Annotated in this window: 47 protein-coding genes, 1 pseudogene and 1 riboswitch (1 of these 49 only partly in view); of the genes and pseudogenes, 29 read left to right on the top strand and 19 right to left on the bottom strand. The window is 44.0% G+C overall.

The annotated features are described in order from the left end of the window. Positions 1 to 478: 478 nt before the first annotated feature. Positions 479 to 1,585 (top strand): AAA family ATPase, encoded by a 1,107-nt coding sequence (locus BSCG_RS10940; protein ID WP_008776368.1) that lies wholly within the window; start codon positions 479 to 481, stop codon positions 1,583 to 1,585. A gap of 263 nt (positions 1,586 to 1,848) precedes the next feature. Here the strand turns inward: BSCG_RS10940 and BSCG_RS10945 are convergent, their stop codons facing one another. Then, positions 1,849 to 2,073 (bottom strand): winged helix-turn-helix domain-containing protein, encoded by a 225-nt coding sequence (locus BSCG_RS10945; RefSeq protein ID WP_004296847.1) that lies wholly within the window; start codon positions 2,071 to 2,073, stop codon positions 1,849 to 1,851. A 311-nt stretch (positions 2,074 to 2,384) separates the two neighbouring features. On the opposite strand from BSCG_RS10945, the gene BSCG_RS10950 reads away from it, so the two are divergent. Continuing rightward, entirely contained in the window at positions 2,385 to 3,242 is an 858-nt protein-coding gene (locus BSCG_RS10950; protein ID WP_004296845.1) for a GyrI-like domain-containing protein, read from the top strand. Between the two features lie 64 nt (positions 3,243 to 3,306). Here BSCG_RS10950 and BSCG_RS10955 read toward each other — a convergent pair whose 3' ends face one another. From BSCG_RS10955 to BSCG_RS10965, 3 genes are all read right to left on the bottom strand, one after another. Beyond that, positions 3,307 to 3,678, bottom strand: coding sequence for a VOC family protein (locus tag BSCG_RS10955; protein ID WP_004296844.1), 372 nt, complete (start codon positions 3,676 to 3,678; stop codon positions 3,307 to 3,309). A 94-nt stretch (positions 3,679 to 3,772) separates the two neighbouring features. Next, positions 3,773 to 4,576 carry a helix-turn-helix domain-containing protein gene (locus BSCG_RS10960; RefSeq protein WP_008776366.1) on the bottom strand — a complete coding sequence of 268 codons (804 nt, stop codon included), beginning with the start codon at positions 4,574 to 4,576 and terminating at the stop codon, positions 3,773 to 3,775. 151 nt (positions 4,577 to 4,727) lie between these two features. Beyond that, positions 4,728 to 5,597 carry a DUF6845 domain-containing protein gene (locus BSCG_RS10965; RefSeq protein WP_004296841.1) on the bottom strand — a complete coding sequence of 290 codons (870 nt, stop codon included), beginning with the start codon at positions 5,595 to 5,597 and terminating at the stop codon, positions 4,728 to 4,730. Between the two features lie 122 nt (positions 5,598 to 5,719). Between BSCG_RS10965 and BSCG_RS10970 the strand changes: the two genes are divergently transcribed. The 7 genes from BSCG_RS10970 to pncB all read left to right on the top strand — a co-directional run bounded on the left by BSCG_RS10970 (position 5,720) and on the right by pncB (position 11,842). Beyond that, positions 5,720 to 6,046: a cupin domain-containing protein gene (locus BSCG_RS10970; RefSeq protein WP_004296840.1), complete on the top strand. Its 327-nt coding sequence runs from the start codon at positions 5,720 to 5,722 to the stop codon at positions 6,044 to 6,046. 312 nt (positions 6,047 to 6,358) lie between these two features. Then, the gene (locus tag BSCG_RS10975; protein WP_004296839.1) at positions 6,359 to 7,297 is read left to right on the top strand and encodes a DUF1848 domain-containing protein; all 939 of its coding nucleotides are present in this window, start codon (positions 6,359 to 6,361) and stop codon (positions 7,295 to 7,297) included. A 372-nt stretch (positions 7,298 to 7,669) separates the two neighbouring features. Continuing rightward, entirely contained in the window at positions 7,670 to 8,449 is a 780-nt protein-coding gene (locus tag BSCG_RS10980; protein WP_004296838.1) for an SDR family NAD(P)-dependent oxidoreductase, read from the top strand. 137 nt (positions 8,450 to 8,586) lie between these two features. Then, positions 8,587 to 9,192, top strand: a complete 606-nt coding sequence (locus BSCG_RS10985; protein WP_008776365.1) for a TetR/AcrR family transcriptional regulator — start codon at positions 8,587 to 8,589, stop codon at positions 9,190 to 9,192. A gap of 4 nt (positions 9,193 to 9,196) precedes the next feature. Then, positions 9,197 to 9,922, top strand: coding sequence for a hypothetical protein (locus BSCG_RS10990; RefSeq protein ID WP_008776364.1), 726 nt, complete (start codon positions 9,197 to 9,199; stop codon positions 9,920 to 9,922). Positions 9,923 to 9,966: 44 nt separating this feature from the next. Beyond that, positions 9,967 to 10,497: a hypothetical protein gene (locus BSCG_RS10995; protein WP_008776363.1), complete on the top strand. Its 531-nt coding sequence runs from the start codon at positions 9,967 to 9,969 to the stop codon at positions 10,495 to 10,497. A 169-nt stretch (positions 10,498 to 10,666) separates the two neighbouring features. Next, positions 10,667 to 11,842, top strand: coding sequence for a nicotinate phosphoribosyltransferase (gene pncB / locus BSCG_RS11000; RefSeq protein ID WP_008776362.1), 1,176 nt, complete (start codon positions 10,667 to 10,669; stop codon positions 11,840 to 11,842). A 137-nt stretch (positions 11,843 to 11,979) separates the two neighbouring features. Here pncB and BSCG_RS11005 read toward each other — a convergent pair whose 3' ends face one another. Continuing rightward, complete coding sequence (locus BSCG_RS11005) at positions 11,980 to 12,303, bottom strand: thioredoxin family protein (RefSeq protein ID WP_004296832.1); 324 nt, start codon at positions 12,301 to 12,303, stop codon at positions 11,980 to 11,982. A gap of 170 nt (positions 12,304 to 12,473) precedes the next feature. Further along, a riboswitch (cobalamin riboswitch) is annotated at positions 12,474 to 12,678 on the top strand. A 131-nt stretch (positions 12,679 to 12,809) separates the two neighbouring features. Here BSCG_RS11005 and accC point away from each other — a divergent pair. From accC to BSCG_RS11020, 3 genes are read left to right on the top strand one after another with little or no spacing between them, the layout of a single operon-like run. Next, complete coding sequence (accC, locus tag BSCG_RS11010) at positions 12,810 to 14,324, top strand: acetyl-CoA carboxylase biotin carboxylase subunit (RefSeq protein WP_008776360.1); 1,515 nt, start codon at positions 12,810 to 12,812, stop codon at positions 14,322 to 14,324. Between the two features lie 22 nt (positions 14,325 to 14,346). Beyond that, on the top strand, positions 14,347 to 14,856 hold the full coding sequence (locus tag BSCG_RS11015; RefSeq protein WP_008650400.1) for an acetyl-CoA carboxylase biotin carboxyl carrier protein subunit: 510 nt from the start codon (positions 14,347 to 14,349) through the stop codon (positions 14,854 to 14,856). A 20-nt stretch (positions 14,857 to 14,876) separates the two neighbouring features. Further along, positions 14,877 to 16,412 (top strand): acyl-CoA carboxylase subunit beta, encoded by a 1,536-nt coding sequence (locus BSCG_RS11020; RefSeq protein ID WP_004308982.1) that lies wholly within the window; start codon positions 14,877 to 14,879, stop codon positions 16,410 to 16,412. A gap of 609 nt (positions 16,413 to 17,021) precedes the next feature. On the opposite strand, the gene BSCG_RS11025 is transcribed toward BSCG_RS11020, so the two are convergent. Beyond that, positions 17,022 to 18,062 carry an N-acetylmuramoyl-L-alanine amidase gene (locus BSCG_RS11025; protein WP_008776359.1) on the bottom strand — a complete coding sequence of 347 codons (1,041 nt, stop codon included), beginning with the start codon at positions 18,060 to 18,062 and terminating at the stop codon, positions 17,022 to 17,024. Between the two features lie 129 nt (positions 18,063 to 18,191). Between BSCG_RS11025 and BSCG_RS11030 the strand changes: the two genes are divergently transcribed. Further along, the gene (locus tag BSCG_RS11030) at positions 18,192 to 19,472 is read left to right on the top strand and encodes an O-acetylhomoserine aminocarboxypropyltransferase/cysteine synthase family protein (RefSeq protein ID WP_008650398.1); all 1,281 of its coding nucleotides are present in this window, start codon (positions 18,192 to 18,194) and stop codon (positions 19,470 to 19,472) included. Between the two features lie 41 nt (positions 19,473 to 19,513). After that, on the top strand, positions 19,514 to 20,410 hold the full coding sequence (locus BSCG_RS11035) for an MBL fold metallo-hydrolase (RefSeq protein ID WP_004308978.1): 897 nt from the start codon (positions 19,514 to 19,516) through the stop codon (positions 20,408 to 20,410). A 15-nt stretch (positions 20,411 to 20,425) separates the two neighbouring features. Here the strand turns inward: BSCG_RS11035 and BSCG_RS30900 are convergent. The 5 genes and pseudogenes from BSCG_RS30900 to BSCG_RS11055 all read right to left on the bottom strand — a co-directional run bounded on the left by BSCG_RS30900 (position 20,426) and on the right by BSCG_RS11055 (position 27,391). Further along, a pseudogene (locus BSCG_RS30900) lies at positions 20,426 to 20,829 on the bottom strand (hypothetical protein). A 91-nt stretch (positions 20,830 to 20,920) separates the two neighbouring features. Next, positions 20,921 to 21,547, bottom strand: a complete 627-nt coding sequence (locus BSCG_RS11040; RefSeq protein ID WP_004296814.1) for an HU family DNA-binding protein — start codon at positions 21,545 to 21,547, stop codon at positions 20,921 to 20,923. Between the two features lie 284 nt (positions 21,548 to 21,831). Further along, a complete protein-coding gene (imm9, locus tag BSCG_RS11045) occupies positions 21,832 to 22,338 on the bottom strand; it encodes an Imm9 family immunity protein (protein ID WP_004296812.1) in 507 nt (168 codons plus the stop codon). A gap of 233 nt (positions 22,339 to 22,571) precedes the next feature. Then, positions 22,572 to 24,821, bottom strand: a complete 2,250-nt coding sequence (locus tag BSCG_RS11050; protein WP_004308971.1) for an inorganic phosphate transporter — start codon at positions 24,819 to 24,821, stop codon at positions 22,572 to 22,574. Positions 24,822 to 25,303: 482 nt separating this feature from the next. Further along, positions 25,304 to 27,391: an RNA degradosome polyphosphate kinase gene (locus BSCG_RS11055; protein WP_004296808.1), complete on the bottom strand. Its 2,088-nt coding sequence runs from the start codon at positions 27,389 to 27,391 to the stop codon at positions 25,304 to 25,306. 55 nt (positions 27,392 to 27,446) lie between these two features. Here BSCG_RS11055 and BSCG_RS11060 point away from each other — a divergent pair, with 55 nt between their 5' ends. From BSCG_RS11060 to rfbB, 3 genes are all read left to right on the top strand, one after another. Beyond that, positions 27,447 to 27,941 (top strand): metallophosphoesterase family protein, encoded by a 495-nt coding sequence (locus tag BSCG_RS11060; protein ID WP_004296807.1) that lies wholly within the window; start codon positions 27,447 to 27,449, stop codon positions 27,939 to 27,941. Positions 27,942 to 28,040: 99 nt separating this feature from the next. Then, positions 28,041 to 28,910, top strand: a complete 870-nt coding sequence (gene rfbA, locus BSCG_RS11065) for a glucose-1-phosphate thymidylyltransferase RfbA (protein WP_004296806.1) — start codon at positions 28,041 to 28,043, stop codon at positions 28,908 to 28,910. A 21-nt stretch (positions 28,911 to 28,931) separates the two neighbouring features. Beyond that, positions 28,932 to 30,068 (top strand): dTDP-glucose 4,6-dehydratase, encoded by a 1,137-nt coding sequence (rfbB, locus tag BSCG_RS11070; RefSeq protein WP_004308968.1) that lies wholly within the window; start codon positions 28,932 to 28,934, stop codon positions 30,066 to 30,068. Positions 30,069 to 30,071: 3 nt separating this feature from the next. On the opposite strand, the gene BSCG_RS11075 is transcribed toward rfbB, so the two are convergent. Then, positions 30,072 to 30,965 carry a 1,4-dihydroxy-2-naphthoate polyprenyltransferase gene (locus tag BSCG_RS11075; protein ID WP_004296804.1) on the bottom strand — a complete coding sequence of 298 codons (894 nt, stop codon included), beginning with the start codon at positions 30,963 to 30,965 and terminating at the stop codon, positions 30,072 to 30,074. Positions 30,966 to 31,053: 88 nt separating this feature from the next. Between BSCG_RS11075 and BSCG_RS11080 the strand changes: the two genes are divergently transcribed. Next, a complete protein-coding gene (locus BSCG_RS11080) occupies positions 31,054 to 32,115 on the top strand; it encodes a metallophosphoesterase (RefSeq protein ID WP_008776353.1) in 1,062 nt (353 codons plus the stop codon). Between the two features lie 199 nt (positions 32,116 to 32,314). Next, positions 32,315 to 33,604 carry an ATP-binding protein gene (locus BSCG_RS11085; protein WP_004296802.1) on the top strand — a complete coding sequence of 430 codons (1,290 nt, stop codon included), beginning with the start codon at positions 32,315 to 32,317 and terminating at the stop codon, positions 33,602 to 33,604. A gap of 18 nt (positions 33,605 to 33,622) precedes the next feature. Here BSCG_RS11085 and nadD read toward each other — a convergent pair whose 3' ends face one another. The 3 genes from nadD to BSCG_RS11100 are packed head-to-tail and all read right to left on the bottom strand — an operon-like array spanning position 33,623 to position 35,680. Next, positions 33,623 to 34,192, bottom strand: a complete 570-nt coding sequence (gene nadD, locus BSCG_RS11090; protein ID WP_008776351.1) for a nicotinate (nicotinamide) nucleotide adenylyltransferase — start codon at positions 34,190 to 34,192, stop codon at positions 33,623 to 33,625. Continuing rightward, positions 34,189 to 34,755, bottom strand: coding sequence for a guanylate kinase (gene gmk / locus BSCG_RS11095; RefSeq protein WP_008776350.1), 567 nt, complete (start codon positions 34,753 to 34,755; stop codon positions 34,189 to 34,191). The genes nadD and gmk overlap by 4 nt, the downstream gene beginning before the upstream one ends. A gap of 43 nt (positions 34,756 to 34,798) precedes the next feature. Then, on the bottom strand, positions 34,799 to 35,680 hold the full coding sequence (locus BSCG_RS11100; protein WP_008776349.1) for a YicC/YloC family endoribonuclease: 882 nt from the start codon (positions 35,678 to 35,680) through the stop codon (positions 34,799 to 34,801). A gap of 89 nt (positions 35,681 to 35,769) precedes the next feature. On the opposite strand from BSCG_RS11100, the gene tsaB reads away from it, so the two are divergent. The 7 genes from tsaB to rseP all read left to right on the top strand — a co-directional run bounded on the left by tsaB (position 35,770) and on the right by rseP (position 42,585). Next, a complete protein-coding gene (gene tsaB, locus BSCG_RS11105; protein ID WP_032849572.1) occupies positions 35,770 to 36,459 on the top strand; it encodes a tRNA (adenosine(37)-N6)-threonylcarbamoyltransferase complex dimerization subunit type 1 TsaB in 690 nt (229 codons plus the stop codon). Between the two features lie 36 nt (positions 36,460 to 36,495). After that, entirely contained in the window at positions 36,496 to 37,107 is a 612-nt protein-coding gene (locus BSCG_RS11110; protein ID WP_004296797.1) for a DUF4290 domain-containing protein, read from the top strand. A gap of 29 nt (positions 37,108 to 37,136) precedes the next feature. Continuing rightward, positions 37,137 to 38,441 (top strand): UDP-N-acetylglucosamine 1-carboxyvinyltransferase, encoded by a 1,305-nt coding sequence (gene murA, locus BSCG_RS11115; protein WP_004296796.1) that lies wholly within the window; start codon positions 37,137 to 37,139, stop codon positions 38,439 to 38,441. Next, positions 38,438 to 38,980: a ribosome maturation factor RimM gene (gene rimM / locus BSCG_RS11120; RefSeq protein WP_008776347.1), complete on the top strand. Its 543-nt coding sequence runs from the start codon at positions 38,438 to 38,440 to the stop codon at positions 38,978 to 38,980. Before murA ends, rimM begins: the two co-directional genes overlap by 4 nt. A gap of 75 nt (positions 38,981 to 39,055) precedes the next feature. Next, the gene (locus tag BSCG_RS11125) at positions 39,056 to 39,916 is read left to right on the top strand and encodes a M23 family metallopeptidase (RefSeq protein ID WP_004296794.1); all 861 of its coding nucleotides are present in this window, start codon (positions 39,056 to 39,058) and stop codon (positions 39,914 to 39,916) included. 14 nt (positions 39,917 to 39,930) lie between these two features. Continuing rightward, positions 39,931 to 41,100: a 1-deoxy-D-xylulose-5-phosphate reductoisomerase gene (locus BSCG_RS11130; RefSeq protein ID WP_004296793.1), complete on the top strand. Its 1,170-nt coding sequence runs from the start codon at positions 39,931 to 39,933 to the stop codon at positions 41,098 to 41,100. Between the two features lie 129 nt (positions 41,101 to 41,229). After that, a complete protein-coding gene (gene rseP, locus BSCG_RS11135) occupies positions 41,230 to 42,585 on the top strand; it encodes an RIP metalloprotease RseP (RefSeq protein WP_008776346.1) in 1,356 nt (451 codons plus the stop codon). Positions 42,586 to 42,695: 110 nt separating this feature from the next. Here rseP and BSCG_RS11140 read toward each other — a convergent pair whose 3' ends face one another. Next, positions 42,696 to 43,577 (bottom strand): hypothetical protein, encoded by an 882-nt coding sequence (locus tag BSCG_RS11140; RefSeq protein ID WP_008998748.1) that lies wholly within the window; start codon positions 43,575 to 43,577, stop codon positions 42,696 to 42,698. A 187-nt stretch (positions 43,578 to 43,764) separates the two neighbouring features. On the opposite strand from BSCG_RS11140, the gene BSCG_RS11145 reads away from it, so the two are divergent. From BSCG_RS11145 to BSCG_RS11155, 3 genes are all read left to right on the top strand, one after another. Continuing rightward, positions 43,765 to 45,102 (top strand): DUF5690 family protein, encoded by a 1,338-nt coding sequence (locus BSCG_RS11145; protein WP_004296790.1) that lies wholly within the window; start codon positions 43,765 to 43,767, stop codon positions 45,100 to 45,102. A gap of 37 nt (positions 45,103 to 45,139) precedes the next feature. Then, positions 45,140 to 45,925: a phosphonoacetaldehyde hydrolase gene (gene phnX / locus BSCG_RS11150; RefSeq protein ID WP_008776343.1), complete on the top strand. Its 786-nt coding sequence runs from the start codon at positions 45,140 to 45,142 to the stop codon at positions 45,923 to 45,925. 74 nt (positions 45,926 to 45,999) lie between these two features. Beyond that, a complete protein-coding gene (locus tag BSCG_RS11155; protein WP_008776342.1) occupies positions 46,000 to 47,088 on the top strand; it encodes a 2-aminoethylphosphonate--pyruvate transaminase in 1,089 nt (362 codons plus the stop codon). 101 nt (positions 47,089 to 47,189) lie between these two features. On the opposite strand, the gene BSCG_RS11160 is transcribed toward BSCG_RS11155, so the two are convergent. The 3 genes from BSCG_RS11160 to BSCG_RS11170 all read right to left on the bottom strand — a co-directional run. Then, positions 47,190 to 48,593, bottom strand: a complete 1,404-nt coding sequence (locus tag BSCG_RS11160; RefSeq protein WP_004296786.1) for an MFS transporter — start codon at positions 48,591 to 48,593, stop codon at positions 47,190 to 47,192. Between the two features lie 205 nt (positions 48,594 to 48,798). Then, positions 48,799 to 49,257, bottom strand: coding sequence for an anaerobic ribonucleoside-triphosphate reductase activating protein (gene nrdG, locus BSCG_RS11165; RefSeq protein WP_004296782.1), 459 nt, complete (start codon positions 49,255 to 49,257; stop codon positions 48,799 to 48,801). Positions 49,258 to 49,259: 2 nt separating this feature from the next. Beyond that, positions 49,260 to 50,058 carry the end of an anaerobic ribonucleoside triphosphate reductase gene (locus BSCG_RS11170; RefSeq protein ID WP_004296781.1) on the bottom strand. 1,595 nt of this gene lie beyond the right edge of the window, so only the last 799 of its 2,394 coding nucleotides appear in the window; the start codon falls outside the window, past its right edge — the gene reads right to left on this strand; it ends in the stop codon at positions 49,260 to 49,262.

Below are 50,058 nucleotides of genomic sequence, written 5' to 3'. Positions count from 1 at the left end.
TAGTGAACAGACCTTTCCACTCTAGTGGAACGATTCAGATACCGGTAGGAAAACATGAGAATATCTACTCCATACACTTTCATAAACGCTTTATAATATATTATTAATCAATGCATAACTGAATATGTAGCATTGAATCTATTACAATTAATTAGCCTCTTTGCCCTACGAAAGATTATGAGAAATGCCTTGAAAAGCTATGAGAAATACTTTGTTTTGTGGACAAAATGCTGGTAACACTATGAGAAATACCCTTTTGTGTTTTATTTCTCATAGTATTATATAACTGATTTGAAGATTGTTATCACATATATTATGAGAACATGAGAAATGAAAATGAAAAATCATTTGCAGGAGCTTTGATATAAATACAGGAAACTATCCACACCTATGTTTTTCGAGAAAATGATAAATCGGTTCAGTTCATATCATAGATTTATTTCGTACCTTTGCCATTCTATTTATATAAAAAGAAAAAATGAGTAAAGAATACACACTCGCAGATTTCACAGATATTTTTGATTACTCCACAGGATGGTTCAGCGACAGTAGCATTTGTAGTCTATTCTATCAGATATTCAAACGATTCCCTTCCATGAAAATGGTAAAATATAAAGTAAACCAGGATTTTCTGAAAGAAATCAAGGAACTTTATCAGCAAGATGACGCGTTCGATATATTCGAGCATGTGTACTGCAATCATTTTGAAAATGAAAAAGAAGAAGAGGAGGAAGAAGAAGATAATACATCTACAAAAGAGTTATACGACTGTATCGTTATCTGCAAAAAGAATTTGATGATCGGCTATTTTGATAATTGCGTAAAGATTGCCTATTCCAATATCGACAAGGAGGAAATCAATCAGATCAATCAGATTTGCGAAAACCACAAGAAGGAAAATGAGAAACTTAACAATCTATTTATAGTAACATACTCTCATAACTACTTCAGCCTGAAACAATCGCAAGTTAATGAACCTGCTATTCAGATTGATCGTCACTATAACGATGATTTTGTTCCCGTAGCTGCCGAGATCGAAAACTTTCTGCTGGAGGACAACAAAAGCGGATTAATCATTTTGCATGGAAAACAGGGTACAGGAAAAACGACTTATATCCGCCACCTTATCAATCTTGGAAAAAAGAGAATGATCTATATGAGTGGAGACCTGGTAGATAAACTTTCGGATCCGAGCTTTATCACTTTCATCCGCCAACAAAAGAATTCTATCTTCATCGTAGAGGATTGCGAAGAACTATTGTCAAGCCGCAACGGAGGCAACCGTATGAATGCCGGCTTAGTCAACATACTGAATATTAGCGACGGGCTATTGAGCGATGAATTGTGTATCAAATTTATCTGCACCTTTAATGCTCCATTAAAAGATATCGACGAAGCATTGCTTAGAAAAGGACGTCTGGCTGCCCGATACGAGTTTAAAGACCTGACTACTGATAAGGTTAATCAACTAATCAAGGAAGAAAGCCTGGATATTCCCGAACAGACACACCCCATGACACTGGCTGAAATCTATAATTACGAAGGAATGGATTTCTCCCAGGGAAGAAAACGGGTAGGATTCTAAAGATATTCTCCGGAATAGAATTGCCAGAGAAAAAACAGGCAATTATTATTGTGGAATACAAGTATATAAATTTTATCTACATCCGGACACGATTCGACATTTTTATACGTTTATTATACGTTAAAAGAGTTGCCCTATTATTGAGCAACTCTTTTAAATATAAAACTTCTTAAGTTCAAACTTAACTTGTGATACCTTATACGGACATATTCTTACTTATAAGTTAACGGAACTTCAAAGATATTCACTCACAAAACCTGCTATTATCCAAAGCTGAAGGGAAAAGCGCTTTCATCAGATAAAGCAATTAATCCATTTTTCCGTTGGATACAAATTTTGTTCTCTCGTGCCAACCAACCGGCGGCCAATGCTGTACTTTCTACGCTTAGGTTTAATCTTCTCGCCAATTCAGGTATTGAAATTTCACCAATTTCTTTCAGGGCATACCAGACCTTTCCGGCATTGTTCCCTACAATTGTTTTATCCATGGCTATTTTTATTAATAATTCGGTTACAATATAATCATTTTAATAATAGTTTATAACAAAACTGGCTTTTTTATTTTAGTTTTTGACATTATTTAAAACAAGAAAATCAATTTCGCAATTAACGGTTAAAAATTTGGTCATGGTTCACACCATAACACCACTGTAAGGTACATTATATATCAAAATAAATTCTCAAAACAGGTATAGGGCAACCATAGAAAGAAAATAGAAAGTTGACATTTCCGCAATATCGGACAAGTCATTTCGCTTTTTTACCAATACCTTTGCGAAGTGAAATACCAAAATTAGTTATGCAACAGAAAAAAACAACGAAAGAGGAATATCAAAAGTGCGTAAATGTTGTAGTGGAATACATCATCCAACATTTAGGAGAAGATATTGATTTAAAATCTCTGGCCAGAATTTCAAACTTTTCTCCTTTTTACTTTCACCGGATCATGAAAGCTTTTCTCGGTGAACCGATTGGTACGTTTATTGTCCGGACGCGGACAGAAGCTGCCGCACGCCTACTCCGCTACTCGGATATTCCGATTGCTGACATCGCCTACCGGATTGGTTACGCATCCCCTTCTTCATTATCGAAAGTGTTCAAGCAATTTTATGGCATTTCACCTTTAGAATATAGAAACAATAAAAACTTTGTAATTATGAAACCAGCGATTATCAGGCCAGACCTGGAACTAAAAAAAGAGATCAGAAATGTCTCCGAACGGAATGTGATTTATATCCGCCTTACAGGCGACTACAAACTGAATGATTACGGTGGCACTTGGGGCCGTTTATTCCAATTCATCAAAGAACAAAAACTGCCGATGGGAGATTTCAGCCCGCTTTGCATCTACCACGATGATCCGAAAGTGACGCCAGCCGAGAAACTGCGTACAGACGTATGCATGGTAATGCCTGTAAAGGTTGCCCCCAAAAGTGATGTGGGATTCAAGGTTATCCCAGCCGGACGTTATGCTATTTTCCTTTATAAAGGCCCGTATGACAATCTGCAAGCTGTGTACGATACGATTTACGGAAAGTATCTGCCCGAAATGGAATGTACGATACGTGATGAAGCCAGTGCTGAACGCTATCTGAACAATCCATGTGACACTCCCCCCGAAGAGTTGTTGACGGAGATCTATATTCCGGTAGAATAATCCGGATAAGGGGACGAAGGAACAGCAGTCACTTCCAGACAGGCTGTTCCCTCTTCCCTACCTGTTATTTTTCAGCATAGACGCCAATCCTGTTTCCTTCACTATCCGTGAATACGGCAAACCATCCTTTATCGTCTGCCTCAATCTTTGTTTTGGGAATGACAACTTTCCCTCCTTTCAGAAGCACTTTTTCCAACGTTTGTTCAATATCCTCACAGTTGAAATGGATAAGTACGCCATGCGTTGAAGGAAGAAAGTCGAAATTTGAAGCATAAGAAATAGCACCGACGGTTTCACCTTCTTCCGTGAAACAAGCCATTTTCTCTGTTTCACATTCAAAAGTCGGAAGTTGCACACCCAACACAGTTTCGTAAAAATCGACAGCCCGACGGAAATCGGTAGCAGGAATCTCAAAAAATGCAATTAATTTTTTCATCTCGTTTCTTTTTTATGGTTACTACTAAGCCTTTGCAAAGACATTGCAAAAGTAGGGTAACACGAGGAAGCACGATAGAAAAAAAGAGACATCTTTAGAGTTCAGAGAAATAATCGGAATAAGGGGCGCATACAGAAAGATACTCCGCAGGGGTATAACCGGAAAAGAGTTTGAATTCCTTTATCATGTGAGACTGATCGGAAAAGCCACATTCATAAGCCACTTGTACAAAAGGAATCGTAGCATCCTGTTGCAGCATGGATAACGCCCGTTGCATACGGATAATACGAATAAATTCCTTGGGAGTAGTGCCGACATAATCGGCGAAGATACGCCCAAACTGCTTACTGCTCAAACAGGCTGTTTCCGACAAATGAGAAATATTGATTTGCGGCCGGAGGTTTATTTCATGAAAGACAGCAGACATCCGCTTGAGATTATACTCGGGAAGAGTGTATAAACGACGAAGAAAAAACTGCTCTATCAACCGAATACAAACTGCATTATCAGAAGTATCCGTGACCTGTTTCACTAAATCCGACAGTTCTACATCTTCCATCGCATCGGTATCTACAGTCTGCCCATGGAACAAATGACTGGGTATATGAAACAATGCTTTTACCGCATAAGGTTGAAAAACAACAGTAATCATCTCTATCCTGCCTGTAGACATCACATCCGAGAAACCGACCGATTGTCCGGAAATAAAGGATTGGGGTTGCAGCTCCGACTCGCCCAACAAAAGAAGTTGTTTCCCTTTATGGAATACCAGTTGCATGCAGCCAATAGGCAGAGTCCGTTCGGAGACAGGAGCTATTGAGTCGTCTTGCAATATCCAGTAATGCCGTATATAGGGAGCCAGTGCAAAACAGGGTTTTATCAGTTGAAATGATTGCATATAACAAAGATATTATTTCTTAATCCAAATGCAAAAGTAAAACTCCTGTTTAAAAGGGGATAGTAAAAAAAGGACTTCTTTACTTAATTAAAAAAGCATCCCCTGCTTGAAGAAACATGATTGCAACTCATTCAAACAGAGGAAGAATTCTTTAGATAACGGAAAGTCCATATTCGTAGGCTTCCGACATCGCATTGTAATCTGCATCGGAATATGCGCCTTTATCTCTTGCTTTCTGCATATCTTTCATAAACGATTCCACAGAAGACAGGAAGCTATAATAATTCTTTTGCTCTTCATCATAGCCTGTGACAGCAGGAAGTTTCTTTGCAGCTTCGAGTTCTTTCTTCAATTCTGCCATCTTCACATCAATGCGAGCACCCTCCAGTACATGTTTGCGGGAATAAAGATTCATTATGCTTTGCACAGTGCCGGACATCTTACGCATAGCCATGATTTGATCTTTCAACGGTTCGTCGGCAAGAAGTTCTTTTTCAGCCTGTTCCGTGAGAGGGCTTAGAATATCAAAAATCACTTGTTTATATTCGGACATTTCTACACTTAGCCGATAGTTTTCATCCAAGAGCTTGCCAGCCTTGGCTGTCTCTTTGGCCTGCTTGTAAGAGAGAAACTTATTAAAATTATCATAGAATTGCGCCCGTGCACTGAAAAGTCCTCTATAACTCTGCTTCAGATTCTGACGGACTTGTATATTAAAGTAATCTCCCGGATCCATCAATTCCGCAGTGTCTCTGGCAGATACTTCAGGCGGTGCTATCGGAGATACTTCAGGAACTTTTCCTGTCTGTTCCATATATCCCAAGACCGCATTTACGTCTTTTGCATTAGCTACATGCCTCAACACGATGAGCGATGTATGATAATAGTTTATCACTTTACTGGCATTATCCAATTCCTCCGGAGTGACGGAGGACGCAGCCTGTTTCTTGTTTCCTCCCGAACAGGAAACCAATAAGAAAGCACCTATCAGTGCTCCAAACAATAAGATATTCTTCTTCATAATAATGGTTAGTTTATTGAGTCTTTCGTACTATAACAATAAAAATCGTTTTTTGTTATAGACAAACAATGCATATTCGAAAAGTGTTCTCTATATGATATTAACTTAAAAATAAAACAAATATGGAACAATCATTTCAAAAAGGAGTTGTGCTCCATTTGGCTTCTCTCATTGAATATACTGAAGGAGGCGTTATCAGCAAACAGTTAATCAAAAGTCCGGCAGGAAATATCACTTTATTTTCTTTTGATAAAGGAGAAGGGTTAAGCGAACATCGTGCCCCGTTTGATGCGCTCGTGCAGGTATTGGAAGGGGTAGTGAATATTACTGTAAACGGAACTCTGTTCACCGTAAAAGCAGGAGAAAGTATCGTATTTCCGGCGAATGCGCCGCATGCCCTTACAGCAGTGGAGAGATTTAAGATGCTGTTGACTATGATTAAGGAATAAACAATCATAGTGTATAAAAACAAAAAATGGCTACTCATCACGAGCAACCAATCTTTTGTTAACCTTAAATCTAATACTTATGAAAAAAACACTGTACAAAGGTACCATATTTCAGGTAAATAGCAAATTTTAGAGCCTAAACAGCCCATATTATAACAGGGTTTAATACTCTGGGAAGCGCATTAACATTTCAGACTTCACACGTTAACATTTAACATATTCATTCACACAAGTTACTTCTTGGGTAAGTAAGAATACAAAAAAGAGGGAATCATTGAAACAACATCGTCTTTTTTTTTGTAACTTTGAACTATGATAATCAGTGCCAGCCGCCGGACAGATATTCCGGCATTCTATTCCCAGTGGTTTTTCAACCGGATTAAAGAAGGATATGTATTAGTGCCCAATCCATATCATCCGAAAATGATTAGCAAGATCTCTCTATCTCCTGCTGTAGTAGATTGCTTTGTTTTCTGGACCAAGAACCCGGCACCTATGCTCAACCAACTGGAGAAATTGCAGGATTACAACTATTACTTCCAATTTACACTTAACCCCTACGGAGAAAAGCTGGAAAATCATTTGCCCTCCATCAATAAACGAATGGATACCTTTAAAAAGCTGGCTGATAAAATCGGCAGGGAAAGGGTGATCTGGAGATATGATCCGATACTGACGAACGAGGAATACAATGTTTCTTTCCACCAGGAAGCATTTGCCCGGATTGCCGACGAACTCAAAGACCACACTGCCAAATGTATGCTGGGATTCATAGATCATTACCAGCATATCCGGAACTCTGTACGGTTATTCAACATCCATCCGCTGACTCAAGAGGAAATAGAAGAAATGGCTGTCTCCTTTAAAAAAACAATCGACGTTTATCCCGACATACAGCTGGATACTTGTACTGTAAAAGTGGATTTAAGACATTTAGGTATTCCGAGCGGCCTGTGTATTGATAAGGATCTGATAGAAAAGATCATCGGTTATCCTATCCTCGCCCAAAAGGATAAAAACCAGCGTAACATCTGCAACTGCATTGAAAGCATTGATATCGGAACTTATGAAAGTTGCCTGAACGGATGTATTTATTGTTATGCCATCAAAGGCAATTATAACACGGCAGTATATAATAGGAGAAAACATGATAAAAACTCACCGCTACTCATCGGCCATTTATCCGAAGATGATATCGTAAAGGAACGGGAGATGAAAAGCCTGCGGGATAACCAATATTCGTTGTTTTAATCTCTTCGGTCTGCAGTTGACTTACAGGCATAAAAAAAGGCTATCTATCCCAGACAGCCAATCTTTTGTTAACCTTAAATCTAATACTATGAAAAACACAGTACAAAGATACGTACTTTTCGGTTATCTCCAAATTTTGAGGCCAAAGCAGCGTATCTTATAACATGGTTTAATAGAATCAGAGCCGTATTAACAAATGAGTGGGCAGGCATTAACATTTAACAGTTTTCTTAAATAATCAGAGCGTAAAACTGGAAAAGATGCAAAAGTTTTCGAATCGAACACCTTATCTTATTAAAGAGAGTTTATAAGGGCTAACAAATTCCTCTGCCAGCTGTTTCTAATAGAAGGTAATCATCAAATTCCCATTATATGAACAGATTCGAAAATAAAGTAGTTGTCATCACCGGTGCCGCCGGTGGTATCGGCGAAGCAACCACACGCCGCATTGTCTCCGAAGGAGGCAAAGTAGTCATCGCTGACCATTCCGAGAAAAGAGCGGAGCAGCTTGCCAACGAACTCACGCACGCAGGGGCTGACGTGCGTCATGTCTATTTCTCCGCCACCGAACTCCAGAGTTGCAAAGAGTTGATTGATTTTTCCATGAATGAATATCAAAGAATAGACGTACTGATTAATAATGTAGGAGGAACTGATCCCAAACGTGACCTTAGCATCGAAAAGCTGGACATCAACTACTTTGACGAAGCATTCCATCTGAATCTCTGCTGCACGATGTATCTTTCCCAACAGGTCATTCCTATCATGACTGCCAATGGTGGTGGGAACATTGTCAACGTAGCTTCCATAAGCGGACTTACGGCTGATGCCAACGGTACTTTATACGGCGCCAGCAAAGCGGGTGTCATCAACCTGACGAAATATATCGCTACTCAAATGGGAAAGAAAAACATCCGTTGCAACGCCGTAGCTCCGGGACTGGTACTTACTCCCGCTGCATTGGACAACCTGAATGAGGATGTACGTAATATCTTCCTCGGTCAATGTGCCACTCCTTATCTGGGAGAACCGGAGGATGTTGCAGCTACCATCGCTTTTCTGGCTTCGAACGATGCCAGATACATCACTGGACAAACGATTGTGGTGGATGGCGGACTGACCGTTCATAATCCGACAGTGGCGTTATCATAAAACGACCGGATAACGTATTATCGGTAAAGATGATAGGTTATTAACCGGCAACCATTACAAAAAATAATCTCTTTTTCCTTGATGTTACCGATAGGAAACATATCTTTGTGACCAGTCAGTAACAAAAGTATCAAAGTATGGAAAAAGAGATTACTAAAAACAGACAGGCTACGGAAATGACCCTGATTACAGCCGTCAACGACATCATTGAAGAAAGCGGTTTCGAGGGGTTGGGGATCAATGCGGTAGCAGCCAAGGCCAAAGTTTCAAAAATGCTTATCTACCGTTATTTCAATTCGCTGGATGGACTGATAGCAGCCTACATTCAGCAGAACGACTATTGGATTAATTTCGATGAAGAGTTACCGGATCAGGCTCATTTAGCCGCATTTATCAAGCAGATATTCAAAAGACAAATCATGCGGTTACGGGAGAATTATACATTGAAACGCCTGTATCGCTGGGAACTGACAACGGACAATAAGTTTGTGAAAGAGTTGCGCAACAAACGGGAAGAGAAAGGAATCTGGCTGGTAGAGGCAGTCAGCAAACTATCAAAACATCCGAAAAAAGAGATTGCTGCTATGGCTTCCATCATCACCGCAGCCATCAGTTATCTGGCATTGCTCGAAGAAAACTGCCCGGTCTACAACGGCCTCAAGATTCAGCAGGAAAGCGGCTGGGAGGAATTGGAAGAAGGCATCAATCTATTAGTAGACCTCTGGTTACAAAAACAACTCTAATCAAATGAATAAAATGACAATAATAGGAATATGGTTTCTTTCTCTATTGATAAATAGTGGATGCAACCGGGATTTAGTAGAATACGACAGTAACGATCTTAAAATATCTATTGAAAAAGGGGAAGAGTGGTTGCATAATTTTCCTTTGTTTCTAGGCATCAACATCAAAAATCCGCCCCAGATTACAATCTGGACTGAAGACATGGAAGGGAATTATCTGTCCACCGTGTATGTGACACACAAAATAGCCACTCAATCCTGGCAAGCCTCCGGCGGTAACCGCCGAAAGGAAGCGCTGCCGCATTGGTGTTATCAACGGGGAATCCAATATGAAGACGGGTTATATCTCCCTAGCAAAAAGGAACCGTTGACGGACGGTATCAGCGGAGCTACTCCGAAAGGTAGTTTTAATGTGAAGATGTCGCCAACCGGGAAGTTGAAGAAGTTTATAGTCAAAATTGAAATCAATCATTCTACAGATTTCAATGATGCATATCCGAAATCGGCCAAAGAAGGAGACGCCAATTACTCCGGTGGAAAAGAAGGGAGCGGACAGCCTGCCCTTGTCTACGCAGCAGAAGTGGATTTGACTTCCGGCAAGAAAGAATTTACAGCCAAACTGATCGGACACAGTAGCCCGGATGGAAGTAATGGAGATCTTACCAAAGATACTTCTTCACTCACAACTGCATTGCATATCGTTAAAAGTATAACCGTGTATGTGCAATAGCAGTAGCTAACCATCGTATTATCAGACTCTATCCTTGCATCATTATGAAGAAATTTATATTCATCTTTGCGCTGCTATCTTTCATCACTATATGTGCCGACGGACAAACAGACAGCAGACGTCTCTCTTACACTACATATATCGGGACAGGTTTTTCTATGAATCAGCCTTCTTACACGCCTTTCAACTGGCAAATCGTCAGTCACTACCACATCAGTCAACGGTTTGCCATCGGTGCGGGTAGCGGACTTTCTGTTTATGAGAAGTTGCTCATTCCGCTTTATGCCAGTGCGCAATTTTATATAACGAAGCCCAGGAGACTGACTCCTTATCTGGAATGTCATATCGGTGGGTCTTTTGCCACAGACAGAGAAGCAAACGGAGGCTTTTACCTCTCTCCTTCCATCGGTGCACAATTTAAGGTCAACCGGAAATTTAAACTGAATTTGATGGCAGGTTATGAACTCCAGAAACTGGAACGGACAAAGAAACAGGAAGATCCGTATTTCCATACGACGTTTAAGGAAGAATTGTCGCACCATTCCATTACGCTGAAAATCAGCTTGACTTATTGAGGTAAGTATAATAAGAGATAAGGAATTTGCCATTGCAAACAGAATATATATTCAGATCCTGGCTTTATTCCCCTCGAATAAAAAAAGGCATAATTATTAATGATTAAGTCGTTATATTATTCAACAAATACTAACTTTACGACGTTATAAAATATAAAGAGCGAACGAAATGATTGTTAAGACATTACTAGATACCGATCTTTATAAGTTTACCACATCGTATGCTTATATCAAACTGTTTCCCTATGCAATGGGCACGTTTAGTTTCAACGACCGGAATGAAACTCAATATACCGAAGATTTCCTGAAGGCACTCAAGGCAGAGATCAAGAATCTTAGTCAGTTGAGGTTTACGGAAGAGGAGCTGGAATATATGACGAAAAACTGCAGATTCCTTCCGAGAGTCTACTGGGAGTGGTTGTCTTCTTTTCGTTTCGATCCGAATAAGATTGATATTCATCTGGATGAAGCTTGTCATCTCCACATCGAAGTGACTGACTTGCTTTATAAAGTGACTTTATACGAAGTGCCTTTGCTCGCTATTGTCTCCGAAATCAAAAACCGTTTCTTTGGCAATGTAGCAGACATGAACGAGATTCTTTGCAAGCTGTCGGAGAAAATAGAATTGTCGAATCAACATCAGCTTCGCTTTTCAGAGTTCGGCACACGGAGAAGATTCTCCATTGATGTGCAGGAAACGGTTATCAAGAAGCTGAACGAAACAGCGCAATATTGCACCGGAACTTCCAACTGTAACTTTGCAATGAAATATGGAATGAAAATGATGGGAACTCATCCACATGAATGGTTTATGTTTCATGGAGCACAGTTCGGATATAAACATGCCAACTATATGGCACTCGAAAACTGGGTGAATGTTTATGACGGTGATTTAGGTATCGCACTTTCCGATACATATACTTCCGGCATCTTCCTTAGCAACCTTAGCCGTAAACAAGCCAAACTTTTCGATGGAGTGCGGTGTGATTCCGGCAATGAATTTGAGTTTATCGATAAGCTGGTTGTCCGCTACAAAGAGTTGGGAATCGACGCGACAACCAAAACCATCGTATTCAGCAATGCCCTAGACTTTACAAAAGCATTGGATATTCAAGAATACTGCAAAAACAAAATCCGCTGCTCTTTCGGGATCGGTACCAATCTCACCAACGATACCGGGTTCGAACCTTCGAACATCGTAATGAAGCTGACACAATGTAAGATGAATGTCAATCAGGAATGGAGAGAATGTATCAAACTGTCTGATGATGAAGGAAAACATACCGGCAGCCTTGAAGAGGTACAGGCTTGCCTGTATGAGTTACGACTCAACAGAAAGCAATAAAAATAAAGAAAAGCAGGAAGTACCTCACCGGAGAATACTTTCTGCTTTTCTTTATGCATATTAGAAGTATGCCAGACAAAGACATACCAGCATAGAATCAGCTACGCATATCATTGTAACAAACTATACAATAATCGTCAGGATTTGAATCCTTTCACTGCTCTTTCCAATCTTTCCAAAGGTAATTCGCCGGATTGTCTCCAGAGCTGTTGTCCTTTTCTAAAAAGAATAAAGGTAGGAGTCGACTCAACTGTATAGAAATCTGTAAGGGCAGGTTCCTGATCGATGTCTACCAATACCACTTCCAATGTTCCTTCCATCAGTTTCTTAAATTCTTCAACAACCGGTTTCATACGTTGGCAATGAGGACACCACGTTGCATAAAACTCTGCCATTACCCAATCACCGTTAGCCAGTTTCTCCTGATTTCTTTCTTCACGAGCTATTTTCTTTTCTTTCATACGAATATCTCCTTTTAATTAATTACTATCAACCTAACAATATCAGGAGAAATATAGTTTAGAAAAGTAGCAAGGTTATACACTAATTAAAGAATCCTTATTTAAAGATAAGCATTGCACAAAAATGAAACTTTCGTGCAAAAAAGGAACATCTTATTTAATATTTATTTATCTTTGCCCCCCGAAATGGTTCAGAATCCGTATCCAACGGACGACGATTAATAGGGAATCGGGTGTAAGTCCCGAACAGTCCCGCTGCTGTGAAGCTCTGTTCAATGTCTTATAATTGAACTAATTTAACGCCACTGATGTTAATCGGGAAGGCAAATAAGACAAGAGTCAGTCAGAAGACCTGCCATTTTGTGTAAGACGCTCCCCTCCTCGTGGGTTAGGAGAAAGAGCATCACTTGTTAAGCCCCAAATCAAAAAAATACTGTTTTTCGTCGGGTGGAGTATGTCCATTAGATGGGAAGACATTAATAAGTATGTACTTAATTGAAAAAAGTATGATAAAAAAAATCTTAGTAGCCAATCGCGGTGAAATTGCCGTAAGGGTGATGCGCTCCTGCCGGGAGATGGAGATAACGAGTATCGCTATCTTCTCCGAAGCAGATCGGACCGCGAAGCATGTGCTTTATGCAGACGAAGCTTATTGCGTAGGGCCGGCAGCATCCAAAGAGAGTTATCTGAATATAGAAAAAATCATCGAAGTGGCGAAAGCAGCTCATGCGGACGCCATCCATCCGGGTTACGGCTTCTTGTCCGAGAATGCTACCTTCGCCCGTCGATGTCAGGAAGAAGGAATCATCTTTATCGGACCTAATCCGGAAACAATGGAAGCCATGGGGGATAAAATTGCTGCCCGTATCAAAATGATCGAGGCGGGAGTACCCGTTGTTCCCGGCACACAAGACAATTTGAAAAGTGTGGAAGAAGCCATAGAACTTTGCAATAAGATCGGATACCCGGTGATGCTGAAAGCTTCTATGGGCGGTGGTGGAAAGGGTATGCGCCTCATCCACAGTGCCGAAGAAGTGGAAGAAGCTTACACTACTGCCAAGAGCGAATCGTTGTCTTCCTTTGGCGACGACACGGTTTATCTGGAGAAGTTCGTTGAAGAGCCTCATCATATCGAGTTCCAGATTCTTGGTGACAAGCATGGAAATGTCATTCATCTATGCGAACGCGAATGTTCCGTGCAACGCCGTAACCAGAAAATCGTAGAAGAGACTCCTTCGGTTTTCGTCACTCCCGAACTACGGAAAGATATGGGTGAAAAGGCGGTAGCTGCGGCTAAAGCGGTGAACTACATCGGTGCGGGTACTATCGAATTTCTTGTTGACAAACACCGCAACTATTATTTCCTTGAGATGAACACCCGTTTACAGGTGGAGCATCCGATTACGGAAGAAGTGATTGGGGTAGATTTGGTGAAAGAGCAGATTAAAGTTGCCGACGGACAAGTGCTTCAACTGAAACAAGAAAATATCCAGCAACGTGGACACGCTATTGAGTGTCGTATTTGTGCCGAAGATACAGAAATGAATTTCATGCCGAGCCCCGGTATCATCAAACAGATTACAGAGCCGAACAGTATCGGTGTACGTATCGACAGTTATGTGTACGAGGGATACGAAATTCCAATCTACTACGACCCGATGATCGGTAAACTGATTGTATGGGCTACCAACCGCGAATACGCTATCGAACGGATGCGCCGTGTACTCCACGAATATAAGTTGACCGGTGTGAAAAACGACATCAGCTATCTGCGTGCCATCATGGACACTCCCGATTTCGTGGAAGGTCACTATGATACAGGATTCATCACCAAGAACGGCGAGTATCTGCAACAACGCATCATGCGCACCAGCGAACATTCCGAAAATATTGCTTTGATTGCCGCCTATATGGACTACCTGATGAACCTCGAAGAGAACAACAGCGGTATGGCTACCGACAACCGTCCTATCAGCAAATGGAAAGAGTTCGGACTGCACAAGGGAGTGTTGAGAATCTAATTTTAACAAAGAGAATTCAATTATGGAAATTCATATAGGAAACCGAGTGGCCGAAGTAGAGTTGGTCAGTAAGGAAGATAACAAGGTGGTGCTTACCATTGATGGAAAACCGTTTGAAGCAGACGTAGTGATGGCGGAAAACGGCACTTGCAATATCTTGATGGACGGACGCAGTTCGAATGCACAGCTGATTCGCCGTGATAACGGGAAAAGCTATAAAGTGAATACGCATTATAGCAGTTTCAATGTAGAAATTGTGGACAGCCAGGCAAAATATCTACGGATGCGCAAGAAAGGGGAAGAGGAACAGAACGACTGCATCATTTCTCCGATGCCGGGCAAGGTAGTGAAAATACCTGTTGTAGCCGGCCAGGAAATGAAAGCGGGAGATACTGCCATCGTTATCGAAGCAATGAAGATGCAGAGCAACTACAAAGTGACTTCGGATTGCCGCATTAAAGAAATTCTGGTTCAAGAAGGTGATAGCATAACCGGCGAACAGACATTAATAACATTAGAACCGATTGCATAATAATAAGAACGGATTGCATTATGGAAGAAATAAATAAAGCATACGCCACGTTCGAGGAACGTGACCGCATCGCTTCTCTTGGTGGAGGCGTTGATAAAATAGAGAAGCAACATGAAAGCGGTAAAATGACTGCTCGCGAACGTATCGAGATGTTGCTCGATAAGGGTACTTTCGTTGAACTGGATAAGTTGATGGTTCACCGTTGTACGAATTACGGTATGGATAAGAACAAAATTCCGGGAGATGGTATCGTGTCCGGTTATGGAAAGGTAGACGGTCGCCAGGTGTTTGTTTACGCTTATGACTTTACAGTATATGGCGGCTCACTGTCAGCTTCCAATGCTAAAAAGATTGTGAAAGTACAACAACTTGCATTGAAGAACGGCGCCCCGATTATCGCTTTGAATGATTCGGGCGGTGCACGTATCCAGGAAGGGATCGAGAGCCTTTCCGGTTATGCTGATATTTTCTATCAGAATACAATGGCCAGCGGTGTGATTCCACAGATTTCGGCAATCCTGGGTCCTTGCGCCGGAGGTGCCTGCTACTCTCCTGCCCTGACCGATTTCATCTTTATGGTGAAAGAAAAAAGTCACATGTTTGTGACTGGTCCGGATGTAGTAAAAGCTGTGATTCATGAGGAAGTAAGTAAAGAAGAGCTGGGTGGCGCAATGACACATAGTAGCAAGAGCGGTGTGACTCACTTTATGTGCAATACCGAAGAAGAATTGCTGATGAGCATCCGTGAACTGCTTTCTTTCTTACCGCAGAATAATATGGATGAAGCTAAGAAAAAACCTTGCACTGACGAAACAAACCGCGAAGATACTTCTCTGGATACAATCGTTCCGGTAGACCCGAACGTACCGTATGACATGAAAGACATTATCGAACGTGTTATAGACAACGGCTATTTCTTCGAAGTGATGCCGAACTTTGCTAAGAATATTATCATTGGCTTTGCCCGTATGGCAGGTCGTTCGGTAGGTATCGTAGCGAATCAGCCAGCTTATCTTGCCGGTGTTCTCGATATTGATGCCAGCGACAAAGCAAGCCGTTTTATCCGTTTCTGCGATTGCTTCAATATTCCATTGATTACATTCGAAGATGTTCCGGGATTCCTTCCGGGATATACGCAGGAAAACAATGGTATCATCCGTCACGGTGCAAAAATAGTTTATGCATTTGCAGAAGCCACTGTTCCCAAACTGACAGTGATTACCCGCAAAGCTTACGGTGGTGCTTATATCGTAATGAACTCCAAGCAGACCGGAGCTGACGTGAACTTCGCTTACCCAAGTGCAGAAATTGCTGTGATGGGTGCGGACGGCGCCATCAATATCCTGTTCCGCAAAGCTGACGAAGCAACAAAGGCCAAGGAACTGGAAGCCTACAAAGAAAAGTTTGCCACTCCGTATCAGGCTGCTGAGCTGGGATATATTGACGAAATCATTTATCCGAGACAGACTCGCAAACGTCTGATTCAGGCACTGGAAATGACGGAAAACAAGATGCAGACAAACCCGCCCAAGAAGCATGGTAATATGCCTTTATAACAACTAGATAAGGTGCGCAAAAGCACCACTCATAAAACGAGCTTGCAGAGATTCTATGATATACTTTAGGAGATTTGTAAGCTCGTTTCTTATTTGTAAGCCTGCCGTTTCTTTATATGTGACAAAAAAAACGGCACCTCGATTCACATCGCAGCACCGTCACAACACAAACACAAAATAAAACACGACAAAACTACTATGCAATCTTCCTGTCATGCCGGGGAGGCATACCTTGCTTGACTTATCTATATTCGCATACACACAAGAAGCTTTATCAGGCGATTTGCACAATAAATAACATACATTTCCGGATTTTGTTCACAGGATTGATAAGATTTTATTCAATAATATGATAAGAAAATGAAATAGCACGCCCTTTAAGGAATTCAAGAGAAACGAAAAAACGGTACCCCGATTCACATCGCAGCACCGTCACAACACAAACACAAAATAAAACACGACAAAACTACTATGCAATCTTCCTGTTATGCCGGGGAGGCATATTCACTAGCCTATATATATTCGCATACCTACAAGTAGCCATCAGGCGATTTGCATATATAAAACATTCAGATTTTTATTTTGTTCACGAAAGGAGAAGTAAAAATGTTATTTCTTCTCCTTATAGTCTTTCAGGAAGCCTTCCATCAGCCATTTGGCGAGTGCCTGACGATTGGAATTCATCACCAACCGACGCTGATCGAACGTATTCTGGATATTACCCAACTCCACAAAGACGGAAGCGGGAGTGGTATGGGAAAGTACGTATAAGTTACGCCCGCTTACTGTGCCGGAAAAGCCCCGGTTGGGTTGATGCTTATCATATTTTGACTCAAACGTATCTTTCATATTATTTGCCAATCGTTTGCTTTCTCCCTTTTTATTCGAATAATAGAAAAAGACATCTGTTTGTTTTCCCTTACTACGGCTATCAATATGAATAAAAATCGCCCTGCAATAAGAGTAGTTCTTACGGTCTTTCCGGTAAAGAGCGTTTATTTTATCACAGCGTTGCTGTAAGCGTTGCACCTGATTCAAAGGAATTGGATCACCCATACAAGTCTCCCGTTTACTGTTTGACAGGTACGAATCATCACGGATACCATCTTTAGCATCTTGAATGATAATACGGACTTCGGCCCCTTCCTGCATCAGGTTACGTGCCAGACGGAGAGCAATATCATAAGCGTATTCATCTTCGTGCAGTTCGTATTTACCAACTTTCCCGATAGCACCCGGATCAGGACCTCCATGTCCGCTGACCACATAGAAGCAAGCACCGGCAAGACGGTTGGAAGTGACTTTCACATCAGCCAGTTGTTTTCCAAACAGAGGCTGATTGAGGGTAGTTCCTATTTTTGTTGATTTAGCTTTCGGAGATTGTTGCTTTGTCCCGGTATTTCCGGAAGGTGATTTCTTGATGGGAGGAATAACATACGTCACGCCCACTTTAAGCACATTGTTCTTTCCCAGTTTCTGTTTATTCAGCTCAATAAAGTCGTCGTAATACTTCTTCGGAGAGCGGTTGTGCCTTAATAGAAAAGAAGAGATACCTTCACCCGCCTTCGGGGTTGCCTTCTGCTGTGCCCAAAGAGTTGTGCCCGAAAAAAGAAAAGCTAAGAATAAAAGAATATAGAGTTTATTTTTCATAACTACATTAACTATCTCCTTCGCAAGAGTATCATTTCACTCATAAACAGGGCAAAAATACAATTATTTTCCCTACTTTTGCAGCATTAAAACATTTTTTGAAATAAAACATTAAAACCCGATAACATTATGGCAAAACAATTCAAACCGGAAACCCTGTGTGTACAGGCAGGATGGACGCCTAAAAAAGGCGAACCACGCGTATTGCCCATCTATCAAAGTACAACTTTCAAATACGATACCAGCGAGCAGATGGCCCGCCTGTTCGACCTGGAAGACAGTGGTTACTTTTATACCCGCCTGCAAAATCCAACGAATGACGCTGTTGCCGCCAAAATCGCTACCCTTGAAGGTGGTGTAGCCGCTATGCTGACTTCCAGCGGCCAGGCTGCCAACTTCTATGCCATTTTTAATATCTGTCAGGCAGGAGATCACTTTGTTTGCTCTTCCGCTATTTACGGAGGTACGTTCAACCTGTTTGGCGTGACCATGAAGAAGCTAGGCATCGATGTGACTTTCGTTAATCCGGATGCCAGCGAAGAAGAAATTTCTGCAGCTTTCAAACCGAATACAAAAGCTTTATTCGGTGAAACGATTTCCAACCCTTCTCTTGAAGTACTGGATATTGAGAAATTTGCACGCATTGCACACAGTCACGGGGTTCCCTTGATTGTTGACAACACTTTCCCGACCCCGATCAACTGCCGCCCATTTGAATGGGGAGCTGACATCGTGGTTCATTCTACTACCAAATACATGGACGGACACGCTACAAGCGTAGGTGGCTGTATCGTAGACAGCGGTAATTTTGACTGGGATGCTCATGCTGAAAAATTCCCGGGACTTTGTACTCCGGACGAGTCATACCACGGACTGACTTATACCAAAGCATTCGGCAAAGGTGCTTATATCACCAAAGCAACTGCCCAACTGATGCGTGACCTCGGCAGCATCCAAAGCCCGCAAAATTCTTTCTTATTGAATCTGGGACTTGAAACGTTGCACCTGCGTATGCCTCAACACTGCCGCAACGCGCAGAAAGTAGCCGAATATCTTTCTAAAAATGAGAAAGTTGCCTGGGTAAACTATTGCGGACTGCCGGACAATAAATATTATAGCCTTGCACAGAAATATATGCCGAATGGTTCCTGCGGAGTCATCTCCTTCGGACTGAAAGGCGGACGTGACGTATCTATCAAGTTTATGGATTCACTGGAATTCATTGCGATCGTTACTCACGTGGCGGATGCACGTAGTTGCGTGCTCCATCCGGCGAGCCATACTCACCGCCAGTTGACGGATGAGCAACTGATGGAAGCAGGTGTACGCCCGGACTTGATCCGTCTATCGGTAGGTATCGAAAATGCGGATGATATTATTGCTGATATCGAACAGGCATTGAACGCATAAGAATACCGTAAAGGTATAAAATAATAAGAGAAGGCACGGGAATGAAATATTTCCCGTGCCTTCTTATTTTCCACAAAAAGAAAGTTAATTTCGCAAAGAATCATTTCAAATATGAACCGATAAATCTTCTCGGATGTTTATCTTTGCAGGGAACCAAATTCTGTACAGATATGAAAAAGAATCTATTATTAGCATTCGTATTATGCTTTTCTTACGGATTTTCTTATTCCCATTCATTTAACAACCCAACTAACCTGACTACAAAGATGCAAAACTTTGAAATGGATTCATTTACCACCCAAAATGGGAAAAGCCTGAAGATCACTTTCTTCAGACATGCGAGCTTATTGCTGGAATATGCAGGACAAAAAATATTCGTTGATCCAGTATCCGATTACGCCGACTATACACAACAGCCGAAGGCGGATTTCATCCTGATTACGCATGAACATGGAGACCATTTCGATACCAAAGCAATAGCAGCTATCGAAACAAGCGGGACTAGAATTATTGCTAATCCTAATTGCCGGAAAATGCTGAACAGAGGACAGGAAATGAAGAACAGTGATGTGCTTCAACTGGCAGATGATATGAAACTGGAAGCCGTACCGGCCTATAATACGACTCCCGGCAGAGATAAGTTCCATCCCAAAGGACGTGACAACGGCTATATTCTTACTCTGGGAGGGACCCGCATCTATATCGCCGGAGATACAGAAGATATTCCAGAACTAAACCAAATGAAAGATATTGATATCGCTTTCCTGCCAGTCAACCAACCCTACACCATGACACCGGAACAAGCGATACGTGCAACTCAAATTATCAAGCCGCACATTTTGTATCCTTATCATTACGGAAATACGGATATCAATAAAGTAAAAGAAGGATTGAAAAATGAGAAAACAACCGAAGTACGTATACGGGCTTTACAATAAAGCCCGTACAAATGATTACAAATCCTCCGCAGATAAACTGAAGATCATTGTATCCACCCAATATACAACCGTTCTATCTGCAGGTAAAACATCTTCGAGATAAGGTGAATCAGATACATCTTCCAACCATGCCGTAGTAATCGGACCTCTTTCTCTTGTAAGACTTTGAGTTCCTAAATACGGGCTAAAATTAAAGAAGGTGTGTTGTTTCTCTACATCATTTTCACCTTTATATGTAAAGACACTTCCCATCCATTAAGATACAGGACTGTAGAAGAAATCGTGTTCGTACAGGTTCCCGTTTCGTCGATTAATTCGGAACCGCTAAATAAAATAATCTCTGCATCATCTTGACAGGCTGATATACAAAAAGTCATGAGAGAGAGGAGAAAGAAGCCTAATAAAGTTTTTGTTTTCATATTTTCAGTGGTATGGTTAAATCGCGATTTATGTCATTGTTTTACAAAGATATAAAGTATTTGTATAGTATCATCATACAAATATGATGAATTATGTTTTCTTTATATACACCCGATGTGTTCCTCTACCATCAATCCCGATACCGGAACCGGGCGTATACGCCCATTGGCGCAATTCATTGGTAGCCGCCGTGCGCAGCAGACCTGTCAGTTTCCGGTATTCGTAGACCGTCAGAAAAGGATGTTCCTCCAGATATCTAACAGCCAATGCTAGTCGTTGCTCCGGTGTATACTTCTGTGAAGAGCGTTGCGACTTCCACGGAGCTCTTTCCAGCAGACATCTTCCGTTGATACGCCTCACCATCTTCCTGTCTACACGAAAGTTCACGCTCCCCACCACAATGCTTCGTGCGTTACGATGGGTTTCACCCTCTCCGGTCTTTTCGCGTTCTTTATCTTTGCATAACGCCAACGAAGGAGAGAATGTTCCGATACCATCCAGCTTCACAGACTTGCCTTCTGCCATCTGATGTGCCATTTCAATACCGATCTGTGTAATTACGCCTTCCACATCTCCGACATTAAAACCACTGCTGGATGCTATCTGACGTATTAAATCCTCGGTAGATACCTGATCTATCATTGCAAACCGAGGATAAAGTACCTGTTCGCCCGTTCCATGAATATCGGGCATTTCTTCCATTACGTACATTGCCATAATACTAAAGTTTATTTGAAATATTGATTATTAATAGAAAACTTACTCGCTATAGGTAGAAAACTTGTTCTCCCCTACAGGAAAAGTTGTTTTTCCTATAGGACAAACTAAAACCGCAAGTTCTGGTTTTATAACTGAAACTTCTGATTACATAATCAAAAGTTTCGGTTTTATAATCAGAACTTGCGGTTATAGTTTTCTTACCAACAAAGATACGTTTTCCTGCCGGGATAAGCAAGTTTAATCCCTATGAAAAAGAAGTTTGATTACAATTCAGTTACTTATTACCGCTTCTTTACTTTATATCCTTTCAGGGTAAAACCAACTTCAAACAGGTTCAAAAGGGCTATCCGGATGTTATCTTCTATATAGGTCTCCATATTATCATATTTTGCAAAGTTGACGGGAAGGAGTCTGTTATTCCTCCTAAAGCTTTCATCCGGTATTTTACCCGTAAAACGTCCTTTCTTCTTCACTCCCCAACGAATGGTTTTACTACAAGGAAGAGGTATACCTATCGTCAGCACTTTTTCTTTAGTTACCGTATCGGTGATTCCATGTTTCCAGATACTGATATGGTTGGCTCCCAAATAAGTGCCGATATAAAGGACAACGGTCAGCGTCCAATCGTCCAAAGCCTCATCGGTTTGAATACCATTCACCAAATCAGAGAAATAGCCTTCAACCATTTCTCTGTCAAAACAGTTTAGTTCAGGCCATTCACATTTCTCAAACAGTTGATGCACATTGACAGGAACCAGTAAGGTGGTTATTTCTAACTGATATTTCATTCATTTCGTTTTTATATCATTGCATCTAAAATCGTCTCAAGTATCTTATCGACTATAAATATACAATTTTACCAGATCAAATACTAAAGAATAGAGCTTTTTTAAACCTATTTCTGAAAAAGAAAGGACTGTTTGATACACCCCCTCCTATGTAAACAGGGTTTATCAGACAGTCCTTTCCGTGCGGAGTATGATTCGTCCGTTATTCAGTGGACGATCCTTGCTTTTCGTCCTTACGGCATTTCAGTTTCTATCTGGAATTTACGGCTTACTTTCATCAAATTGATGGTATAAGTGACTACGTTCTGTGCTTCCTGAACCATCGTGAGATACACCATGCTCACCCGGATGCTTCCTGATTGGCTTTGGATGCGTTGCAGTTCCTTACGTTTCAATAGTGAAAGCTGTCCGTTGAGGTCGTTGGCACGACGGATTTCTTCTTCGAAGTCGTTGTACTCGTTGTTTTCCATTTTCTTACGACACTGCTGAATCAGATAGGTGATATCTTCGGATACATCGCTGAATTCACCTTTCTGGATGGCGTCCAATGGGTTGAAGTTGTTGTCGATATGTTCGAGGCAAGGTTCGCAGAGGCGGGAAATACTGTAGACCAATTCGCTGGCGAAGTCGTTGCCTTGATAGTAATAAAGTCCTTTTTCGAGTACGGTGTTATTGTCGAGACGACACATGGCGACGGTGCCCGAACGTTTCATCTGTTTGATGAGCTGTTTCTCAAATTTAGTGGACCCCATGGCACGACGCAATCCTCGCAGATTTTCATGAAGGAATGAAGTGACAGTCAGTTCGAAATTTGTTTCTGCATATTCCAATACTTTGGAAAGTTCTTCGCGGGTGTGCTTACGCATCAGTTGCAGGGCTTCTGTGCTGTCTGTGGTTTGCATCAGTTGCTTCAGCGTTTCGTTACCTTGTTCTTTCGCTTTGCGTTTCTTGTACATCACCTGGCTACGGATCAAGATGAATACAGCTATACCGATGAGGGCGATGATAGAGATGTTACCTCCATAATGGAGTACGAGAGCTACGAAGAAACAGATGGTGAAGGCGGCTCCGGCGGTGATGAACCAGCCTCCGATGACGCTTAATACGCCGGTGATACGGTAAACGGCTGAATCACGTCCCCAGGCGCGGTCGGCCAAAGAAGTACCCATAGCTACCATGAAGGTTACGTAGGTGGTGGAAAGGGGAAGTTTCAGGGAGGTTCCCAAGGCGATGAGCAGACCGGCCAATACCAGGTTGACAGAAGCGCGGACAAGGTCGAAAGCAGCTCCGTCGGCAATGATTGCTTCGTCTTTGCGGAAGCGGGAGTCAAGCCATTTTTTGCTGCCGTCCGGCATTATTCGGGAGATTCCATTGGCAAGTGTCATGCTGATGCGGACTACTGTGCGGGCGATCGGAGTACTTCCGAATGCTTCTTCTCCTTCATCTTGGCGGGAAAGGTCGACAGATGTTTTAATTACAGCATGTGCTTTTTTAGAGGTGCAGAGGGCGTAGACCATGACGGCTCCGGCTCCGATAAGAAAATACCACGGTGTTTTAGCAGGTCCCAGCAAGGAGGTCATCAGGAAGCCGTTCGGATTTCCTTCTCCGTTGGCGGTGTAATCTAAAAAAGAGGAGAAACCTGCGAGGGGAACGCCAATAAAGTTGACAAGGTCGTTACCGGCAAAAGCGAGAGCCAGAGCGAAGGTTCCCATCAGTACGACGACTTTGAAAACATTGATTTTCATCCAGTGAAGGATTTGCATCAGTACGGTGAAGAATACAAAGAAAACGGTGATTAGCATCAGTGTGTTGTCTTGTATCCAGTGTTTGTTTTCAGAGGTCATGAAGGAGCTGTCTTTCAGTCCTTTGATAAGCATGAAATAGATGATAGCGGTAGCGGCTACACCTCCGAAGAGGGCAATGCTGTATTTCATCTTTTTCGTATAGTTGAAAGTGAATATCACACGGGCAAGCCATTGTACAAGCATTCCGAAGAAGAAGGCGATAGCGACGGAGACGAAGATCGCCATGATGACGGAGAGGGCTTTGTCGGTGTTTATGAGGTCGCCCAGACCGAGGGTATCGCTATTATGTACTTTGATAAGTGAGAGGGCAAAGGTACCTCCGAGTAGTTCAAAGACTAGTGAAACGGTGGTAGAGGTGGGCATCCCCATGGAGTTGAATACGTCCAGCAGTACTACGTCGGTCAACATGACGGCCAGCAGAATGCACATGATTTCGGCAAAGTAGAAGTGCTCGGGCTGGTAGATGCCGTGCCGGGCAATGTCCATCATACCGTTGGACAGGGAAGCGCCAATGAATATACCAATACCGGCTATGAAAAGAATGGTTTTAAACGAAGCGGCCTTGGCGCCTACCGCAGAGTTCAAAAAGTTAACTGCATCATTACTGACTCCGACTATCAGATCGAAAACAGCTAGTACAAAGAGGAAGATGATAATGCATAAATAAATAGTCTCCATAATAAATATATGTGTATGTTGTTTCCGGCTGCAAAGGACGGGATTTGACGTTGCAGGGAGGTGTCATACATGTTACATTTATGTTACAATCATCTTTCTTTTGTCTCGTAATCGTCTTTCTTTTGTCTTGAAACAAAAGAAAGAAGCAAAGAAAAATTCAAGGCTGACTTTTTTCTCCTACTCGCTCCCTGCACTGCGCTAAAGGGCAGAAACTCGCTACGCTCAAACAGTCTGCCCTTTTTGACGCTCCGTTACGGGGGCTCGCTTGACGGAGAAAAAAGTAGGCCGGAGGGGCGTGCGGGGTGGGCGTTGTGGGGGAGGTTGCATGAGATGTCGGTGTGGTTGTTGCGAGGGAAGCCATGTAGTAAGGGCGTATAACGGGGGATGTGCAGCGGGAACGTTGCGGGAAGGCCGTGTGGGGCGTTGTAAGTTGCAGGACACGGGTATGGGATTCTTATGTTAGTTAATTAGTTGGTTGTTTTTTAGTTATTTGTTTTGTTTAACCAGTCATAGAAGGTGTATTGGGCTCGTACAGCGGGGGTGCCGGGCGCTCTTTTTTTGAATATATTTCGCAGGTTGTCGTCTACCCAGCAGGCTTTTTGGTTGTCGGCGAGCTGGATATTAAGCATTTCGATGAGGCTGTCACGCAGGTCGGGGGCGAGAATGGGGGTGATGGCTTCGATGCGGCGGTAGAGGTTACGACGCATCCAGTCGGGGGAGCCCATGAAGACTTTGGGTTTGCCGTCGTTGCCGAAGTACCAGATGCGGGCGTGTTCGAGGAAACTGTCTACAATACGGGTGACACGAATGTTACGACTGTATGACTGTCCGGGGATAAGACAACAGATTCCACGGACGATGAGGTCTATTTGTACGCCGTGTTCGGAGGCTTCGTAGAGACGGTCAATCATGGCGGGGTCTTGGAGGGCGTTCATTTTTAGGATGATACGGCCTTGTTTGCCTTCGTCGGCGAGGGCGATTTCCCGATCAATCAGGCGGTTCAATTCGGGGATGAGGTTGAAACGGGCGACAAGAAGGGTGGTGAACTTCGGGTCTTCTTTTCCTTGCAGGGTGCGGAAGAGGTTATAGAGGTCGGCCACTATCTTCGGACGGCAGGTGAAAAGGCCACAGTCGGCGTAGAGGGTGGCGGTCTTTTCATTAAAGTTACCGGTGCTGATATAGGCGTAGCTGGGTATTTTTTCACCGTTCAGTCCGCGGCGGCGGATAAGGGCTACTTTGGCGTGTACTTTCAGACCGGGTATGCTGTATATTATTTTAATGCCGGCGGCTTGCATCATTTCGGCCGTGGCAAGGTTGTTTTCTTCGTCGAAACGGGCTTTCAGTTCCACGAATACGGTGACTTTCTTGCCGTTTTGGGCGGCGGCTATCAGGGTGTTGATGACGGCGGAGTTTTCAGCTACGCGGTATTGGGTTACCATGATTTCACGGGTTTCCGGGTTGTGCACGGCTTCATACAGGAAGTGGATGAAGTGCTCGAAAGAGTGATAAGGGTAATATAATAACAGGTCCTTCTTGGCAACGTAGTTGAAGATAGATTCTTTTTCGTCGAGGATGGTCAGCTTCATTGGCTTCGGCTTTTCGAGGCTGTGAAGAGATTTGTTCGGGTTGGGAAGATGACGCAGGTCTTCAAGATTCAGGTGCTTGTCGCCGGGGACAAGTTCATCACGCTGAATATGGAAGGCGTCTACCAGAAAGTCCAGAAAGTCATGAGGCATACCACGGTCGTAGACGAAACGGCAGACGTCACCGATCTTACGTTTCTTCACTTTCTTCTTGAGTTGAGCGACAAGGTCGGCACTGCTGGCGGTGTCGTCAATTAATATGTCAGCGTCACGGGAGATTTTGATGCAGTAGCTGGAATCAACATCGTAGCCGGGGAAAATAAGGTTGAGGTTTGCCTTGATTATATCTTCGGTAAACATCAGGTAATGGTTTTTCTCGCGGGATGGAAGTTCGATGAAGCGGGGCACTTTGGCGTAGGGTTGCTTCATCACGAAGTAAAGAGGTTGCCGGGATTCTGTTAGACTGGTAGTTCCTTCATTTCCTTCTTTCTTCGGATAGACTCGTATGGCCAGGTAAAGGCGGTTATCCCGCAGGAAGGAGACTATTTTATCTTTGGATACAGGCACAGGCTGCAGGTAGGGAAAAATTTCTTCCCGGAAAAAGTCTTTAATAAACTGCTGGTGGAACGGTTCTACATGTCTGTCCTGATAAAAGATGATGTGATTCTTGCGCAGGGCAGGTAGTAGTTTCTCTTCATAAATGCGTACACGGTCATCCAGCTGGCGGGTGACTTCTTTATTTATTTCTTCTACCAGTTCGCGGGCGGATTGTACGGTTTCTTCATCACTTTCCGTAGCGCCGGAGGCAACAGCTTTATGGTCGGCTACACGGATTTTGTAAAACTCTTCGAGGTTGGAAGAGTAGATAGAGATGAAGTTGATACGTTCGTAGAGCGGTAGACGCTCGTCCAGAGCCTCCAACAATACGCGGTAATTGAATGAGAGCCAACTAATATCTCGCTTGAAATAATTATATTTGCTTTCCATGTGCTTTAAGATTTTTCCAAATATAGTATCTTTGTGGGATTAAACAAAGAAATTTATGACAAGAATTGGATTATTATCTGATACTCACGCTTACTGGGACGAGAAATATCTGGAATATTTTGAACCGTGTGACGAAATCTGGCATGCCGGAGACATCGGTTCGCTGGAAGTAGCGGAAAAGTTAGCCGCCTTCCGTCCATTCCGGGCGGTATATGGAAATATTGACGGACAGGAAATCAGAAAGCTGTATCCGCAAATAAACCGTTTCACGGTGGATGGTGCAGAAGTGCTGATTAAACATATCGGCGGTTATCCGGGGAAATACGATCCTTCCATCATCGGCAGTCTGATGGCACGTCCGCCCAAACTTTTTATCAGCGGACATTCTCATATATTAAAGGTGAAATATGATAAAACACTGGATATGTTGCATATTAATCCGGGAGCTGCCGGCATGTCCGGTTTCCACAAGGTACGGACTTTGGTACGTTTTGTTATCAACCAGGGGGCCTTTCAGGACTTGGAAGTCATCGAATTGGCGGACAAATAAAATAAATGTTCCTGCCAGATTGAAAAATTATTTTAAAATTTTGCCACGTCGGAATTCTTTCCGACCTTTGCACGCAGTTAATGAATAACTCAGACGAACATGAAAGGAATTATTCTAGCCGGTGGTAGTGCCACCCGACTTTATCCGCTCTCTAAAGCGATTTCCAAACAAATCATGCCTGTGTATGACAAGCCGATGATTTATTATCCGTTGTCAACACTTATGTTGGCAGGAATACGCGAAGTGTTGATTATTTCGACTCCACGCGACTTGCCGATGTTCCGCGACTTGTTGGGAACGGGTGAGGAACTGGGTATGTCTTTCTCCTATAAAATTCAGGAACAACCTAACGGACTGGCACAAGCTTTCGTATTGGGAGCCGATTTCCTGAACGGCGAACCGGGCTGTCTGATTCTTGGGGATAATATGTTTTACGGACAGGGCTTCTCCGCCATGCTCCGCCGGGCTGCCAATATAGAAAAGGGCGCCTGCATCTTCGGTTACTACGTGAAAGACCCGCGCGCTTATGGTGTAGTGGAATTTGACGAACAGGGAAAAGTGATTTCACTGGAAGAAAAGCCGGAAGTGCCGAAAAGTAATTATGCCGTTCCGGGACTTTATTTCTACGATGCCAGTGTGACGGAAAAAGCAGCGGCTCTTCGTCCTTCAGCACGTGGAGAGTATGAGATAACAGACTTGAACCGTCTGTATCTGGAAGAAGGTACATTGAAAGTGGAACTCTTCGGACGCGGATTTGCATGGCTCGATACGGGTAACTGCGACAGTCTGCTGGAAGCTTCCAACTTCGTGGCCACTATTCAGAACCGCCAAGGTTTTTACGTCAGCTGTATTGAAGAAATCGCCTGGCGTCAGGGATGGATTCCGACGGAGCAGTTGCTTCTACTGGGTCAACAGCTCGAAAAAACCGAGTATGGAAAGTACCTTATCGAATTGGCTAAACAATCCTAAAATCAACATAAAGAATAAAATATGAAAACTTATCTAGTGACCGGTGCCGCAGGATTTATCGGGGCAAATTACATCAAGTACATCTTAGCCAAACATAACGACATCAAAGTCGTGATATTGGACGCTTTGACGTATGCAGGTAACTTAGGAACGATTGCCAAAGACATCGACAACGAACGCTGTGTCTTTATCAAAGGAGACATTTGTAGCCGCGATGTGGTAGACGGTCTTTTTGCTGAGTATCGTTTTGACTATGTGGTGAATTTCGCTGCCGAGAGCCATGTGGACCGCAGCATTGAAAATCCGCAACTGTTTCTGATTACCAACATTCTCGGAACACAGAACTTACTGGATTGTGCACGCCGTGCATGGGTAATGGGGAAAGACGAACAAGGATATCCGACCTGGAGAAAAGGTGTACGCTATCATCAGGTATCTACCGATGAGGTGTATGGTTCATTGGGAGCCGAAGGGTATTTCACTGAAGCAACTCCGCTTTGTCCTCACAGCCCATACAGTGCTTCTAAGACAAGTGCAGACATGGTGGTAATGGCTTACCACGACACTTATAAAATGCCGGTAACGATTACCCGTTGCTCCAACAACTACGGTCCGTACCACTTCCCGGAAAAATTGATTCCGTTGATTATCAAGAATATCCTCGAAGGAAAGCATCTCCCCGTCTACGGTGACGGTAGCAATGTGCGCGACTGGCTTTATGTGGAAGACCACTGCAAAGCAATCGACCTCGTTGTGCGTGAAGGTCAAGACGGAGAAGTGTACAACGTTGGTGGACACAACGAGAAAACAAACCTCGAAATCGTGAAACTGACAATTTCGACTATCCACCGTCTGATGGCAGAAAATCCCGAATATCGTCAGGTTCTCAAAAAGAAAGTGAAAGACGAAAACGGAGATATTTCGATCGACTGGATCAACGAAGATCTGATTACTTTCGTTAAGGACCGTCTGGGACACGACCAACGTTATGCTATCGACCCCACCAAGATAACAAATGCCTTAGGATGGTATCCCGAAACTAAATTCGAGGTCGGTATCGTAAAGACAATCGAATGGTATTTAGCCAACCAAGCTTGGGTGGAAGAAGTTACCAGCGGAGATTATCAGGGTTACTACGAAAAGATGTACGGGAAATGATTCTCAATTTATCAACATTCCTATTGCAATAAGAATACCCATAAGCAGCATATTACGCGAAGTCTCGCCTAATATGCTGTTTAATTTTTTACCGCTGTATATTTTCACCATCCGTTTCCAGGTAAGGAAATGAGGGATCAGATAAAGTTGCGGAAGAAAAGCGGCGTAGAAATGACCTTCACGAAGGAAACACAAGCAGAGAAGAGAAGCGGTAATCCCCAGCATCAAATAAAAATAGCGACCGAATTTCTCGCCGAAACGAACGATCACTGTCCTTTTTCCACTGCGTGCATCCGCTTCGCGGTCACGATAATTATTGACTACCAACAATGTATCGATAAGCAGTCCGCAGATTAAAGAGGCGATAGTGACATCCGGTGTCCAAGTTAGCGCCTGTACGTAATATGTTCCGCCTACGGGTACAAAGCCGAAAAAGACAATCACCAATACATCGCCCCAACCGTTGTAAGAAAGAGGATAAGGACCGGTGGTATAAAGAAAGGCAAATAACACACAAAGCACTCCTACGATAATCAATTCCCACCCGGCAAAGAAGAGTAACGTACAGCCGATAAGGCAGGCAAGAGCAACCGTAATAATAATCCCGGTTTTCATCGCTTGCGGAGAAATCCATCCTTGCGCACAAGCACGTTCGGGGCCTAACCGGTCTTCCCGGTCTGTTCCTTTGAGGAAGTCGAAAAGGTCATTGATGAAATTAGCGGCAATTTGCATCAGACTTGCAAACAGACAGCAGATCAGTGCAGGCAACCAGTGAAAACGTCCGTCCATTGCAGCAAGAGCAGTACCTATCATAACCGGAGTTATGGCCCCTGTCAGCGTTTTGGGACGTGCAGCTAATATCCATGCTTGTAGCGAGTTACGCTTTACTTCTTCCATACTTTAATATATTATAAATAGTTTTGACGGACAAAGATACATGATTTTTCGTATCTTTGCACCCCGAAAAACTTCAAACTAAGAGAAGATGAAGAAAATAAAAACAATCTACCCTGTTATCCTGTTGACATTGCTTTTGCTGGCTTCCTGTAAGTCGAAAAAGAATATGGTGGCTACCTTGCCACGCCCTGTTTTAAATTCAGATTCTATTTATCCGGATACGGCTAATGCCATAGCCGGGTTATTCTCCCCCGACCACTCGCAACTCAAAGAGCTGAATGTTTCCAAAAACAAAAAGCAGAATACAAAGGAAAAGACTTCTACCGATACACACGAATCGTCGGATCTGGTACTGCGGGGAACAAAAATCACTTCTTCCAGCGTAGATGTATCTTCTGTCTATACCGGAGTGGACCGTGTAGTAAAATATGACTTTACACACCACGATGTTCCCGAAGCCTTTGAAGGTTTCCGTATCGCTTTCATTTCCGACTTACACTACAAAAGTCTGCTGAAAGAAAAAGGCCTGAACGACCTTGTCCGCCTACTGATTGCTCAAAAGGCTGATGTGCTTCTAATGGGTGGTGACTATCAGGAAGGTTGTGAATATGTGGAACCTTTGTTTTCCGCACTGGCACGCGTAAAAACACCGATGGGCACTTATGGGGTAATGGGCAATAACGACTACGAACGTTGCCACGACGATATTGTGAATACAATGAAACATTACGGCATGCGTCCGTTAGAACATGAAGTAGATACGCTTCGTAAAGACGGGCAGCAGATCATTATCGCTGGAGTGCGCAATCCTTTTGATCTGGGGCGCAACGGAGTATCGCCTACTCTGGCACTCTCTCCCAAAGATTTTGTCATCTTACTGGTTCACACCCCGGATTACATCGAAGATGTTTCAGTAGCTAACACCGACCTTGCCCTGGCAGGACACACCCACGGCGGACAAGTCCGTGTATTCGGAGTTGCCCCGGCACTTAACTCACACTATGGCAATCGTTTCATCACCGGACTGGCATATAATTCTGCAAAAATACCTTTGATTATAACAAACGGAATAGGAACCTCCAAATTACCAATCCGTGTTGGCGCTCCGGCGGAAATCATCGTTATTACTCTTCATCGATTAACGGAGTAAAGTATCGTAGCTTGGTATGAAAAAACAACCCGAATAGTAGCATCCTACATTTTAAGGTACGACTTTCTGTGATATACCACACTTTTAGGATACGACTTTTTGTTAAAGATCACATTTTTAAGGTACGACTTTTTTTGTTAATATCCCTTTTAATGCTTACATTTGCATCTATAAGTAGCTGATAATAAAAGAAAGAAGTATGAGAAGAGATGCAATGCAAGAATTGTATGACTGGAAAGAAAAGTCTACACGAAAGCCTTTGATTATTCGCGGAGCCCGTCAGGTAGGAAAGACATGGCTCATGAAAGAGTTTGCGGCTACTGCTTACAAACAGTTTGCTTACATCAACTTCGAAGACAATGAAGTGATGAAGGAGATTTTCCAAAAAGATTTTGATATCGAACGTATTTTAATGGCTATCCAATTAGTTACCGGAAAAGTAGTAAATACGGATACTTTAATTCTTTTTGACGAGCTTCAGGAAGCTCCACGCGGTTTGACAGCTATGAAGTATTTCCAAGAGAAAGCACCACAGTATCATGTCATTGCAGCTGGTTCTTTATTGGGGATCGCGATGCATCAAAATGATTCTTTCCCAGTAGGAAAAGTCGATTTTATAGACTTATATCCACTTTCTTTTTCCGAGTTTTTAGAAGCTATCGGACAAGAACCTTTTGCCAGCTTGCTCGCTAAACAAGATTGGAACCTGATTTCTACCTTCCGCTCTAAACTCACCGACTTCCTTAAACAGTATTATTTCGTAGGAGGAATGCCTGAAGTAGTCAATGCCTTTATTGAACACAAAGACTATACCGAAGTCCGCCAGTTACAACAAAATATACTGGATTCTTATGATCGTGATTTCTCCAAACATGCTCCTATTGCCGAAGTACCCAGAATTCGTATGGTATGGCGTTCGATTCCGGCACAGTTGGCAAAAGAAAATCGCAAATTCATTTATGGAGTTATAAAAGAAGGAGCAAGAGCCAAAGATTTTGAACTGGCTATGGAATGGTTGATAGATGCCGGCCTTATTTATAAAGTAAACCGGGTAAAGAAAGGTGGAATACCTTTATCGGCATACGAAGATTTTTCTGCATTCAAGCTATTTATGCTGGATACCGGATTAATGGGAGCAATGAGCGGACTCCCCCCACAGGCATTATTGGAAGGAAATATTTTATTTACCGATTATAAAGGAGCAATTACCGAACAATATGTGTTACAACAACTGAAATCGGTGAAAGGCTTGAATATTTATTACTGGTCTTCAGATACTTCCAAAGGAGAGTTGGATTTTCTATTGCAAAAAGAAATCTATATTATTCCGGTTGAAGTGAAAGCAGAAGAAAACTTACAGTCGAAAAGTCTGCGTTCTTTTGTTGAAAAAAATCCAGGACTACATGGCATTCGTTTTTCCATGTCAGATTACCGGCAACAGGAGTGGCTGACAAATTATCCGTTATATTCTGTCGGATATATATTTTAATATATTCAAAGACGTATATTATCTTTCTTTTATAGTCTCCCAGACCTTTGGATGCACAAAGTATCGAACATCTTTCCCTGCATCCAATGCTTCTCGAATAAAAGTAGAACTGATTTCAAATACAGGAGAATGAACAAGACGCACCGTTTCCGGCAATTCCTCCTCTTTGACGGGAAAGCCGGGACGGGGGTAAATAAGAATCTGATTCTCTTTAATGATACGTTCGGACTGATACCAATATCCAAAACGTTCCCAATTATCGGAACCGATAATGAAATAAAACTCGCGATCGGGAAATGTCTCGCGCAGTTTCTCCAACGTATATACGCTATATGAGGGGCGAGGCAAATGAAACTCAAAATCTGAAGCCTGAAAACGAGGATAGTCACTGATGCTCAACTTTACCAGTTCGAGACGTAATTCATCATTCCATAACTTCTCCTGTGCTTTCAAAGGATTCTGCGGACTCACCATAAACCAGATTTCATCCAATCCTTCATACTCACAAAGGTAGTTGGCTAGAGCAAGATGTCCGATGTGAATCGGATTGAATGATCCGCTGAAGATTCCGGTTTTCTGCTTATTCATTGTTCCAAAAACTCTTTGATAACTTTCAAAGCTTCCGCTTTAGCAGTTTCCAAATTATCATTGACAATCACACAATCGAATTGCGAAGCAAAACCCAATTCATATTCCGCCTTAGCGATGCGACTTTCAATCACTTCCGGCGCATCCGTTCCACGTCCTTCCAACCGGCAGCGTAATTCTTCCACCGAAGGCGGCTGGATAAACACCGACAACGCACGATCGCCATAAAACTTCTTGATATTGCATCCGCCAACCACATCTACGTCAAACACCACATTCTGACCCGCTTCCAATTGCTTTTCTACCTGCGCTTTCAGCGTTCCGTAATAACGGTCCTTATACACCTCCTCATACTCCAGAAATTCGTTGTTCTCAATGCGTTGACGAAATTCTTCCGGTGTAAGGAAGAAATATTCAACCCCATGCTGCTCCGTTCCACGCGGAGGACGGCTGGTAGCAGAAATAGAAAACGCTAAATTCAAATTCTGCGTCAGCAGATAATTGATTATAGTAGATTTGCCCGAACCAGACGGAGCAGAGAAAATAATTAGCTTACCGGTCATAAGTTTAATGAAGAATTAAGAATTAAAAATGATAGATACTGTTTTACATCACGTTCAGCACCTGTTCCTTAATCTGTTCCAGTTCATCCTTCATCTGAACTACGATCTTCTGCATTTCAGCATGATTGGACTTGCTGCCTAACGTATTGATCTCCCGACCCATTTCCTGGGCGATAAAACCAAGCTTCTTACCCTGTCCGCTACCACTTTCCATCGTACTGATGAAATATTTCAGATGGTTGCTAAGACGTTGCTTTTCTTCGTTGACATCCAGTTTTTCGATATAGTAAATCAGTTCCTGTTCCAGACGATTCTTGTCGTAGTCTACGCTTAACGTCTTTTCGAGAGCATCAGTGATGCGTTCTTTCACTTTCTCTACACGTTCTTTCTCGTAAGGAGCAATCTGTTCAAGCAAACTGTTAATGTTGGCAATCTTCTCACGGAATTTCTTTTCCAATGCAGCCCCCTCCTGTTTGCGGAAATCTACCAAATGACTGATGGCTTCAAGTATGGTAGCATGCACCATGCTCCATTCCTCTTCCGTCAGTTCCTGAATTTCCGTTTTCGTCATCACGTCCGGCATGCGAAGTAATAGTTGGAGCCAGTCTTCCGGTGCGGGACAAGGAATCCCCAGTTCGCGGCTTATCGATTCCAGCTGGCTATAATAACTTTTCAGCACATCCTTATTGATGGGAGCAGCATCCGCGCCCTCCTTCTTCTCTATCCACAGGCTGAAGTCAGCTTTTCCACGTTCCAGAACTTTAGAAATCTCATTACGGATTTCAATCTCTTTTTCACGATACGCCGGAGCGATGCGAGTGGACAAATCCATTGCCTTGCTGTTGAGCGACTTGATTTCTACATTTATTTTTTTATCAGGAAGTTCGGCCGTAGCTTTACCGTATCCTGTCATAGACTGTATCATAACCTTAAAGTTTTGTGCAAAAGTACACGAATATTTTAAGAATTGGAAATAATCATGTAAATTTGCGACAATTTAATAAGCTGATTTTTATGTCGTGTATACTGAATATTGAAACCTCTACCTCTGTTTGCTCGGTAGCGGCCAGTCAAGACGGACAGACGATTTTTGTGAAAGAAGACTTGCAAGGCCCTTCACACGCCGTGTCTTTAGGAGTTTTTGTAGATGAAGCATTGTCGTTCATAGACAGTCATGCCATCCCTTTGGATGCCGTTGCAGTGAGTTGCGGACCGGGTTCGTACACCGGACTCCGAATCGGGGTTTCTATGGCGAAAGGAGTTTGTTACGGGCGCAATATCCCCTTGATCGGTATCCCGACGCTGGAAGTATTGAGTGTTCCGGTGCTGTTGTATCACGACTTGCCCGAAAACGCTTTGCTTTGTCCGATGATCGACGCCCGCCGCATGGAAGTATATGCAGCCGTCTATGACCGTCGTCTACAAGTGAAACGTACAGTTGCCGCCGACATCGTAGATGAGAACTCTTACCTGGAGTTCCTGAACGAACAACCGGTTTATTTCTTTGGAAACGGAGCCGACAAATGCCGCGAACAGATCACGCATCCGAACGCACATTTTATCGACAATATCCATCCGTTGGCTAAAATGATGTTCCCACTGGCAGAAAAAGCAGTGGCCGATGAAGACTATAAAGACGTGGCTTACTTCGAACCTTTCTACCTGAAAGAATTCGTTGCCTCCATGCCGAAAAAGCTTCTTTAATTTTTTAATTTTTAATTCTCAATTTTAATTTAACAAATGCAATACAATACTCAACAGAAAAGAATGCCGCTTCCCGAATACGGACGTAGCATCCAGAACATGGTAGATTATGCGTTGACCATTCAGGATCGTGCAGAACGTCAGCGTTGTGCCAACACCATCATCAACATTATGGGAAATATGTTCCCCCATTTGCGTGATGTACCCGATTTCAAGCACAAGCTTTGGGACCACCTGGCTATCATGTCCGGTTTTGAGCTGGATATTGACTATCCGTATGAAATCATCCGCAAGGACAATCTGGTGACCCGCCCGGACCATATCCCCTACTCCACTGCCCGTATGCGTTACCGTCACTACGGACATACGCTGGAAGTACTGATAAAAAAAGCGATCGAATTCCCTGAAGGAAACGAAAAGAGAAACCTGATTGCCCTTATCTGCAACCACATGAAAAAGGATTACCTGGCATGGAACAAAGATACAGTGGACGACAAAAAGATTGCCGAAGACCTGTACGAACTGTCCAACGGGGAACTCCAAATGACCGACGATATCGTCCGGCTGATGGCAGAACGCCTGAATCAGAACTACCGTCCGAAGACGAACTATACCAACAATCGTCAAAACAATAAAAGAAGATACTAAACACTTTATACTTAATACTAAAAAAATTAATGGCTTCATTTGTAATCGAAGGAGGACATCGGCTTAGCGGAGAAATCCACCCGCAAGGAGCTAAAAACGAAGTTTTGCAGATAATCTGTGCCACGTTGCTGACCGCAGAGGAAGTGACGGTGAACAATATACCTGACATTCTTGATGTCAACAACCTGATTCAGCTCTTGCGGGAGATGGGAGTGACGGTTGCAAAGAAAGGCATTGATTCTTATAGTTTTAAAGCAGAAAATGTAGACCTGGCTTATTTGGAAAGCGATGAATTCCTAAAGAAATGTTCCAGTCTGCGAGGCTCTGTGATGCTTATAGGTCCCATGGTGGCACGTTTCGGCAAGGCATTGATTTCCAAGCCGGGAGGAGATAAAATCGGTCGCCGCCGTCTGGACACTCACTTTGTAGGTATTCAGAATTTAGGGGCCGACTTCCGCTACGACGAAGAGCGGGGTATCTACGAAATAACGGCCGACAGACTTCAGGGAAGCTATATGCTACTGGACGAAGCATCTGTCACCGGAACAGCCAACATCGTCATGGCAGCCGTACTTGCCAAAGGTACGACCACCATTTACAATGCCGCCTGCGAACCCTACGTGCAACAACTCTGCCGGTTACTCAACCGGATGGGAGCCAAAATCAGCGGTATCGCATCCAACCTGCTCACCATCGAAGGCGTGGAAGAACTGCACGGCACGCAACACACCGTACTGCCCGACATGATTGAAGTGGGCAGCTTCATCGGCATGGCGGCAATGACGAAAAGCGAAATTACCATCAAGAATGTTTCTTACGAAAATCTTGGAATCATCCCCGAGAGCTTCCGCCGTCTGGGCATCAAGCTCGAACAAAGAGGAGACGATATTTACGTTCCCGCACAGGAAACATACCAGATAGAATCATTTATCGACGGCTCCATCATGACGATAGCCGACGCCACTTGGCCGGGACTGACTCCCGACTTGCTAAGTGTGATGCTCGTTGTAGCCACACAAGCCAAAGGCAGCGTACTGATCCATCAGAAAATGTTCGAAAGCCGCCTGTTCTTTGTGGACAAACTGATCGACATGGGTGCACAGATCATTCTCTGCGACCCTCACCGTGCCGTAGTCATCGGACACAACCACGGCTTCAAGCTGCGCGGTGCCCGCCTGACTTCACCGGATATACGTGCCGGTATCGCCCTTCTGATTGCCGCCATGAGCGCCGAAGGAACCAGTACCATTAGTAACATCGAACAGATAGACCGTGGTTATCAGAACATCGAAGGACGTCTGAACGCTATCGGAGCCAGAATCACCCGGATATGATAAAGAAAGAAGAAGTATACAAGATAGGATTATTCAATAAACCGCACGGCATCCACGGCGAATTGCAATTTACCTTCACGGACGATATTTTCGACCGTGTGGACTGTGATTACCTGATATGCCTGCTCAATGGCATTTTCGTGCCTTTCTTCATCGAAGAATACCGCTTCCGTTCAGACTCCACCGCCTTGGTGAAACTGGAAGGAGTCGACAGTGCCGAACGTGCCCGAATGTTCACCAACATTGAAGTCTACTTCCCCGTGAAACACGCCGAAGAAGCGGAAGATGGCGAATTATCCTGGAACTTCTTTATCGGTTTCCAGATGGAAGACATCCATCACGGACTTCTGGGAGAAGTTATAGATGTAGATACCACTACGGTAAACACCCTTTTCGTGGTTGAAGGAGCGGAAGAAGAGGAACTGCTCGTTCCCGCCCAGGAGGAATTTATCGTAGGAATAGACCAGAAACAGAAACTCATCACGGTGGAACTTCCCGAAGGGTTGCTCAATCTGGAGGAATTGGAAGATGACCGGTGAGAACGAATCAAACGATGAGCCGCTCATCCACTGAAAATAGTAAATAGTAAATCGTAAAAACAGTAAATACCCGAGATGCCAAAGAGAAGACGAAGTAAAGCTTTCTGGAAAAATTTCAAGTTCAAGTATAAACTAACGATCGTTAATGAAAATACACTTGAAGAAATTGTCGGACTTCGCGTATCCAAGCTCAATGGACTTTCCGTATTACTTTGCGTGCTGGCGGTACTTTTCCTGATCGCTTCCTGCATCATCACCTTCACCCCGCTGCGCAACTACCTCCCCGGATACATGAACAGTGAAGTCCGTACACAAATCGTGGACAATGCCCTGCGTGTAGACTCTTTACAACAAGTGCTCAACAAGCAGAATCTTTACATCATGAACATTCAGGATATCTTCAGTGGAAAAGTATCCATCGACAGCGTGCAGACACTCGATTCACTGACCACTGCCCGCGAAGACACACTGATGGAACGTACCAAACGGGAAGAAGAATTCCGCCGTCAGTATGAAGAGAATGAAAAATATAACCTGACCTCCATCACTTCCCAACCGGACGTGACCGGACTCATTTTATACCGTCCGACACGAGGTATGGTGTCCGACCACTTCAATGCCGAGAAGAAACATTACGGCACCGACATCGCCGCCAATCCCAACGAAAGCGTATTGGCAACCATGGACGGAACCGTCATCCTAAGCACATACACCGCCGAGACAGGTTATCTGATTGGCGTACAACATAACCAGGATTTAATTTCAATCTATAAACACTGCGGCTCCCTCCTGAAAAAGGAAGGTGAACGCGTGAAAGGAGGGGAAGCCATCGCTCTGGTAGGAAACAGCGGCACACTTAGTACAGGGCCGCACCTCCATTTCGAACTTTGGTATAAAGGTCATCCGGTGAATCCCGAAAAATACATCGTATTTTAAGTGATAATAGAAAAATGAATATAGAGACTAACAAAAAGAAAAAACAAATAGCTATCCTAGGCTCAACAGGCTCCATCGGGACGCAGGCTCTGCAAGTCATCGAAGAACATCCCGACCTGTACGAAGCCTATGCGCTGACAGCCAACAACCGCGTGGAACTACTGATTGCCCAGGCACGGAAGTTCCAGCCGGAAGTGGTAGTGATAGCCAACGAAGAAAAGTATTCCGAACTGAAAGAAGCATTGAGCGACCTGCCTATCAAAGTGTACGCAGGCACAGACGCTATCTGTCAGATTGTAGAAGCAGGCCCCATCGACATGGTGTTGACAGCCATGGTCGGTTATGCCGGACTAAAACCAACCATCAACGCCATCCGCGCCAAGAAAGCGATTGCGTTGGCCAATAAAGAAACATTGGTAGTAGCGGGCGAACTGATTAATCAGTTGGCACAACAATATCGCACTCCGATTCTGCCGGTAGACTCTGAACACTCTGCTGTTTTTCAGTGTTTAGCGGGAGAAGTGGGTAACCCGATCGAGAAAGTGATATTGACAGCCTCCGGAGGTCCGTTCCGCACTTGCACCTTGGAACAGCTGAAATCCGTCACAAAGACGCAAGCCTTGAAACATCCCAACTGGGAAATGGGAGCAAAAATCACAATCGACTCCGCTTCCATGATGAATAAAGGTTTTGAGGTGATCGAAGCCAAATGGTTGTTCGGTGTTCAGCCCAGCCAGATCGAAGTGGTGGTGCATCCGCAATCAGTCATCCACTCGATGGTGCAGTTTGAAGACGGAGCTGTCAAGGCACAACTTGGGATGCCAGATATGCGCCTGCCCATCCAGTACGCATTCTCCTACCCCGACCGTATCAGCTCTTCTTTCGACAGACTCGATTTCTCCCAATGCACGAATCTGACGTTTGAGCAACCCGATACGAAACGGTTCCGCAACCTGGCACTCGCCTACGAAGCGATGTACCGCGGAGGGAATATGCCCTGTATCGTCAATGCTGCCAATGAAGTAGTGGTAGCCTCTTTCCTGAAAGACGGCATCAGCTTCCTCGGCATGAGCGACGTAATAGAGAAAACAATGGAACGGGTTGCCTTCATCGCCAATCCGACATACGACGATTATGTAGCTACGGATGCGGAAGCAAGGAAAATAGCAGCCAGTCTGATATGATCCGCTTCATCCCATTGATGAACAAAGAAAATAAAGAAATTGATTAGTATTAATATAAATTGAAAATAGCCTTTATATCCTCTCTTCGGTAGAGAATTAGTTGAAGGCTTTAAACTGTAAATAGACTATATGGAAACATTTTTGATTCGTGCCCTGCAATTGATTATGAGCTTATCCTTGCTCGTTATCGTTCATGAAGGCGGGCATTTTCTTTTTGCCCGTTTGTTTAAGGTGCGTGTAGAAAAATTCTGCTTATTTTTTGACCCTTGGTTCACCCTTTTTAAGTTCAAACCCAAGAAAAGTGACACAGAGTATGCAGTAGGCTGGTTGCCATTGGGCGGTTACGTCAAAATAGCCGGCATGATTGATGAGTCGATGGATACCGAACAGATGAAACAACCCGAACAACCGTGGGAGTTCCGTTCCAAGCCGGCGTGGCAACGTCTGCTGATAATGGTGGGTGGCGTACTGTTCAACTTCCTGTTGGCACTGTTCATCTACTCCATGATTCTTTTTGCATGGGGCGACCAATATATAAAGGTACAGGAAGCCCCTCTTGGCATGGAATTCAACGAGACTGCCAAAGCGGTAGGTTTCCAGGACGGTGATATCCTCCTTTCTGCCGACGGTGTTCCTTTCGAACGTTATGACGGCGACATGTTGAGCCAGATTGCCGATGCACGCGAAGTAAGCGTCATCCGTAACGGGGCAAAAGCCTCCGTCTATATCCCGGAAGACCTGATGCAACGTCTCTTGGCAGACAGCGTCCGCTTCGCCTCCTACCGTTTCCCGTATGTTATAGACAGCGTAATGGTGAACTCTCCTGCCGCACAAGCAGGAATCCAGGCAGGTGACAGCATCATCGCCCTGAACGGAACCCCGATCTCTTTCTCCGACTTCAAAGAAGCGATGGCAGAACGTAAGAAAAACGAAGCAACCCTGCTCAAAGACAGCATAGATCCGCGTCTAATCACGCTGACTTATGTGCGTAACGGTACAACAGACACGCTAAGTATGCGTGTAGACTCCGCCTACCTGATGGGTGTAACCGCCTGTCTCGTCACAGACCGTCTGCTCCCTATGGTAAAAAAAGAATATGCCTTCTTTGAATCCTTCCCCGCAGGTGTCTCCCTCGGTGTGAAAACCCTGAAAGGCTATGTAGGAAACATGAAATACCTCTTCTCAAAAGAAGGAGCCAAACAACTGGGCGGCTTCGGAACGATCGGCAGCATCTTCCCCGCTACCTGGGACTGGCACCAGTTCTGGTATATGACAGCCTTCCTTTCCATCATCCTGGCTTTCATGAACATCCTCCCTATCCCCGCATTAGACGGTGGCCACGTGCTCTTCCTCTTCTACGAGATGATAGCCCGCCGCAAACCGAGCGACAAGTTTATGGAATACGCCCAGATGACCGGTATGATTCTGCTCTTCGGTCTGTTGATATGGGCTAACTTCAATGATATTTTGCGATTCTTCTTCTAGCGAATATAACAATAGAAAGATAGAGAAAACATATAAAAAGAATCATCCCGGATGAAAAAGGTTTTAAAAACCAATTTTCATCCGGGATCTTTTTTTATTGTTGTTTGTCTTTAAATCTTCAACATCTTCTTCTCTCTCTCCAAATCCGTCTCATCCAACTTAGGTGAAGGCACCGTGCACGTTTTGATATAATCTCCCTCCTGACACGTATAATTATAGTACACCTCCAATTCCGGAGTCAATTCCGCCCGCGGAACCAGACACCCTTCCATCTCCAGAAACTGATTAACATCCGTACTATCCGACTGTTTCACCAGTACAATACGACGCGCAATCGGATTATGATTGTAGTCCAGACAGAGATAAAGCCCTTTCAGCATATTCGGAAACTCATAATGCGGAAGTTGCAGGTAAATAGTCACCAGCGCAAACTGTGGCAAATCCCTTTCGTTGAACATCAAGTAAGAGTTCTGATGATTACTGATAATCCCGCTCCCCCAATGCACCGACTTATACGCATTAATCATCCCCACCTTCACATACTCATTATTCTCGGAAGCACAAATCATGTACGGCTCGATCTTCAAGCTATCCGTAGAAGACGACAAACTGTAACTAAGATACATACCGCTATAATTATACACCTCCTGCACAGACTCCTTCGCCTCTTTCCCCAGCAACTTGATAAAAGAGTTGCCATTCTCCGCCTCGCTCTGCACGTCCGGCTCCATCTCCTGAAGCAACAGCCTCACCGATCCCACATTATTTAATAAGCGTTTCTTGGAAACATTATTCACCAGTGCCAAAGCTTCATCCAGCGCCTCGTCCGGTGTGCGTGTTTTCAATAAGTCGATATAAGCGGGAAGCACACTCGAATACAAAGCAGACAACACACTCGGAGCCATATCCACCCGGTCGGCAATTTCTTTCATCTTCACCCCGTTGTTGCGCAGGTACTCTATTCTTTTATAAATATCCGTAAGTTCGTCCATGATTTTTCGGTTTGTTAATTGATTCCGTTGCAAAGGAATGACTAAGGTATTATGTTTGTATTGCATGAATATTACATTAATATTTCAGTACACTTAAAGGCTCATATATACAATATGATTCATTGAAATTCATTTTTTCGTTCGCTCCGACACCCTACTTTTGCACCGGAAACAAAAAAATAGCATTATGAATTTCAAAGAAAAACTGTCGCCTTCGGCCCAAAAGAAACTTTCCGATTTACTCTTTATCCTTTATGCGGGAGGAGCGGCACTGCTATCCTATTCATTAGTCTACGCACTACGCAAACCGTTCACCGCCGCCACGTTCGACGGCATGGAACTATTTGGTATGGACTATAAGATAGCCACCAGCATCATCCAGATATTCGGATATATGGTATCCAAGTTTATCGGGATCAAACTTATTTCCGAACTGAAGAGAGAAGGCCGCCTGAAATTCATTCTTGTTTCTATTTTAGTGGCCGAACTCTCTTTGGTTCTTTTCGGATGCCTGCCCCGCCCGTTCAATGTGTTGGCGTTGTTCTTCAACGGACTGTCGCTTGGCTGTATGTGGGGAGTCATCTTCAGCTTCCTCGAAGGACGCCGGGTGACGGATCTGCTCGCTTCCCTTTTCGGACTCAGTATCGCAGTCAGTAGCGGCACAGCCAAATCCATCGGACTTTTCGTTGTCGACACCCTGCACGTCAGTGAGTTCTGGATGCCTGCACTGATCGGTGCGGTAGCATTGCCCTTGCTGGCAGGACTGGGCTATATCCTCGATCACCTGCCCAAACCGACTGCCGAAGACAAAGCACTGCGTGTGGAACGTGTCACTCTCAACAAACAACAACGCTGGAACCTGTTCCGCAGCTTTGCTCCCATATTGACACTGCTTTTCTTCGCCAACCTCTTTCTCACCGTTTTGCAAGATGTCAAGGAAGACTTTCTGGTGAAAATCATAGACGTCAATGCCGCCGGACTTTCCCCGTGGGTATTCGCCAAAGTGGACGGTGTAGTCACACTGATTATCCTGGCCATTTTCGCCACCCTGGCAGTGATGAAAAGCCACATCAAAGTACTTTCCGTTCTATTGACCCTTGTCATTGCGGGAGCAATCACACTTAGCACTGTGGCATTCAACTACCATACCCTGCAACTTTCTCCGCTCGTGTGGTTATTTATCCAGAGCCTCTGCCTCTATTTTTCTTACTTGAGCTTTCAAACCATTTTCTTCGACCGCTTCATCGCCTGTTTCCGCATCAAGGGAAATGTAGGTTTCTTCATAGCGATGGTCGATTCCATCGGCTACACAGGCACAGTGGTGGTATTGGTAGTGAAAGAATGTTTCAACCCGGATTTGAATTGGCTGGAATTCTACAATACGATGGCAGGGACAGTAGGAATCGTCTGCACCTTTGCGTTCACCTTAGCAATGATTTATCTGACACAAAAATACAGAAAAGGGAAACAGGGTGAAATACGCGGGAACGAATCTTGCCCCGTCCCCTCCCTCGCTTCTTACTAATTTCTGACGAATAAACCAATATTATATAGAAACAAGAATGAAAAAGATTGAATGTATTATTATGGACTGGGCTGGTACAGCCGTTGACTATGGATGTTTTGCCCCCGTGGCTGCTTTTATCGAAGCATTTGCCGAAAAAGGACTGGTAATCGATGTTGTACAGACCCGCAAACCAATGGGACTACCCAAAATTCAACACATCCGCGAACTACTTTCCATGCCTGACGTGAACGAACAGTTTACCGCCCGTTACCAACGCGCCTGGACGGAAGAAGACGTGGTAGAACTAAACCGCCTTTTCGAGAAGCATCTCTTCGCCTCTCTCGAAAACTACACAGACCCTATTCCGGGAGTAATCCCAACTTTGGAAAAATTGTGTGCCGCAGGTATTAAAATAGGATCGACCACCGGCTATACCCGCGAAATGATGGATGTAGTTCTCCCCGCCGCACAGGCAAAAGGATACCACGTGGATTATTGCGCCACTCCCAACCTACTTCCCGCCGGACGTCCCGCTCCTTACATGATTTTTGAGAACCTGACGAAATTAGCAGTCCCCAGCCTCGACGCCGTTATAAAAGTGGGTGATACGATTGCCGATATTCTCGAAGGAGTGAACGCGAAAGTGTATAGTGTAGGCGTGATTCTCGGCAGCAATGAAATGGCACTTACCGAAGCAGAAACAAAATCAATGCCTGCCTCCGAACTCGAAGCCCGCATCGCCGATGTCAAAGAGCGCATGCTTGCCGCAGGAGCTTCTTACGTGATACGCACTATCGAAGAACTTCCCGCACTGATTGAAACGATCAACGCCGGCAACTAACATTCAAGCCCGCACCCAACAATCAGAAAAGAAACAAAATCATTTATTTATTCATTTCTAAAGAAAACATCATTATGAAACCATATTTGTTATTAACTCCGGGACCTCTAACCACCTCTGAAACAGTAAAAGAAGCCATGATGACCGACTGGTGTACATGGGACGAAGACTACAACCTCGGCATTGTTCAGGAACTCCGCAAAGACCTGGTTAACATCGCCACTAAAAAACCGGAAGAATACACTTCCATCCTTTTACAGGGAAGCGGAACCTATTGCGTGGAGGCCGTTTTAGGCGCCACCATCACCCCGAAAGACAAACTCCTGATTTGTAGCAACGGAGCCTATGGCGACCGTATGGGCAACATTGCAGAATATTACCATCTCGACTACGACATGCTGGCTTTTGAAGAAACAGAGCAGGTATCAGTTGAATATGTAGACGATTATCTTAGCAATAACTCCGATATCACACATGTCGCTTTCGTTCATTGCGAAACAACGACCGGTATCCTGAATCCGATCAAAGAACTGTCCCACATCGTCAAGATGCATGGTAAAAAGCTGATTGTAGACTGTATGAGCAGCTTCGGAGGTATCCCCTTAGATGTAAACGAACTCGGTATCGACTTCCTAATCAGCAGTTCCAACAAGTGTATTCAGGGTGTACCGGGATTCGGATTTATCATCGCCCGCTGTTCGGAATTAAAATATTGCAAAGGAGTGGCACGCTCTCTTTCCCTGGACATCTACGACCAATGGGAAACAATGGAAAAGGGACACGGAAAATGGCGCTTCACTTCACCGACACACGTTGTCCGTGCTTTCAAACAAGCCCTGACCGAATTGATTGAAGAAGGAGGCGTAGAAGCACGTTACCAACGTTATTGCGAAAATCACCGTATTTTGGTGGAAGGAATGCGTGCACTCGGATTCAAAACACTGCTCGAAGATGACATCCAGTCGCCTATCATCACTTCTTTCCTTTATCCGCATGAAGGATTCGACTTCAAAACATTCTATTATGCACTGAAAAATAAAGGATTCGTGATTTACCCGGGAAAGATTTCAAAAGCAGATACCTTCCGTATCGGAAACATCGGTGATGTGCATCCGGAAGACTTCCGCCGTCTGGTAGAAGTCATACGGGAAACGAAATACTAGAAAGTCAAATCTTTCAAGTTCATCTTGAATGATTACTTACTGATATGTTGTATGATGTTCCTGTGAAGTTCTGAAAGACTTAATCCTCTTTCAGGACTTCATTATTTTCTTTTCAGGGTGGAAGGCTGTGATAGCCTCAAGCTACTGACGATAGCTGCCACAACGGCAAACCCACTCCCCACCATCAGGCAAACAGCCGTGCTCCGGCTATGAGTGACAAAGCTGAAAAGCAAGGCAACCAATGTTGTTCCGGTGGTCTGTCCCAACAGGCGGGCCATTCCCAGCATCCCACTGGCCCCTCCCGAACGCTGCGTAGGAGCGGAAGAGATAATCGTGCTATTGTTCGGCGTCTGAAACAATCCGAAGCCCGCACCACACAACATCAAACGCAGGATGATACTTATATCAGATGATTCGGCAGTCAGACTGGAAAGCGAGAAAAGCCCGATGGCAAACAAAACCATCCCGATACTTCCCAGTATACCGGGGTGAATACGCTCCACGAGATACCCTGCCAATGGAGCCGTGACCAGCGTAGCCAACGGCCACGGAGTAAGCAAAAGTCCGGTCATCACCTCACTGTGTCCTAAAGTGTTCTGCAGGAAAAAAGGCAGGGAAACCATTGCCGACATTTGAGCGATAAAGGAACAAATGGAAGTCAGGATGGATAACCGGAAAATCGGAATCCGCAACAGGTCGAGCGGCAATAGCGGAGTAGTTTGCGTGAGTTGCCGGCGCACATAGTACGTGCCTACCACTGCCAATACAACCAGTTGGATGAAAAGGAAATCCATTTCCTCGTGATGGGCGAATCCGTCCAGCGTATATATAAGCAGGCCGAAGGTAACCGCATTCGCTATGGCACTGATATAATCGAATTTGCGTTTCGAGCGTTCCTCCTGCCTTGGCAGATGTTTGATGCCGAGAAACAATGCGGTAAGTCCTAACGGAACATTAATAGCAAATAACCAGTGCCAGCTGGCAATAGAAAGAATACCGCTCGCCACAGAAGGCCCGGCGGCAGCCGATATGGCAACGACCATCGCATTAATCCCCATTCCCCGCCCAATCTGGCTCTTCGGATAGATATAACGTAGCTGTGCCGTATTCACGCTGGTGATGGCAGAGGCACTGAACCCCTGAAAAATACGGGCGACGGTTAGCGTCCAAAACGAATCGGACAAGGCACAGATCAATGAAGTGATGCAAAACAGGCCGATACCCGAAAGAAAGACTTTCCGGTAACCGATGATTTCACCCAAAGCGGAAAAAGACAGTAGCGATATGACGATGGCCAGCTGATAGCCGTTGATAATCCAGGTGGTTACAGCGGGAGAAGTCCCAAAATCATGCGAAAGCGTGGGTAGTACGATATTGACGATGTTAATATCCAATACCGACATACAAAGAGCGAATCCGACGGACACCACCGCCCAAATACGCTTAGGCATCGGCAATCCGTCGGTTTCCTCTATTTTTTGAGTTGAATTTATCGATTGTACCATAAAAACTTATTCTTGTAAGTAGTCATTCTTTTTTCACCATAAAGCAACGCAGGGATGCAAACACAAACACCACCGACTACAAAAAAAGCACCGCGTTACTCCGTGATGAAAAATGATTCACTTGGTTTCGTAAAGGTAAACAAAACAATGGTACAGGTGTTTTTGTTTCCTTTGAAAAATAAGTTTTTTTAGTGGAGAAAAGTCGTTACTTCAACTTCAAGATCCGTTGATTACTGCTTCCCCTGAACTCCAGATACGGAGAGAAAAGAGCCTGCTCGAAGCGTCCGTCCACCAACACATCTATATAATCAAGAGCAGCACTCAAGCGGGGCTGTGCCTTGATTTCTTCGTAGCTATATCCTGTATAGCACCACACATTCATCCCCGTCTCCTCTTTCACCCGTTTCAGTAAAAGCAGAAACTCCTCCGGATGGAAGAACGGATCACCACCGGAAAAAGTAACACCGTCCAGCAAAGGATTTGCCTTGATTTCACGGATGATGGACTGTATTTTTTCTTCCGTCAACTCTTCCCCCGCCCTCGGATTCCAGCTCTCCGGGTTGTGGCAACCAGGACAGTGATGGGAACATCCGGCAAGATAAATAGAGTACCGGATGCCTTCACCATCGACAATCGTTTCAGGATAAGTTCCTAATAAATTCACTTCTACAGGTGTTTTACGCGGTCTTGTTCTTCTGCCCGTTTAGCAGAGTTCCAGGAACTCAAATCGCCTGTCAGGTAACCGGTTATACGGCGCATACGAAGGATGCTTTCACTCTGGCACACCGGACATTTATCGAAGATAACCCCTTTGTAACCACAGTTATGGCAAGTATCTACCGGGTGATTGATAGAGCCGTAGCCAATCCCCTCGTCGTGCATCACTTTCACAATCTTGGCGATGGCACGTACATTCTTCTGTGCTTCACCGTCCAGTTCTACATACGTGATATGTCCGCCGCGCGTAATGGCGTGGAACGGAGCTTCACGCTTGATTTTCTCAACGATGCTGATCGGTTCTTTCACGTCTACGTGAAAAGAGTTGACATAATAGTCGCGGTCTGTCACTCCGGGGATTTTTCCATATTTCCGACGATCCATTTTAGTGAAACGTCCCGAAAGTCCTTCGGCAGGAGTAGCCAGAACGGAGTAGTTCAGGTTATATTTCTCTTTATATTCGTTTACCACTTTATTCATTTCCATCACCGCTTCATACAGCGTGTCCCATGCTTTCTGGTTGTGGCCGTGACCTTGTCCGTAGAGAGCCACCATCGCGTTGTGTCCGCCGATAAATCCGATACCCAGCGTACCGCTGCGCAATGCATCACCCACCTGTTCATTCGGGTTCAGCTCACCGCCGCCTTTCCACACATTATTTCCCATCATGAACGGGAACTGACGTGCCAGGGCCGTACGCTGATACTGATAACGCTCGTAAAGCTGATCGGCTACAAGCACGGACATT

The sequence above is a fragment of the Bacteroides sp. 2_2_4 genome (assembly GCF_000157055.1).
GTDB lineage: Bacteria > Bacteroidota > Bacteroidia > Bacteroidales > Bacteroidaceae > Bacteroides > Bacteroides ovatus.
The sequence above is the reverse complement of the archived record's forward strand: the minus strand, read 5'-3'. Positions and strand labels throughout refer to the sequence as shown.

Excerpts from the sequence above, each read along its gene's own strand:
- BSCG_RS10995 (WP_008776363.1), top strand. The coding sequence starts at position 9,967 with ATGAAGAAATTTATATTCATCTTTGCGCTGCTATCTTTCATCACTATA.
- BSCG_RS11080 (WP_008776353.1), top strand. The coding sequence starts at position 31,054 with ATGAAGAAAATAAAAACAATCTACCCTGTTATCCTGTTGACATTGCTT.
- tsaB (WP_032849572.1), top strand. The coding sequence starts at position 35,770 with ATGTCGTGTATACTGAATATTGAAACCTCTACCTCTGTTTGCTCGGTA.
- BSCG_RS11160 (WP_004296786.1), bottom strand. The coding sequence starts at position 48,593 with ATGGTACAATCGATAAATTCAACTCAAAAAATAGAGGAAACCGACGGA.
- BSCG_RS11050 (WP_004308971.1), bottom strand. The coding sequence starts at position 24,821 with ATGGAGACTATTTATTTATGCATTATCATCTTCCTCTTTGTACTAGCT.
- BSCG_RS11125 (WP_004296794.1), top strand. The coding sequence starts at position 39,056 with ATGCCAAAGAGAAGACGAAGTAAAGCTTTCTGGAAAAATTTCAAGTTC.
- BSCG_RS10960 (WP_008776366.1), bottom strand. The coding sequence starts at position 4,576 with ATGCAATCATTTCAACTGATAAAACCCTGTTTTGCACTGGCTCCCTAT.
- BSCG_RS10940 (WP_008776368.1), top strand. The coding sequence starts at position 479 with ATGAGTAAAGAATACACACTCGCAGATTTCACAGATATTTTTGATTAC.
- BSCG_RS10975 (WP_004296839.1), top strand. The coding sequence starts at position 6,359 with ATGATAATCAGTGCCAGCCGCCGGACAGATATTCCGGCATTCTATTCC.
- BSCG_RS11035 (WP_004308978.1), top strand. The coding sequence starts at position 19,514 with ATGAAATATTTCCCGTGCCTTCTTATTTTCCACAAAAAGAAAGTTAAT.
- rfbB (WP_004308968.1), top strand. The coding sequence starts at position 28,932 with ATGAAAACTTATCTAGTGACCGGTGCCGCAGGATTTATCGGGGCAAAT.
- BSCG_RS11025 (WP_008776359.1), bottom strand. The coding sequence starts at position 18,062 with ATGAAAAATAAACTCTATATTCTTTTATTCTTAGCTTTTCTTTTTTCG.
- pncB (WP_008776362.1), top strand. The coding sequence starts at position 10,667 with ATGATTGTTAAGACATTACTAGATACCGATCTTTATAAGTTTACCACA.
- phnX (WP_008776343.1), top strand. The coding sequence starts at position 45,140 with ATGAAAAAGATTGAATGTATTATTATGGACTGGGCTGGTACAGCCGTT.
- BSCG_RS10985 (WP_008776365.1), top strand. The coding sequence starts at position 8,587 with ATGGAAAAAGAGATTACTAAAAACAGACAGGCTACGGAAATGACCCTG.
- rfbA (WP_004296806.1), top strand. The coding sequence starts at position 28,041 with ATGAAAGGAATTATTCTAGCCGGTGGTAGTGCCACCCGACTTTATCCG.
- nadD (WP_008776351.1), bottom strand. The coding sequence starts at position 34,192 with ATGAATAAGCAGAAAACCGGAATCTTCAGCGGATCATTCAATCCGATT.
- BSCG_RS11145 (WP_004296790.1), top strand. The coding sequence starts at position 43,765 with ATGAATTTCAAAGAAAAACTGTCGCCTTCGGCCCAAAAGAAACTTTCC.
- rimM (WP_008776347.1), top strand. The coding sequence starts at position 38,438 with ATGATAAAGAAAGAAGAAGTATACAAGATAGGATTATTCAATAAACCG.
- BSCG_RS11030 (WP_008650398.1), top strand. The coding sequence starts at position 18,192 with ATGGCAAAACAATTCAAACCGGAAACCCTGTGTGTACAGGCAGGATGG.
- BSCG_RS10955 (WP_004296844.1), bottom strand. The coding sequence starts at position 3,678 with ATGAAAAAATTAATTGCATTTTTTGAGATTCCTGCTACCGATTTCCGT.
- BSCG_RS10980 (WP_004296838.1), top strand. The coding sequence starts at position 7,670 with ATGAACAGATTCGAAAATAAAGTAGTTGTCATCACCGGTGCCGCCGGT.
- BSCG_RS10950 (WP_004296845.1), top strand. The coding sequence starts at position 2,385 with ATGCAACAGAAAAAAACAACGAAAGAGGAATATCAAAAGTGCGTAAAT.
- BSCG_RS11015 (WP_008650400.1), top strand. The coding sequence starts at position 14,347 with ATGGAAATTCATATAGGAAACCGAGTGGCCGAAGTAGAGTTGGTCAGT.
- rseP (WP_008776346.1), top strand. The coding sequence starts at position 41,230 with ATGGAAACATTTTTGATTCGTGCCCTGCAATTGATTATGAGCTTATCC.
- gmk (WP_008776350.1), bottom strand. The coding sequence starts at position 34,755 with ATGACCGGTAAGCTAATTATTTTCTCTGCTCCGTCTGGTTCGGGCAAA.
- BSCG_RS11040 (WP_004296814.1), bottom strand. The coding sequence starts at position 21,547 with ATGGCAATGTACGTAATGGAAGAAATGCCCGATATTCATGGAACGGGC.
- BSCG_RS10990 (WP_008776364.1), top strand. The coding sequence starts at position 9,197 with ATGAATAAAATGACAATAATAGGAATATGGTTTCTTTCTCTATTGATA.
- BSCG_RS11020 (WP_004308982.1), top strand. The coding sequence starts at position 14,877 with ATGGAAGAAATAAATAAAGCATACGCCACGTTCGAGGAACGTGACCGC.
- BSCG_RS11055 (WP_004296808.1), bottom strand. The coding sequence starts at position 27,391 with ATGGAAAGCAAATATAATTATTTCAAGCGAGATATTAGTTGGCTCTCA.
- imm9 (WP_004296812.1), bottom strand. The coding sequence starts at position 22,338 with ATGAAATATCAGTTAGAAATAACCACCTTACTGGTTCCTGTCAATGTG.
- accC (WP_008776360.1), top strand. The coding sequence starts at position 12,810 with ATGATAAAAAAAATCTTAGTAGCCAATCGCGGTGAAATTGCCGTAAGG.
- BSCG_RS11085 (WP_004296802.1), top strand. The coding sequence starts at position 32,315 with ATGAGAAGAGATGCAATGCAAGAATTGTATGACTGGAAAGAAAAGTCT.
- murA (WP_004296796.1), top strand. The coding sequence starts at position 37,137 with ATGGCTTCATTTGTAATCGAAGGAGGACATCGGCTTAGCGGAGAAATC.
- BSCG_RS10970 (WP_004296840.1), top strand. The coding sequence starts at position 5,720 with ATGGAACAATCATTTCAAAAAGGAGTTGTGCTCCATTTGGCTTCTCTC.
- BSCG_RS11100 (WP_008776349.1), bottom strand. The coding sequence starts at position 35,680 with ATGATACAGTCTATGACAGGATACGGTAAAGCTACGGCCGAACTTCCT.
- BSCG_RS11130 (WP_004296793.1), top strand. The coding sequence starts at position 39,931 with ATGAATATAGAGACTAACAAAAAGAAAAAACAAATAGCTATCCTAGGC.
- BSCG_RS11140 (WP_008998748.1), bottom strand. The coding sequence starts at position 43,577 with ATGGACGAACTTACGGATATTTATAAAAGAATAGAGTACCTGCGCAAC.
- BSCG_RS11110 (WP_004296797.1), top strand. The coding sequence starts at position 36,496 with ATGCAATACAATACTCAACAGAAAAGAATGCCGCTTCCCGAATACGGA.
- BSCG_RS11005 (WP_004296832.1), bottom strand. The coding sequence starts at position 12,303 with ATGAAAGAAAAGAAAATAGCTCGTGAAGAAAGAAATCAGGAGAAACTG.
- BSCG_RS11075 (WP_004296804.1), bottom strand. The coding sequence starts at position 30,965 with ATGGAAGAAGTAAAGCGTAACTCGCTACAAGCATGGATATTAGCTGCA.
- BSCG_RS11155 (WP_008776342.1), top strand. The coding sequence starts at position 46,000 with ATGAAACCATATTTGTTATTAACTCCGGGACCTCTAACCACCTCTGAA.
- BSCG_RS10965 (WP_004296841.1), bottom strand. The coding sequence starts at position 5,597 with ATGAAGAAGAATATCTTATTGTTTGGAGCACTGATAGGTGCTTTCTTA.
- BSCG_RS10945 (WP_004296847.1), bottom strand. The coding sequence starts at position 2,073 with ATGGATAAAACAATTGTAGGGAACAATGCCGGAAAGGTCTGGTATGCC.
- BSCG_RS11060 (WP_004296807.1), top strand. The coding sequence starts at position 27,447 with ATGACAAGAATTGGATTATTATCTGATACTCACGCTTACTGGGACGAG.